Annotated in this window: 58 protein-coding genes and 1 riboswitch (2 of these 59 cut by a window edge); of the genes, 24 read left to right on the top strand and 34 right to left on the bottom strand. The window is 64.6% G+C overall.

The window, feature by feature from the left end; all coding sequences use genetic code 11:
* Both MSTE_RS04070 and MSTE_RS04065 read right to left on the bottom strand, forming a co-directional pair.
* Nucleotides 1-747 carry the 5' portion of an MFS transporter gene (locus MSTE_RS04070; RefSeq protein ID WP_096499210.1) on the bottom strand. Its footprint begins 576 nt before the window's first position, so 747 of the gene's 1323 nt are visible here — the first part of the coding sequence; its start codon is at nucleotides 745-747; its stop codon lies off the left edge, out of view.
* 34 nt (nucleotides 748-781) lie between these two features.
* Complete coding sequence (locus MSTE_RS04065; protein WP_096499208.1) at nucleotides 782-1213, bottom strand: Rv0880 family HTH-type transcriptional regulator; 432 nt, start codon at nucleotides 1211-1213, stop codon at nucleotides 782-784.
* 80 nt (nucleotides 1214-1293) lie between these two features.
* Between MSTE_RS04065 and MSTE_RS04060 the strand changes: the two genes are divergently transcribed.
* Nucleotides 1294-1539 carry a DUF2530 domain-containing protein gene (locus tag MSTE_RS04060; RefSeq protein WP_096499206.1) on the top strand — a complete coding sequence of 82 codons (246 nt, stop codon included), beginning with the start codon at nucleotides 1294-1296 and terminating at the stop codon, nucleotides 1537-1539.
* A 40-nt stretch (nucleotides 1540-1579) separates the two neighbouring features.
* Nucleotides 1580-2041, top strand: a complete 462-nt coding sequence (locus tag MSTE_RS04055; protein WP_096499204.1) for an SRPBCC family protein — start codon at nucleotides 1580-1582, stop codon at nucleotides 2039-2041.
* Here the strand turns inward: MSTE_RS04055 and MSTE_RS04050 are convergent.
* On the bottom strand, nucleotides 2038-2775 hold the full coding sequence (locus tag MSTE_RS04050; RefSeq protein ID WP_096499202.1) for a DUF3027 domain-containing protein: 738 nt from the start codon (nucleotides 2773-2775) through the stop codon (nucleotides 2038-2040). The genes MSTE_RS04055 and MSTE_RS04050 overlap by 4 nt on opposite strands.
* Before the next feature lie 139 nt (nucleotides 2776-2914).
* Between MSTE_RS04050 and MSTE_RS04045 the strand changes: the two genes are divergently transcribed.
* Together MSTE_RS04045 and MSTE_RS04040 are read left to right on the top strand one after the other, a co-directional pair.
* Complete coding sequence (locus MSTE_RS04045) at nucleotides 2915-4513, top strand: MFS transporter (RefSeq protein WP_162291556.1); 1599 nt, start codon at nucleotides 2915-2917, stop codon at nucleotides 4511-4513.
* Nucleotides 4510-5022, top strand: a complete 513-nt coding sequence (locus MSTE_RS04040) for a DUF2771 domain-containing protein (RefSeq protein WP_096499198.1) — start codon at nucleotides 4510-4512, stop codon at nucleotides 5020-5022. The genes MSTE_RS04045 and MSTE_RS04040 overlap by 4 nt, the downstream gene beginning before the upstream one ends.
* Here MSTE_RS04040 and MSTE_RS04035 read toward each other — a convergent pair.
* Nucleotides 5019-5711 (bottom strand): DNA alkylation repair protein, encoded by a 693-nt coding sequence (locus tag MSTE_RS04035; RefSeq protein WP_096505401.1) that lies wholly within the window; start codon nucleotides 5709-5711, stop codon nucleotides 5019-5021. The two genes, MSTE_RS04040 and MSTE_RS04035, sit on opposite strands and share 4 nt — an antisense overlap.
* 28 nt (nucleotides 5712-5739) lie before the next feature.
* Nucleotides 5740-6153, bottom strand: a complete 414-nt coding sequence (locus MSTE_RS04030; RefSeq protein ID WP_030094326.1) for a cold-shock protein — start codon at nucleotides 6151-6153, stop codon at nucleotides 5740-5742.
* Nucleotides 6154-6245: 92 nt separating this feature from the next.
* Between MSTE_RS04030 and moaA the strand changes: the two genes are divergently transcribed.
* The 5 genes from moaA to MSTE_RS04000 all read left to right on the top strand — a co-directional run bounded on the left by moaA (nucleotide 6246) and on the right by MSTE_RS04000 (nucleotide 10687).
* Nucleotides 6246-7238, top strand: a complete 993-nt coding sequence (moaA, locus tag MSTE_RS04025) for a GTP 3',8-cyclase MoaA (protein WP_096499196.1) — start codon at nucleotides 6246-6248, stop codon at nucleotides 7236-7238.
* A complete protein-coding gene (locus tag MSTE_RS04020) occupies nucleotides 7239-7487 on the top strand; it encodes a MoaD/ThiS family protein (protein WP_096499194.1) in 249 nt (82 codons plus the stop codon).
* A 291-nt stretch (nucleotides 7488-7778) separates the two neighbouring features.
* Nucleotides 7779-7956, top strand: a riboswitch (cyclic di-AMP (ydaO/yuaA leader).
* Nucleotides 7957-7966: 10 nt separating this feature from the next.
* On the top strand, nucleotides 7967-9052 hold the full coding sequence (locus MSTE_RS04010) for a transglycosylase family protein (protein WP_096499192.1): 1086 nt from the start codon (nucleotides 7967-7969) through the stop codon (nucleotides 9050-9052).
* 127 nt (nucleotides 9053-9179) lie between these two features.
* A complete protein-coding gene (locus MSTE_RS04005) occupies nucleotides 9180-9974 on the top strand; it encodes a class I SAM-dependent methyltransferase (protein WP_162291362.1) in 795 nt (264 codons plus the stop codon).
* A 5-nt stretch (nucleotides 9975-9979) separates the two neighbouring features.
* Nucleotides 9980-10687 (top strand): class I SAM-dependent methyltransferase, encoded by a 708-nt coding sequence (locus tag MSTE_RS04000; RefSeq protein ID WP_096499188.1) that lies wholly within the window; start codon nucleotides 9980-9982, stop codon nucleotides 10685-10687.
* A 2-nt stretch (nucleotides 10688-10689) separates the two neighbouring features.
* Here the strand turns inward: MSTE_RS04000 and MSTE_RS03995 are convergent, their stop codons facing one another.
* The 5 genes from MSTE_RS03995 to MSTE_RS25165 form a co-directional block, all read right to left on the bottom strand.
* Nucleotides 10690-11997, bottom strand: a complete 1308-nt coding sequence (locus MSTE_RS03995) for a lipase family protein (RefSeq protein ID WP_096499186.1) — start codon at nucleotides 11995-11997, stop codon at nucleotides 10690-10692.
* Between the two features lie 87 nt (nucleotides 11998-12084).
* On the bottom strand, nucleotides 12085-12513 hold the full coding sequence (locus tag MSTE_RS03990; RefSeq protein WP_096499185.1) for a molybdenum cofactor biosynthesis protein MoaE: 429 nt from the start codon (nucleotides 12511-12513) through the stop codon (nucleotides 12085-12087).
* Nucleotides 12510-12995 (bottom strand): MogA/MoaB family molybdenum cofactor biosynthesis protein, encoded by a 486-nt coding sequence (locus MSTE_RS03985; protein WP_096499183.1) that lies wholly within the window; start codon nucleotides 12993-12995, stop codon nucleotides 12510-12512. Before MSTE_RS03985 ends, MSTE_RS03990 begins: the two co-directional genes overlap by 4 nt.
* Nucleotides 12980-13492 (bottom strand): cyclic pyranopterin monophosphate synthase MoaC, encoded by a 513-nt coding sequence (moaC, locus tag MSTE_RS03980; protein ID WP_096499181.1) that lies wholly within the window; start codon nucleotides 13490-13492, stop codon nucleotides 12980-12982. Before moaC ends, MSTE_RS03985 begins: the two co-directional genes overlap by 16 nt.
* Before the next feature lie 2 nt (nucleotides 13493-13494).
* Nucleotides 13495-13668 carry a hypothetical protein gene (locus MSTE_RS25165; RefSeq protein WP_044104154.1) on the bottom strand — a complete coding sequence of 58 codons (174 nt, stop codon included), beginning with the start codon at nucleotides 13666-13668 and terminating at the stop codon, nucleotides 13495-13497.
* A gap of 63 nt (nucleotides 13669-13731) precedes the next feature.
* Here MSTE_RS25165 and MSTE_RS03970 point away from each other — a divergent pair, with 63 nt between their 5' ends.
* Nucleotides 13732-15957 carry a helicase-associated domain-containing protein gene (locus MSTE_RS03970; RefSeq protein ID WP_096499179.1) on the top strand — a complete coding sequence of 742 codons (2226 nt, stop codon included), beginning with the start codon at nucleotides 13732-13734 and terminating at the stop codon, nucleotides 15955-15957.
* Nucleotides 15958-15978: 21 nt separating this feature from the next.
* Here the strand turns inward: MSTE_RS03970 and MSTE_RS03965 are convergent, their stop codons facing one another.
* Entirely contained in the window at nucleotides 15979-16377 is a 399-nt protein-coding gene (locus MSTE_RS03965; protein WP_096499177.1) for a DUF2628 domain-containing protein, read from the bottom strand.
* A 64-nt stretch (nucleotides 16378-16441) separates the two neighbouring features.
* Here MSTE_RS03965 and MSTE_RS03960 point away from each other — a divergent pair, with 64 nt between their 5' ends.
* Nucleotides 16442-18094 (top strand): DNA repair helicase XPB, encoded by a 1653-nt coding sequence (locus tag MSTE_RS03960; RefSeq protein WP_096499175.1) that lies wholly within the window; start codon nucleotides 16442-16444, stop codon nucleotides 18092-18094.
* Here MSTE_RS03960 and MSTE_RS03955 read toward each other — a convergent pair.
* From MSTE_RS03955 to MSTE_RS03930, 6 genes are all read right to left on the bottom strand, one after another.
* Nucleotides 18054-19199, bottom strand: a complete 1146-nt coding sequence (locus MSTE_RS03955) for an acyltransferase family protein (protein ID WP_096499173.1) — start codon at nucleotides 19197-19199, stop codon at nucleotides 18054-18056. The two genes, MSTE_RS03960 and MSTE_RS03955, sit on opposite strands and share 41 nt — an antisense overlap.
* A 27-nt stretch (nucleotides 19200-19226) precedes the next feature.
* A complete protein-coding gene (locus MSTE_RS03950; protein WP_157997627.1) occupies nucleotides 19227-20576 on the bottom strand; it encodes a PA14 domain-containing protein in 1350 nt (449 codons plus the stop codon).
* 23 nt (nucleotides 20577-20599) lie between these two features.
* The gene (locus MSTE_RS03945) at nucleotides 20600-21085 is read right to left on the bottom strand and encodes an SRPBCC family protein (protein ID WP_030094311.1); all 486 of its coding nucleotides are present in this window, start codon (nucleotides 21083-21085) and stop codon (nucleotides 20600-20602) included.
* A 42-nt stretch (nucleotides 21086-21127) separates the two neighbouring features.
* Nucleotides 21128-22783 (bottom strand): PA14 domain-containing protein, encoded by a 1656-nt coding sequence (locus MSTE_RS03940; protein WP_162291361.1) that lies wholly within the window; start codon nucleotides 22781-22783, stop codon nucleotides 21128-21130.
* Between the two features lie 246 nt (nucleotides 22784-23029).
* Nucleotides 23030-24031 (bottom strand): LLM class F420-dependent oxidoreductase, encoded by a 1002-nt coding sequence (locus tag MSTE_RS03935; RefSeq protein WP_096499167.1) that lies wholly within the window; start codon nucleotides 24029-24031, stop codon nucleotides 23030-23032.
* A 1-nt stretch (nucleotide 24032) separates the two neighbouring features.
* A complete protein-coding gene (locus MSTE_RS03930) occupies nucleotides 24033-25502 on the bottom strand; it encodes an FAD-dependent monooxygenase (RefSeq protein WP_096499165.1) in 1470 nt (489 codons plus the stop codon).
* Nucleotides 25503-25567: 65 nt separating this feature from the next.
* Here MSTE_RS03930 and MSTE_RS03925 point away from each other — a divergent pair, with 65 nt between their 5' ends.
* A complete protein-coding gene (locus MSTE_RS03925) occupies nucleotides 25568-26236 on the top strand; it encodes a TetR/AcrR family transcriptional regulator C-terminal domain-containing protein (protein ID WP_030094307.1) in 669 nt (222 codons plus the stop codon).
* Here the strand turns inward: MSTE_RS03925 and MSTE_RS03920 are convergent.
* From MSTE_RS03920 to MSTE_RS03895, 6 genes are all read right to left on the bottom strand, one after another.
* Nucleotides 26163-29294 (bottom strand): MMPL/RND family transporter, encoded by a 3132-nt coding sequence (locus MSTE_RS03920; protein WP_096499163.1) that lies wholly within the window; start codon nucleotides 29292-29294, stop codon nucleotides 26163-26165. The genes MSTE_RS03925 and MSTE_RS03920 overlap by 74 nt on opposite strands.
* Before the next feature lie 2 nt (nucleotides 29295-29296).
* Nucleotides 29297-30661, bottom strand: a complete 1365-nt coding sequence (locus MSTE_RS03915; RefSeq protein WP_096499161.1) for a condensation domain-containing protein — start codon at nucleotides 30659-30661, stop codon at nucleotides 29297-29299.
* Nucleotides 30658-31857: a serine hydrolase domain-containing protein gene (locus MSTE_RS03910; RefSeq protein WP_096499159.1), complete on the bottom strand. Its 1200-nt coding sequence runs from the start codon at nucleotides 31855-31857 to the stop codon at nucleotides 30658-30660. Before MSTE_RS03910 ends, MSTE_RS03915 begins: the two co-directional genes overlap by 4 nt.
* A 51-nt stretch (nucleotides 31858-31908) precedes the next feature.
* On the bottom strand, nucleotides 31909-33300 hold the full coding sequence (locus tag MSTE_RS03905; RefSeq protein ID WP_096499157.1) for a condensation domain-containing protein: 1392 nt from the start codon (nucleotides 33298-33300) through the stop codon (nucleotides 31909-31911).
* A 541-nt stretch (nucleotides 33301-33841) separates the two neighbouring features.
* The gene (locus MSTE_RS03900) at nucleotides 33842-36001 is read right to left on the bottom strand and encodes a 3-hydroxyacyl-CoA dehydrogenase NAD-binding domain-containing protein (RefSeq protein WP_096499155.1); all 2160 of its coding nucleotides are present in this window, start codon (nucleotides 35999-36001) and stop codon (nucleotides 33842-33844) included.
* A 15-nt stretch (nucleotides 36002-36016) separates the two neighbouring features.
* The gene (locus MSTE_RS03895; protein WP_030094301.1) at nucleotides 36017-37225 is read right to left on the bottom strand and encodes an acetyl-CoA C-acetyltransferase; all 1209 of its coding nucleotides are present in this window, start codon (nucleotides 37223-37225) and stop codon (nucleotides 36017-36019) included.
* A 184-nt stretch (nucleotides 37226-37409) separates the two neighbouring features.
* On the opposite strand from MSTE_RS03895, the gene MSTE_RS25090 reads away from it, so the two are divergent.
* From MSTE_RS25090 to MSTE_RS03880, 3 genes are all read left to right on the top strand, one after another.
* Complete coding sequence (locus MSTE_RS25090; RefSeq protein WP_231896982.1) at nucleotides 37410-37883, top strand: hypothetical protein; 474 nt, start codon at nucleotides 37410-37412, stop codon at nucleotides 37881-37883.
* Nucleotides 37884-37989: 106 nt separating this feature from the next.
* The gene (locus MSTE_RS03885; RefSeq protein WP_096505397.1) at nucleotides 37990-38397 is read left to right on the top strand and encodes a hypothetical protein; all 408 of its coding nucleotides are present in this window, start codon (nucleotides 37990-37992) and stop codon (nucleotides 38395-38397) included.
* Nucleotides 38398-38451: 54 nt separating this feature from the next.
* Nucleotides 38452-39630 (top strand): pyridoxal phosphate-dependent aminotransferase, encoded by a 1179-nt coding sequence (locus MSTE_RS03880; protein WP_096499153.1) that lies wholly within the window; start codon nucleotides 38452-38454, stop codon nucleotides 39628-39630.
* Here the strand turns inward: MSTE_RS03880 and MSTE_RS03875 are convergent.
* From MSTE_RS03875 to MSTE_RS03850, 6 genes are all read right to left on the bottom strand, one after another.
* Nucleotides 39619-40692: an alpha/beta hydrolase gene (locus tag MSTE_RS03875; RefSeq protein ID WP_096499151.1), complete on the bottom strand. Its 1074-nt coding sequence runs from the start codon at nucleotides 40690-40692 to the stop codon at nucleotides 39619-39621. The two genes, MSTE_RS03880 and MSTE_RS03875, sit on opposite strands and share 12 nt — an antisense overlap.
* A gap of 69 nt (nucleotides 40693-40761) precedes the next feature.
* Nucleotides 40762-41853: a CaiB/BaiF CoA transferase family protein gene (locus MSTE_RS03870; RefSeq protein ID WP_096499149.1), complete on the bottom strand. Its 1092-nt coding sequence runs from the start codon at nucleotides 41851-41853 to the stop codon at nucleotides 40762-40764.
* Nucleotides 41854-41896: 43 nt separating this feature from the next.
* On the bottom strand, nucleotides 41897-42943 hold the full coding sequence (locus MSTE_RS03865; protein WP_096499147.1) for a hypothetical protein: 1047 nt from the start codon (nucleotides 42941-42943) through the stop codon (nucleotides 41897-41899).
* A complete protein-coding gene (locus MSTE_RS03860) occupies nucleotides 42940-43704 on the bottom strand; it encodes a hypothetical protein (protein WP_096499145.1) in 765 nt (254 codons plus the stop codon). Before MSTE_RS03860 ends, MSTE_RS03865 begins: the two co-directional genes overlap by 4 nt.
* Nucleotides 43701-44552, bottom strand: a complete 852-nt coding sequence (locus tag MSTE_RS03855; protein ID WP_231897063.1) for a hypothetical protein — start codon at nucleotides 44550-44552, stop codon at nucleotides 43701-43703. Before MSTE_RS03855 ends, MSTE_RS03860 begins: the two co-directional genes overlap by 4 nt.
* Nucleotides 44553-44715: 163 nt before the next feature.
* Nucleotides 44716-45705, bottom strand: coding sequence for a hypothetical protein (locus MSTE_RS03850; RefSeq protein WP_096499141.1), 990 nt, complete (start codon nucleotides 45703-45705; stop codon nucleotides 44716-44718).
* A gap of 228 nt (nucleotides 45706-45933) precedes the next feature.
* Here MSTE_RS03850 and MSTE_RS03845 point away from each other — a divergent pair, with 228 nt between their 5' ends.
* The 7 genes from MSTE_RS03845 to MSTE_RS03815 all read left to right on the top strand — a co-directional run bounded on the left by MSTE_RS03845 (nucleotide 45934) and on the right by MSTE_RS03815 (nucleotide 51574).
* Entirely contained in the window at nucleotides 45934-46899 is a 966-nt protein-coding gene (locus MSTE_RS03845; RefSeq protein ID WP_157997625.1) for an ABC transporter substrate-binding protein, read from the top strand.
* Between the two features lie 112 nt (nucleotides 46900-47011).
* Nucleotides 47012-47467, top strand: coding sequence for an OB-fold domain-containing protein (locus MSTE_RS03840; RefSeq protein ID WP_096499137.1), 456 nt, complete (start codon nucleotides 47012-47014; stop codon nucleotides 47465-47467).
* Nucleotides 47464-47940 carry a Zn-ribbon domain-containing OB-fold protein gene (locus tag MSTE_RS03835; protein ID WP_096499135.1) on the top strand — a complete coding sequence of 159 codons (477 nt, stop codon included), beginning with the start codon at nucleotides 47464-47466 and terminating at the stop codon, nucleotides 47938-47940. The genes MSTE_RS03840 and MSTE_RS03835 overlap by 4 nt, the downstream gene beginning before the upstream one ends.
* On the top strand, nucleotides 47933-49003 hold the full coding sequence (locus tag MSTE_RS03830) for a lipid-transfer protein (protein ID WP_096499133.1): 1071 nt from the start codon (nucleotides 47933-47935) through the stop codon (nucleotides 49001-49003). Before MSTE_RS03835 ends, MSTE_RS03830 begins: the two co-directional genes overlap by 8 nt.
* A complete protein-coding gene (locus MSTE_RS03825; protein WP_096499131.1) occupies nucleotides 49000-50154 on the top strand; it encodes a thiolase domain-containing protein in 1155 nt (384 codons plus the stop codon). Before MSTE_RS03830 ends, MSTE_RS03825 begins: the two co-directional genes overlap by 4 nt.
* Entirely contained in the window at nucleotides 50151-50933 is a 783-nt protein-coding gene (locus MSTE_RS03820) for an enoyl-CoA hydratase-related protein (protein ID WP_096499129.1), read from the top strand. The genes MSTE_RS03825 and MSTE_RS03820 overlap by 4 nt, the downstream gene beginning before the upstream one ends.
* A complete protein-coding gene (locus MSTE_RS03815) occupies nucleotides 50930-51574 on the top strand; it encodes a TetR/AcrR family transcriptional regulator (protein ID WP_096499127.1) in 645 nt (214 codons plus the stop codon). The genes MSTE_RS03820 and MSTE_RS03815 overlap by 4 nt, the downstream gene beginning before the upstream one ends.
* Here the strand turns inward: MSTE_RS03815 and MSTE_RS03810 are convergent.
* The 5 genes from MSTE_RS03810 to MSTE_RS03790 form a co-directional block, all read right to left on the bottom strand.
* A complete protein-coding gene (locus tag MSTE_RS03810) occupies nucleotides 51571-52383 on the bottom strand; it encodes an enoyl-CoA hydratase/isomerase family protein (RefSeq protein ID WP_096499125.1) in 813 nt (270 codons plus the stop codon). The genes MSTE_RS03815 and MSTE_RS03810 overlap by 4 nt on opposite strands.
* On the bottom strand, nucleotides 52380-53150 hold the full coding sequence (locus MSTE_RS03805) for an SDR family NAD(P)-dependent oxidoreductase (RefSeq protein ID WP_096499123.1): 771 nt from the start codon (nucleotides 53148-53150) through the stop codon (nucleotides 52380-52382). Before MSTE_RS03805 ends, MSTE_RS03810 begins: the two co-directional genes overlap by 4 nt.
* Nucleotides 53147-53746, bottom strand: a complete 600-nt coding sequence (locus MSTE_RS03800; RefSeq protein WP_096499121.1) for a TetR/AcrR family transcriptional regulator — start codon at nucleotides 53744-53746, stop codon at nucleotides 53147-53149. The genes MSTE_RS03805 and MSTE_RS03800 overlap by 4 nt, the downstream gene beginning before the upstream one ends.
* A gap of 69 nt (nucleotides 53747-53815) precedes the next feature.
* Nucleotides 53816-54253, bottom strand: a complete 438-nt coding sequence (locus tag MSTE_RS03795) for an SRPBCC family protein (protein ID WP_096499119.1) — start codon at nucleotides 54251-54253, stop codon at nucleotides 53816-53818.
* A gap of 28 nt (nucleotides 54254-54281) precedes the next feature.
* Nucleotides 54282-55025: a 3-oxoacyl-ACP reductase family protein gene (locus MSTE_RS03790; protein WP_096505395.1), complete on the bottom strand. Its 744-nt coding sequence runs from the start codon at nucleotides 55023-55025 to the stop codon at nucleotides 54282-54284.
* A 106-nt stretch (nucleotides 55026-55131) separates the two neighbouring features.
* Between MSTE_RS03790 and MSTE_RS03785 the strand changes: the two genes are divergently transcribed.
* Together MSTE_RS03785 and MSTE_RS03780 are read left to right on the top strand one after the other, a co-directional pair.
* A complete protein-coding gene (locus MSTE_RS03785) occupies nucleotides 55132-56022 on the top strand; it encodes an alpha/beta hydrolase (RefSeq protein ID WP_096499117.1) in 891 nt (296 codons plus the stop codon).
* A gap of 197 nt (nucleotides 56023-56219) precedes the next feature.
* Nucleotides 56220-57671, top strand: the 5' portion of a protein-coding gene (locus MSTE_RS03780) for a PPE family protein (protein WP_096499115.1). Its footprint extends 9 nt past the window's final position; the window shows 1452 of its 1461 coding nt (coding positions 1-1452); its start codon is at nucleotides 56220-56222; its stop codon lies off the right edge, out of view.

Here is a 57671-nt window from a genome sequence, read left to right as displayed (position 1 = left end):
CAGCACCGCAAGGGTCAGCGAGAAATTCAGCCCGAATGTAGAGACCAGGAACACGGTAAGCATGATCATGAACAGGTCGCGACGGTGCCACACGTACGAAAATCCTTGACGCAGTTGCCCCTTAGCCGGCGGAACAGGTTCACTCGGGTGCAGCTCGTCAAGCCGCATGCGCCACAACGCGATGCCCACACCGATGAAACTGACGAAGTTCAGGAGGAAGACCCAGCCGGTACCAACGAGCCCGATCAACACCCCGGAGATCGCGGGCCCGATGATGCCCGCGAGGTTGAACACCATGGAGTTGAGTCCGACCGCGTTGGGCAGGCGGTCCGGGCCCACCATCTCAATGGTGAAGGATTGCCTGGTGGGTGCCTCGATTGCCGCGGCACATCCCATCGCGAAGGCCACCGCCATCACATGCCAGATCCGGACAAGCCCGGTGACCTGCAGAAGCCCCACCGTCAACGCGAACAGCGCCATCAACGCCTGCGTCAACATCAGCATCCGGCGCTTGTCGTAGCGGTCGGCCAGCATTCCGCCCCACACCGATAGCAACAGCGTCGGCCCGAATTGCAACGCCATGACCACACCGAGCAGGAAGGCGTTGCCGTGCGAGAGGTCCAGCACCAGCCAGTCCTGCGCCACGCGCTGCATCCAGGTGCCGACGAGCGACACCATCTGACCGCTGATCCATAGCCGGTAGTTACGTGTGCGCAGCGATACGAATATCCCGCCGCGGTCAGCCACGGTGAATCATTTTAGAGACTAACGAGATTGTCAGCTAACCGTTTTCATTGACCAGCGCCGACAGCAGGTCGGTCGCCTGCCGCAGCACCACCCGTTGCTCCGGGGTGAAATCGTCCAGGTGCTCGCGCAACCACTCCTCGCGGGCGCTGCGATCGGCCTGCACGATATCGGCACCCGCCTCCGACAACGAGACAACTACCTGGCGCCCGTCGGTCGGATGCGCCGAGCGCTCCACCAGCCCGAGCTCGGCCAACGAGGCGATCACCCGCGTCATCGACGGCGGCTGCACACGCTCGCGGGCGGCCAGCGCACCCGGGGTCATCGCCCCCTCGTTAAGCAACGTCGCCAATGCCGACAACTGCGTCAACGAGACCGGCGAATCCGCGCGCCGGAACCGCAGATGCCGGGCCAGGCGGATGACAACAAGCGAGAGATCGCTGGCCAACCGGGCATCGGGGTCGCTCACGGCCCAAACCTTACGGCACGTCCAGGGCTTTCACAGGGACCTAGCCCCGTGTAGTTCGTGCCACGTATGCTGCGCATCTAGTGGACACCCCCGCGCCCCAACCGCCCCCGCTCCCGGCCGCACTGCTCAATCCGTGGCCGGTTGTCGTCGCAGGCACAGTGCTGTGGCTCATTGCCAACATCATCGCCTTCACCATTCCTGCGCTCGAGAGCTGGCGTCCCATAACGCTCGCCGGACTCGGTACCGGCGCGCTGGGCACCGTCATCGTCCTGCTACAAGTTCGTGCAGTGCGGCGCGGCTCACGCGGCGCACAAACCGGCCTGTAGCCGAACCAACCCCGCAATATCCCGGAAGAGGAGCAATCTCATGCCCAACGCATCACTGCTGGAAACCGCCGTCGAGATCAATGCGCCGGTGGAGAAGGTATGGGGATTGATCGCCGATCTGGAGAACATGCCGCGGTGGAGCCCACAGACCCGCAAGATGTTCGTGCGCGGACCCGTGCAGGCGGGCACCAATGTCGTCAACTACAACCGCAAGGGCTGGAAGGTATGGCCGACGCGTGCCGTGCTGACCGCCGTCGAGCCCAACAAGCGTCTTGCCTGGCACGTCAAAGACAACCTGAGCGAGTGGAGCTACGAGCTGGAGCCCACCGCGGCCGGTGGCACCAGGGTCACCGAGCGTCGGGTGATGGGTGAGAAGCGCTCAGCGATCTCCACCAACCTGCAGAATTTGATGCTCGGCGGCACCGAGGTGTTCGACGAGGCACTGCTGGAGGGCATGCGGACGTCGCTGGCCAGGATCAAAGCAGCCGCAGAAGGCGTTTAGTCCGCCAGATCCAGGACGCCGTCGTCAAAGGGCTCGTACAACGGCATCGCGGAGTTGAGTGGCTGCGGCGTGTCGGAATGAGCGCCGCAGCCGTACTCGATGTGCACGACACGGCCGTCGGCCGACATGGAGTTGGCACACGCCCCGAAGGCGACACCCAGTGAGCCGGCCAGCGGCAGGTAGAAGCCGCAGGATCGGCACACCCGGCGGGTGGCGCGCGCCATCTCGGTGTCCGGACCGCAGTCGCCGTCGAACCACCGCTGTGCGGCGTCGACACGCCCGGTCAGGCTCAGCACCTGCTTACGCCCCAACCCGATCTCACCCGCGGTCTCGGTGACCTGCGCATCTCCGCTGTCGGTGTATCCGGGTACCAGGCGAGGGTCGTTGGGCGGCGGGGCGAGAAGGTCGCCGGGGCCCAGGTCGCCCGGGCGGATGCGCTCCTCCCAGGGCACCCAGTTCGGTGCGCGCAGCGCCTCGGTGCCCGGAACAAGCACCACCTCACTGACGGTCGCGACGGTGGCGCCGGGTGCCGCGGCCATCACCACCTCCCAGTGCCATCCGCGGTACCCCGGCAGATCGGCTTCGAAGCGGTGAGTCAACGCGTGCAGATCAGTGCTCTCGGAGGAGGCCCCGAGGTACTTGCCCACGGTCTCCCCACTGAACTCGACGATGGCCGTACGAGCCTGGTCGATACAGGTATAGAGGGCGTCGCGGCCGGAGATAGTGATGTCCATCGCTGACCATCTTCTCACCGTGAGGGACAATCGATGCGTGCGGGACGACTACGCGCGGTTCGGGAACCGCCAAGGCAGTAGTGACTCCCCATCTCGCCGCCGAAATCAGGATCCGCGCGACGCGAACTCCCACCCCGGTATGGCCAACTATCCGACGGGCGGCGCCCCGCGCGACCCTCTTCGCGCGAGCGGCTCATCGAAGCGCGATCCTGGTCGCGCGAGCGGCTCATCGAACCGGTATCTGCCGCCGCTGGGCCAGGAACGCCGGGAAGAGTCGCGGCGGCGTCCTTCGCCTGAGCGGGAGATCCCGCCGAAGCTGACGGTCACCCGGGTGGCCGCCATGCGCAGCCGCGAAATGGGCTCGCGGATGTACGGGTTGTTCCACAAGGCCGCGACCGCCGACGGCGCCGACAAATCCGGCCTGACCGCGCTCACCTATCCGGTGATGGCCAACTTTGCGGTGGATGCCGCGATGGCGGTGGCCCTCGCCAACACACTCTTCTTCGCCGCCGCCACCGCCGAGTCCAAGAGCAAGGTGGCGCTGTACCTGCTCATCACCATTGCCCCGTTCGCCGTTATCGCCCCGCTGATCGGTCCCGCACTGGATCGCCTGCAACATGGGCGCCGGGCGGCGTTGGCGGCCTCATTCGGGCTGCGCATCGCGCTGGCCGTCATCATGATCGCCAACTACGACGGTGCCAGCGGCAGCTTCCCGCCCTGGGTGCTGTATCCGTGCGCATTGTCAATGCTGGTGCTGTCCAAATCCTTTGGCGTGTTGCGAAGCGCAGTAACACCGCGGGTGCTGCCGCCGACCATCGACCTGGTGCGCGTCAACTCACGGCTCACGACCTTCGGATTGGTCGGCGGGACCATCGTGGGCGGCGCCATCGCCGGCGCCTTCGAGCTCACGTTCACCCGGGTATTCCAGTTACCCGGAGCGCTTTTCGCCGTGATGGCCGCTGCGGCAGTGGGCGCCTGGTCGTCCATGCGCATCCCCAAGTGGGTCGAGGTGACCGCCGGTGAGGTGCCCACCACCTTCGGCTACCACGGCGACGACGGTGAACACCCGACGATCCTGCTCCGACGCTCCCATAAGCAGCAGGACAAGATCCGCCAGCCACTGGGCCGCAACATCATCACCGCGCTGTGGGGTAACAGCACCATCAAGGTAATGGTGGGTTTCCTCACGCTGTACCCGGCTTTCGTCGCCAAATCCCATGACGCACACGGCTTCCAACAACTCGCGATGCTCGGCATGATCGGCGCCGCCGCCGGCATCGGGAACTTCGCGGGCAATGCCACCAGCGCCCGGCTCAAGCTCGGTCGCCCCGCCCTGCTTGTCGTGCGGTGCGCCGGCGCGGTCACGGTGGTGGCGCTCGCGGCGGCGGTTACCGGAGTTCTGGCGGTCGTGGTGTTCGCGACACTGGTGACATCGGGAGTCAGCGCCATCGCGAAGGCGTCCCTGGACGCCTCACTGCAAGATGACCTGCCCGAGGAATCCCGGGCGTCGGCGTTCGGGCGTTCCGAGGCGCTGCTGCAGCTGTCCTGGGTACTCGGTGGCGCTATCGGCGTGATGATCTACACCGATCTGTGGGTGGGATTCACGGTGATATCCGCGGTGCTCATCCTCGGCCTGGCGCAGACGCTGGCCAGCTTCCGCGGCGCCTCCCTGATTCCGGGCCTGGGCGGTAACCGCCCGGTGATGGCCGAACAAGAGGGTGGCAAGGTAGTCGCGTGAAGGCAAAACTGGCGGCACTTGCCGCCGTCCTGGTGCTGACCGCTGCCGCGATGGTGGGGTTCATCGCCTGGCAGCTGCACGAGCATAGAGAAGGCCCGGCGGAGCGGCCCGAGATCAGCGCATTCACCCACGGCACCGTCATCCATGCCGCGCCTTATCAGTACTGCGACAAGAACAAGCTGGACCAGTGTGACCCGCCCGGACACACCGTCCAGTTGGCCGTCAACGCTCATGAACCCGTGCAACTTTCGGTAGATGGGCGCATCGCCCAGGCGCCATGGATGCTGTCCAGGATCTATGCGCCGGTGGACGACGTCGACCACAAGCGGGCCGAATCAAGCGTGTACCGCGACCATCGAACCGCCGTGACAATCCCAACGATCGACGGCGAGGGGCGGCGACTGGTGGGTCTGGAAATCAAGCTCCCGACGGTGGTTCAGACCGAGACCGGCGACCTGTTGGAGGTCACCCACGCAATCTGGTCCGTGGCCACGGTCTGGCAGAACTAGCGCAGAGCGCGATACTCCGCGCGTGCCGCGGCATCCAGATGCTCGGTGGCATAGCCCAGTGCGGTGCGACCCATAGCGGCGGCGTGTGCATCGAGGTAACCGAGGAGAATCTCGGTACCACAACGCTTTCCGGCTTCACGCAGCATCCAGCCGTAGGCCTTCTGGATGAGGTCACGCCGGTCGTCGATCACCAGCGATGCCACCGCGAGAAGGGGTTGCGCGTCACCACGTTTGGTGAAGGCGAAGGTGCCGATGATGCCCACCCGCCGACGCCAGAGGTCATCTTCTGCCGCTAGTTGCAGCAGCGGCGAATAGTCCTGGCCGACAAGCCATTCACCCAGAATCTGCTCAGCCGAGGAATCGACCAGGTCCCAGTTGTTCACCCGGCCGCCACGGACCTGCCGCAGGTACATCTGTACCCAGGCATCGCGTTCGGCGCCGTTGGCATGCGCGAACTCCCACACCGCCAGAATCAGCCCCGTCAATCGGTGCTCGTGCACCTCACTGGCCAGCAGCCGCACCACCGCCTCGCGTCCGATGCCACGGAACTGTCGCGCCAGCGCGCGCTGTTCGGGTACGGACACACCGACAAAGACGTCGCCCTCGCCGTACTCGCCCGGTCCGGTCTTGAAGAACCGCGCGGATTTCTCGGCCCGGCCGGGATCACCGATGGCATCGAGCGCCGCGATCACATCCTCGGCGCGGATGGATGTCAGGTCAGGCGTCCAGCTCAGCGGCGACGGCGCGCACGACCTCGGACACCTTGCGGGCGATCTTGCGATCCGGGTACCGCCCCTTGCGCAGCTCGGTCTGCACCGTGCCCTCCAGCAGGGTGATCATGTCCTCGATCATGCCGTGCAGCTCATCGGTGGTGTGCTTATGGTTCACCGGCCCGCTGCTCTCGCGGCGCGTCTTCTGCACCGAGGGCGGCGCGTCAATCAACTTGAGGCTCAGCGCCTGCGGACCACGGCGGCCCGCAGCCATGCCGAACTCGACCTTCTGACCGGCCTTGAGCCCCTCAACGCCAGCAGGCAGCGCAGAGGACCGGACGTACACGTCCTCGCCGTCCTCCTGCGACAGGAAGCCGAAGCCCTTCTCGGCGTCGTACCACTTGACCTTGCCGGTTGGCACTGCACTCACCTCACATGATTAACGCGCCCCAAATAGGACGCGGTGACTGGTCATCCTACTCGGCGCACGCAAGTGGTCGCTACGCTGGACTTATGACCCCGTTGATCGATTCGTTCGGCCGCATCGCGACCGACTTACGGGTGTCCTTGACCGACCGGTGCAATCTGCGCTGCACATACTGCATGCCAGCAGAGGGATTGGACTGGCTGCGCAGCGACGCACTGCTCACCGCCGACGAATACATCCGGCTGATCGGCATCGCGGTGAGCGAGCTCGGAATCCGTAGCGTCCGATTCACCGGCGGAGAGCCGTTGATATACAAGGACTTAGAGCGAATCATCACCGCGGTGGCCGCGCTGTCGCCACGTCCGGATATCGCGCTGACCACCAACGGCATCGGCCTGGACCGCAAGGCCGCCGCGCTACGAGACGCCGGGCTGGACCGCATCAACGTGTCGCTGGATACGTTGGATGCGGATCGCTTCGCCGCTATCACCCGCCGCGACCGGCTGACCGACGTTCTCGCCGGCCTCGAAGCCGCGAGCGCTGCCGGGTTGACCCCGACAAAGATCAATGCCGTGCTGACGCCCGAGCAGTACAAGGAGGACTCGGTCGAGCTACTGCGATTCAGTCTGGAGCACGGATTCGAGCTGCGGATCATTGAACAGATGCCACTGGATGCCGGGCACCACTGGAGCCGCGCTCACATGGTGACGGCCGACGAGGTCCACGCCGCCCTGAGCCGGGAATTCACCTTGAGCACGGATCCGGTGCCTCGTGGCAGCGCTCCAGCACAACGCTGGCTGGTCAACGGGGGTCCCGCCACGGTCGGGATCATCGCCTCGGTGTCGCGACCGTTCTGCGGGGACTGCGACCGCACCCGGCTGACGGCCGACGGTCAGATACGCAATTGCCTGTTCGCCACCACCGAGACGGACCTGCGCGGGCTGCTCCGCTCGGGCGCCGACGACGCGGCAGTGGCCTCGGCCTGGCAGGCCGCCATGTGGGGAAAGAAGCCGGGACACGGGATCAATGACCCGTCCTTCCTGCAGCCGGACCGTCCCATGAGCGCGATCGGCGGCTAGGTGAGCATCCGGGTCCGGTATTTCGCCGCAGCCGCGAACGCCGCAGGCATCGAAGAGGAGACCGTGGAGCTCCCCACGGGGGCTTCTTTCGACGACCTGACGCGCCAGCTGGCCGCAAAAGGACCGGAACTGGAACGCGTATTGGCGCGTTGTTCCTTTCTCTATGACGGCGTGGCCGTCCGCGACCGCTCCCACCGCCCGGAATCAGGCTCTATCGTGGATGTTCTGCCTCCGTTCGCTGGTGGATAGAAGTGCGCTGGCCCATCCTTTTATTAAGGAAGCTCTAAGGCGACTCTGAGAGTTGCGCATAGAGATTCCCCGGCAATTTCGTGATCTACAACACACATCGGAAGGTCACGGAAGTATCACGGCACGGACACGGAGTGGTGGAGCCACCCAATAACCTGCGCAGACCTCACCACTGGCGGGAATAAACCCACCCCGCCGTGGACGAAACACCGTGGAATGTCCAACATGACGAGACGCGCGCGGGCACGTACCGTCATCCGAAGTCCATACCCGCGCACCGAGCTCCGTCCCTCGGGTATGGCACCTCGTCGGTAAACCAAGGGACGGAGGCGGGGAACCCAACCGCCGGAGATTTCGATCTCCAGCACGGACCTCCATGGTTCTTGGGGTGAAGCCCGGGGAACCGGGCCGAGCGACCTCTCGTTCGAACCCGACAGCTGACTTCGCAGGTGCGTCACAGAGAGGAATACGACGGACATATGAGTGGACGGCACAGTAAGCCCACCAAGGCGGGCGCTAAGGCGGCCAAGGTCGCGGTAGCAGGTGCAGGCCTTGTCGGTGGCGGTCTGATGATGGCCGCGACGGCCGCAGCAGCCACCGACGGTGAGTGGGACCAGGTCGCGCGCTGCGAATCGGGTAACAACTGGGCCATCAACACCGGCAACGGATACCAGGGCGGGCTGCAGTTCTCGCCGAGCACCTGGATCAACCACGGTGGTGGGCAATTCGCCCCGTCCGCTCACCTGGCCACCAAGGAACAGCAGATCGCGATTGCCGAGAAGGTGCTCGCGGGTCAGGGCCGTGGCGCCTGGCCGGTCTGCGGCCGTGGCCTGTCCGGTTCCACCCCGCGGACCGCCCCCGCCGCGAACATCACCCCTGCCGCGCACCATGAGGAGCAGGCCGCCGCAGAGCCCGCTCCGGCTCCCGAGGCCGACGAGCAGTTCGTCGCCGAGGCCCCCGAGGCGCCCATCGTGGAAGAAGCCCCGGCCCCCGAAGAGGCGCCCGCCCCCGAGGCGCAGGACGTCGAATTCCAGTCCGGCCCGGCGCCCGCCGAGCCCGCACCGGCCCCCGAGCCCGAGGCTCCTGAGGCCCCCGAAGCCATCGCCGCTCCGGCGCCCGAGGCACCCGTCGTCGACGAGGATCCCGCCCCCGAAGCGGCTCCGGCTCCCGAAGCCCCCACCGCCGAGGATCAGGTCCTGCCGTACGAATTCCAGTCCGGCCCGGCGCCCGCCGAGCCCGCACCGGCTCCTGAGCCCGCCCCGGCGCCCGCTGCTGCTCCCGAGATCCCGCTCCCCGCGGGTGTCCCGGACGCCGCGGACATCGGATTCGCCGCCGGCAAGGCCGCGTTCGATGCCGGCCCGGTGGCCTCCAACGGCGTGCCGAATGCCGACTCCATCGCGGGAGTTGTTCGGCACCTGCCCGACCCCAACAACCTTCCCCCCGGCACCACCGATGTCACTCCCCAGGACAGTCGCGGAGTGTCCTACCTCAAGGACATCGTCTTCGCCATGCAGACGCAGGATGTCAAGGCCAGCGACGCAATCCTCGCCCTGGCGCAGCGCTAAGTCATACACCAGAAAATCGCCCCGGCCCTCACGGCCGGGGCGATTTTCGTTGCGGGGTAACCCTTTCGACGAGAAGCCTAGGCCCAGTGTCAAGAGGGTTGACGCCCCGGCTTCGAGGCGTACTTTGGTGAACATGACGGCACCGACCACTCCCCCGGACGTTCCCAGTCAAGAGACATTCGAAGCTGTCTACAACGGCAAACCCATGTTCGAGGGCGCTCCCGCCGCGGGCGTGCCATGGGATATCAGGGATGCGCAACCGCGGATCAAAGAGCTCGCCGCGTACGGCGCGTTGCGCGGCGACATCTTGGATATCGGCTGCGGGCTCGGCGAGAACTCCATCTATCTCACTCAGCAAGGCCTGTCGGTCACCGGTCTGGACTTCTCCCCCTCGGCCATCGATCAGGCGAAGCAACGGGCCACCGCCGCGGGTGTGACCGTCGATCTGCAGGTTGCCGATGCGACCAAGCTCGACGGCTGGGACGGGCGGTTCGACACCGTGATCGACAGCGCCGTATATCACTGTTTCGACCACGAAGGTCATCAGCAATACGCGAACGCACTGCACCGGGCCACTCGACCGGGTGCGCGCTGGTTCATCGCCTGCTTTGGCGACGGCACCGTGAATGGCATCGCGATGCCATTCGGCGTACAAGATCCCGAAGAGATCAAGAGCGTGCTATCCGACGCCAAGTGGAACATCCAATACTTCGGCCGGACAACCTATCTCGGATCACGAGCGGCGTTTGTCGGCGCCGCACTGCCCAACATCGATCCCGAGCAGATGCCTGCCGATATGCGTGAGCGCTATCAACGCCCGGGCGTGGCAGAACAAGCGCAGAAGACCTTTGCGCGTCTCCAACAGCTGGATGACGACATCATCCACATGCCGTTTTTCAGTATCGTCGCAGAAAGAGGCTAAATGTCATGACCGCACCCACTCAGAACACATTTGAGGATCTGTACCGAGAGAGCACCAAGGACGGCGGGCCCATCGTCCCGTGGGATTCCAAGGACGCCAAACCCCGCATCAAGGAGCTGGCTCTGCTCGGCGCGGTTCGCGGCGACGTCCTGGACATCGGCTGCGGGCTCGGCGACAACGCTATTTACCTTGCCCAACAGGGCTTTAACGTCACCGGATTGGACTTCGCACCCTCCGCAATCGAACAGGCCAAGGGCCGGGCCGCAGCAGCCGGCGTCACCATCGACTTCCAAGTCGCCGATGCGACCAAGCTCGACGGCTGGGACTCGAGATTCGACACCGTGATCGACAGCGGCGTCTACCACTGCTTCGACAATGAGGGAACCGCGAAGTACGCGAGCGCCCTGCACCGCGCCACGCGCCCTGGAGCACGCTGGTACATATGGTGTTTCGCGCACGGCGGAGTCCACGGCGTGCCGACACCGTTCCAGAACGCCCTGCGGGCGGAGGACATCGAGCAGACGCTGACCGCCAATGGGTGGACCGTGCTACAGCTGAACCCGACCACGATGGCGGCACCAAAGGCCGAGTTCCTCAACACGATTCGTGGAACCTACCGTGGAGACCCCGAAATACTCGACCGGCTGGAACGAGATGTCGACGATCCGCTGCTCTACGTCCCCGTGTACACGGTGATCGTCGAACGGGCATAGGCTTACAGTTGGCGGCCCGCGAGTACACGGGCCGCCGCCGTCGACATCACCGCGATGGTCCATAGCGCGGGTATCGAGGCGAGCATGGATCCCACAGTGCGGGTGCCAGATTCGGGTTCCATACCTTCCAAGCGTTGCGCCAGCCATCGCAAGGCGGCAGGCGCGCCCAGAAGGACAAGTGATACGTGTTCGCTGAGCCGGTCGCGCCGGTAGGTGACGTCGGTGCCATGCGTGGCATAGAAGTCGGCCTGGCGATCCACCTCGTCGACGCCCACGAGCTGATCGTGCACCGCGGTGTAGATGTACACCGGGCAGGTTGGCGCCACCTTGCCCAGGCGCAGATCTTCACTCATGGCGGCGACATCGGGCAGCGCCATGAGATCGGCAATGGGCAGGTCCACATAACGATCGAGGTTGCGCATCACATACCGTCCGACAGCCTGTCCGGTCGACAGTTCCCGCACCGTCGTCATGATCTTCTCGCCCTTGGACGTAAGGTGCTGCGTCAACACAGAATCGAGCGCCGGATAGCTTCCACGCAATGCAGAGATGGCCGCAAAGCCCAGTCCGGCGAACAGTCCTCCGTCGGCCCGCTCCAAGATCTTGCCGGGGTCCGAGGCCGGTGAACCCAACGCCGCCGCGACGATGTTGAGCTCGGGGGCATAGCTAGGCGCCATCTCGGCCGCCCACGAACTGGCAAGCCCGCCACCGGAGTATCCCCACAGCCCGATAGGCGTATCGGCCGGAAGTCGCAGCTCGGCGAACTCTTGCGTGGCCCGCAAACCGTCCAGTACGTGGTAACCGGGTTGGCGTGCGACGACATAACGGCCCGGCTGTCCACCGTGGTCTGCGACGCTCACGATCCAGCCCTGCCGCAACGCGGCGGCCATCAACAACAATTCGATCTGCGGATTGGCGAAGGGGCCCCGCGCACCCTGCAGCAGGCAATAGGAGGGAAAGCAGGATCGCTGGCTGGAGTTGATCGCACACTGGTACGCCAACAGGCGTGGAGAGTGCGGGTCATGGGTAGCGGGCACCAACACCGTGGTGACCGAGACTTCAGGCGCGCCATGCGGATCGGTGGTGCGAAACAGCAATTGCCAGGCGGTTACCTGTTGACGTAACAGCCCCAGGAATCCGATATCTGCCGGGCGGGCACGCAGAACTGATCCGGGTTCCGCATCCCAGAAGCCGTCAGGTGGGCAATGGAAGGGATCGTCGTCGGGGTGCGCCGGACGTTTACCGGGGTGCGGGAAAATCTGGGGTGCAGGAGCCGTATTGCGGTGTCTCGGTTGCACTGGAGTGCTCATGAACCAAGAAAGTTACTGTACCCACGGGACTGTCAACGCCCTGATCTGGGTTTTTAGGTACCAGACCCCAATCGGTGCCCGGATTTTTCAGGCCGACCCCACCCACTCGTCGCTGCCGTCGGCGAAGAACTGGTGCTTCCATACCGGCAGCGCTGCCTTCACATCGTCGACAAGGCGCTGACAGGTGGTGAATGCCCGACGGCGATGGTCGGCGCTCACCGCCACCACAAAAGCCGCCTCACCGACCGTCAGTGCGCCGATGCGGTGACTCACCGCCACCGCACGCACACCATCTGCCTCTGCGGCGATGCGTTCCACCACATCGGTCAGCACCTGCTGGGCCGACGGATGCGCCGAGTACTCCAGCCGCAGCACGGTCTTACCGCCGTCGTGGTCCCGCACGTTGCCTACGAATCCGACTGTAGCCCCTGCTGATTCATGATCGACGAGTTGCTCGTGCTCGATCAGTGAGATGCGCTCGGCGGTCAATAGTGCTCGAGTGACGCTAGCGCTCATACGTGATCACCCCCGGCTATCTGGTCTAGCGCATGGCCCAGCACGCCCTCGAGCACCGCAAGCCCGTCGCGCACCCCGCCGGTGGAGCCGGGCAGGTTGACCACCAAAGTACGACCGGCGACTCCGCACACGCCGCGCGAAAGGATGCTGGTGGGTACGGTCGGCGGACCCGAGCGTCTGATCGCGTCGGCCAGGCCGGGTATCTGATAGTCCAGCAGCGCGGCCGTCTGTTCGGGAGTGACATCCGTGGGTGACAGTCCGGTACCACCGGTGGTGATGACCAGTGAAGCCCGATCCGCCAACGCCGAACGAATGGCCTCCCCTACCGCGTCTCCGTCCGGCACGACGATCGGCTTTTCAACACGGAAGTCTTGCCCACCAAGCCATTCGGCGATGACGGGCCCCGTCTTGTCGGGATATTGGCCGGTGGCTGCCCGGGTGGAGGCCACGATCACCCGCGCTGATCTCAGGGTCGGGTCCATGTTCCGGTCTTGCCGCCCTCTTTGCGCAGTACCCGGACATCGTCGATACGCGATGCCGGGTCGACCGCTTTAACCATGTCGTGCAGGGTCAGTCCGGCGACCGTCACCGCGGTCAGCGCTTCCATCTCGACCCCGGTCCGGTCCTTGGTGCGTGCGGTGGCGGTGATGTGAATGGATCCGTTGGCGGTGTCGATCTGGAAATCCACGTCGATGCCCGTGAGCGGTATCTGATGACACAGCGGGATGAGCTCGCTGGTGCGCTTGGCGGCCATGATGGCGGCCAGACGAGCGGTGGCGACGGCGTCGCCCTTGGGGAGCGTGCCGTCCGCCAGTAACTTCAGGACGTCCGGGGTGGTGACGAAGCGTCCGGCTGCGACCGCCTCGCGCGTGGTGGCCTGCTTGGCCGACACGTCGACCATGTGCGCGGACCCGTGCTCGTCGATGTGGGAGAGACGGTCAGGTGTGGACCCCTCGCTGTCGCGAAGACCGTCGGACACCGTTACTTGTTGATGACGGTGACGGGGTGCACGTAGGGCACAGACTCCACCGGGAACTCGATGTCGCCGAAGGGTGACAGCGCCCCGGTGCGGTCGGCCGCGAGTTCGGAGACCGCGTGCTCACCGTCCACATGTGCGGGCCAGCCGTTGTCGACGTATTGCTCTTTGTCAGCCACGAAGCCATTGTGGCAGGCCGGGGGGCCGACGGCGAACCCAACCCGCCTCTACGCTGGTGACCGATGAGTGAGGATGCGGCATTGGCTACCTGGTTGCGCCAGCTGCCAGACGAACAGTTGGTGCGGCTGGTCCAGTTGCGACCCGATTTGGCCTCGCCACCTCCGGGTTCACTGGCGGCGCTGGCGGGCCGGGCGCTCTCACGCCAATCGGTGCGCGCGGCGACCGACAGCCTGGACTTTTTGACCCTGGCGGTGCTGGATGCGCTGCTGGTGGCGCGTGCGGACATCACGGGTATTCGGCTCTCGGAGGTGCTCACCCAGGTCGACGGTCGCGCCACCGAGCTGCAGGTGCGTGCCACCCTGGACCGGCTGCGTGAGCTGGCGCTGGTGTGGGGGGATCGCGAACTCCATCTGGCGGGAGAAACACGGTTGGGTCTGCCCTGGGTGGTTGGTCAGGTGATCAGCGAGCAGACCCCGGACTCCTATGACGCCGCGCGCGCAGCCCTGGAGGCGACCGATGAACGCGAGATGGAGCTGCTGCGGGCACTCATCGCGGGATCCCCGATCGGTCGCACCCGGGATGCCGCGCCCGACGCCCCGCCGGATCGTCCGGTGCAGCGGCTACTGGCCGCCGGGCTGTTGCAGCGCATCGACGACGAGACGGTGTTGTTGCCTAGGTTCGTGGCACAGCTGCTCCGCGGTGAGGAGCCAGACCGGCTGCAGCCCCCCACCGTCGAGACCACGACGGCGACCCAGGCCGAAACCGATGCCGCCGCCGCCGGTGCCGCCCTCGATCTCCTGCGCGAGGTGGGCCTGCTGCTCGACGAGCTCGGGGTCAACCCGGCCCCGCAGCTGCGCAGCGGCGGTTTGGGGGTGCGCGAGGTCAAACGGCTCGCGAAGGCGACGGGCATCGACGACAGTCGGATGGGACTACTGCTGGAGGTGCTGGCGGCCGCGGAGCTGATCGCGGTCGGTGACCCCGATATCGAGACCGATGCCGAGGGCTGGCATTGGGCGCCGACCGTACAGGCCGACCGCTTCGCCGAGCTGCCCACCGCAACCCGCTGGTTACGGCTCATGTCGGCCTGGCTGATGCTGGCGGCGCGACCGGATCTGATAGGTAAGCGCACCAGCGAGGATAAACCCATTGCGGCCCTTTCTGATTCACTCCGCTCGACGGCAGCGCCGCATGATCGCAAGCTACTGCTGGAGATCCTCGGCGAGCTGGAGCCCGGGCAAGGATTGCGGACCGAGGAAACGTCGCGGGTGATGCGGTGGCGCCGGCCGCGCTGGGGCGGCCGGCTGGGTGTGGAACCGGTAACGGCCCTGCTGTTCGAGGCGACGACAATGGGAGTGATCGGGCGCGGCGCCTTGACGACGCACGTGCGCACCTTCCTGGACAGTGCCGGCGATGAGGCCGCGACGCTGGCCGCGATGGACAAGGCGCTACCCACCCCCATCGATCACTTCCTGGTGCAGGCCGACCTGACGGTCGTAGCACCCGGACCGCTGACACGCGAGGTGGAACTGGAGCTGACGGCGGTGGCGGACCTCGAATCGGCGGGGGCGGCCAGCGTCTTTCGGGTCAGCGAGGCGAGCATCCGCCGCGCGCTGGACTCGGGGCGGACCGCGACGTCTCTACACAGTTTCTTCGGTTCACGCTCCAAAACCCCTGTCCCCCAATCGCTGACGTATCTCATCGACGATGTCGCGCGACGGCACGGACAGCTTCGGGCCGGGGTAGCCAGCTCGTTCCTGCGCTGCGATGACGTGGCCCTGCTGACCCAGGTGATGGCATCGACACTGGCCGAGGATCTGGGGCTGCGGCTGCTGGCCCCGACGGTCGCGGTGTCCTTCGCTCCGTTGGCCGAGCTGGTGGCCGGGTTGCGCTCGGCCGGCTTCGCCCCCGCTGCCGAAGATGCCACCGGAACGATCGTGGCGCTGCGGACGCATCGCGCCCGGGTGACACCGCAGCCGCACCGGATGGGCTGGACGCCACCGGTGCTCAGCGAGCCCGCGGCCGCCGCGGTGGTCAAGGCGTTACGGGCAGTAGGCGATCACGACGGTGTTCGCATCGAGCCATCGCATGCGGTGGCGTTGTTGCAACAGTCCGCCAAGGCTCAAACCAGTGTGTTGATCGGGTATGTGGACCCGGCCGGGGTGGCGTCCTCGCGCGTGGTCAATCCGATCAGCGTGCGCGGTGGGCAGCTGTCGGCCTTTGATACCGCCGCAGGGCGAATCCGCGACTTCGCGATTCACCGCATCACCGCGGTTTCCCCACCGTCCTGACCGTGAGGGCTGGTTAACCCCTCAGCGGACACCCTCGAAAGGATTCCAGGACTCACTCTTGCGTACCCAGTGCAGGTAGTAGGCCTGGTTGGCGATTCCCATGAACAGCGCAGCAAAGCCAAAGGAGAAGGCGCGCGTCACGCTGTCGGAGGCCCCCAGAACCCCCAGCGCGACGCTGACACTCACCGTGATCCCCAACAACACGAGGCCCTTGCGCCACATCCCCTTGACGAAGAAGTAGATCGGGCCAAAGAAAAAGGCCAGGAAATTACTGGTCAAGCGGACACGAGTCCAGAACGACCCCGCCCGGAAGATGGCATTCGCCTCTTCTTTCGTCGGCGCTGCGGCGTACTGGTCGTAGAACGCGAACCGGCGCTGCCAAATCTCGGCCAGGGTGCTGCGGTCTTGTGGTGTCGTCACCGCAGCAATCTAGCAGGGCATACAGCACCCGCCAATGTCCCCGGGCATCACTATCCTGGACCGAATGACCGATGGACCGCTGATCGTCCAATCCGATAAGACCGTGCTGCTGGAGGTCGATCACGACCAGGCAGATGCGGCGCGCCAGGCGATCGCCCCCTTCGCCGAGCTCGAACGCGCGCCCGAGCACGTGCACACCTACCGCATCACTCCACTGGCGCTGTGGAACGCCCGCGCCGCCGGGCATGACGCCGAGCAGGTTGTCGACGCCCTGGTCACCTTCTCCCGTTACGCGGTACCGCAACCGCTGCTGGTGGACATCGTCGACACCATGGCCCGCTACGGGCGACTGCAGCTCATCAAGCATCCGGCGCATGGCCTGACGTTGGTGAGCCTGGATCGCGCCGTCCTCGAAGAGGTGCTGCGGCATAAGAAGCTCGCTCCCATGTTCGGCACCCGTATCGATGACGACACCGTGCAGGTGCATCCCAGCGAGCGTGGCCGCGTCAAGCAGATGCTGCTCAAAATCGGCTGGCCAGCAGAGGATCTCGCCGGATACGTGGACGGTGAGGCTCACCCGATCAGCCTGGCCCAGGATGGCTGGGAGCTTCGGGACTATCAGCAGATGGCGGCCGACTCGTTCTGGGCGGGCGGTTCCGGCGTGGTGGTACTGCCCTGTGGTGCCGGTAAGACGCTGGTCGGTGCCGCGGCGATGGCCAAGGCCCAGGCGACCACCCTGATCCTGGTGACCAACACCGTCGCCGGGCGGCAGTGGAAACGAGAGCTGATCGCGCGGACCTCGTTGACCGAAGAGGAGATCGGCGAATACTCGGGCGAACGCAAGGAGATTCGGCCGGTCACCATCGCGACCTATCAGGTGATTACCCGGCGCACCAAGGGCGAGTACCGCCACCTGGAACTGTTCGACAGCCGGGACTGGGGTCTGATCGTGTATGACGAGGTGCATCTGCTGCCCGCTCCGGTGTTCCGGATGACGGCAGACCTGCAGTCGCGCCGCCGCCTCGGACTGACCGCCACCCTCATCCGGGAGGACGGTCGCGAGGGCGATGTTTTCAGCCTCATCGGGCCCAAGCGTTATGACGCCCCGTGGAAAGACATTGAGGCACAGGGCTGGATCGCCCCCGCCGAATGCATCGAGGTGCGGGTCACCCTCACCGAGAACGAACGGATGATCTACGCGACGGCCGAGGCCGACGAGCGATACAAACTGTGCTCGACGGCCCACACGAAGATCAACGTGGTGAAGTCGATCCTGGCCCGCCATCCGGGAGTTCCCTCGCTGGTGATCGGCGCCTACCTTGATCAGCTCGACGAGTTGGGCACCGAGCTGGACGCCCCGGTGATCCAGGGCTCCACCAAGAACGCCGAACGCGAAGAGCTCTTCGACGCTTTCCGGCGCGGGGAGATCGCCACGCTGGTGGTCTCCAAGGTAGCCAACTTCTCCATCGACCTGCCGGAAGCGGCTGTAGCGGTTCAGGTTTCGGGCACGTTCGGCTCACGCCAAGAGGAAGCGCAGCGACTTGGGCGGCTGCTACGGCCGAAGGCAGACGGCGGACAGGCGTACTTCTATTCGGTGGTGTCGCGCGACACCCTCGACGCCGAATACGCGGCTCACCGGCAGCGGTTCCTAGCCGAGCAGGGTTACGGCTACCGAATCACCGATGCCGACGATCTGCTCGGACCGGCAATCGGTTAGCGGTCCGGGACAGTTCGTCACCGGACCGCTCTGCGGATGATTCGAAGCGGCGCTTGATGCGCAGCAGGGGTGTCTCGAAGTACCGGAAGCTCACATAGGCAACGGCGATGACGAGAATCGTCGTTCCGGCACACAGTGCCAACCCCTGCTCCTCGTGCACCACGCGGCGAACGACGTTGGCGCACAACATGTGCATCAGGTAGATCCCATAGCTGATGACACCGATGAATGCCAGAGGCCTCCAGGTCAGTATCGGGTGCATGGGGGTGTCCTCGCGGATGGTCACGGCGGTGACCGCGGTGACCATGATGATCTGTATCGACCAGGGCGGCGCACCGAACCACAGCGCGCCGAGCATCGCCGCGAACATCGCCGGGGCGGACCACCACCACCCCAGCACCGCGGAAACCGCCGCGTAGCCACGACGCATGTTCACCACGATCGCGGACGCGGCGCCGAGCAGGATGGGCAAGGACAGGCTCGCGAGAATGCGCCACGGCAGCACCCGGGTATCCAGGAACATACCCGCACCGACCGATACCGCGACCAGGACGAACAGCACGGCGAGCGGGGGCCCGATTCTCCCCTTGCCCAAGAGCAGCGCGCCGACCAACAGCGGCGGCCACAACACATAGAACTGTTCCTCGGTGGACAGCGACCACGAAAAGTAGAACGGCACCGAGGTACCGGCGGATAGGTCGACGAACCAGTTGACGGTGTAGGTCAGGAATGCGGGCAGATTCCGGAAGAATTGCTCGCCCTTCGGCGTACCGCGTTCGGTGGCGAACACCAGCAAGACATACAGGGCCAGCACCGCGTAGTACAACGGGAAGATTCGTAACGCCCTGCGCACATAGAAGTTTCGCAGCGAGATGTCCGCTGTGCGATCACGTTCACGCACCAGCAGCGTGGTAATGAGAAAGCCACTGATCGCAAAGAAGAAGTCCACGCCCATGAATCCGCTGTGCGAGATCCTCGGACCGGGTGTCCCGGAGGTGTGGTGCCAGATCACCGCCAGGACGCTCAGCGCCCGCAGGCCGTCCAGAGCCCCGAATTTTCTCGTGGCCAGAAAGGAGTCATAAGCAGCCACAGAGCGTCGCGACACCGAAAGAAGGGTATCAGCGTTACCAGATTAGCGCTGCTGTCGGCAGCCCTGGTCCGCAGCGGTGTCCAGCTGGACGTCCGTGGAGCTGATCGAGGGCGTCAGGAACCGAAGGTGCCCGATCAACTCGCGCGGCAGATCGTCGATTCGGGTCGGATACCGGGTGCCGTCGATCACGCTGCGCGCCGTCAGCGAGAAGGTCTTCGCGACATCGGCATCGAACGCGCCGTACTTCTGTAGGGCCGTCGCAACCATCTGCTGGAAGGGACTCAGGTTCAGCGTTCGCAAATCCAGGGCCGGATCGAGCTGAATTCTGATCCCCTCCGGCACTCCATCGGTCACCGTGCCGTCCGATCGGGTACCCGGGTACACGTAGGTGGGCGCGTTGATCGGGATGGCGAATCGCAGCGCGTGATCGATCACCCCGGCGTGCACATCCTCCGGCGTGATCAGACCGGCCAGGTAGGACAGCTCGCCGCCCGAATGCGCGGGCCCGCTGACATGTCCGCCCGATCCGATGTTCACCCGGTAGGTGGCCTGGGCGATGGCCGACATCGCATCCGGCTTGAAGGACTGGAATTCGTACTCACACCCGGTGGTGTCGTCGATGATCGCGATATGGGCGTCGGCGTCCTGGGTGGGCAGATAATGCGGCAGGTAGGGGATATCGATCGACTTCCCGCTGTTACGGACGGCGACGGTCCGGGTCGGGGTGCCCGCGGGCGCGTGGTACACGGCGGTGGTCCAGATGTCCTCGTTGACGTCGATTCCCTTGACATCTGGGTGATGCATCAGCGCGGCAACCCAATTCGGCGAGCGCGGGTCGACCGCCGGATTGGGCGGGAGGGGCTGATTCAGGAATGAATTCGCCGCGAAGTAGTTGCCGTTGTCCGAAGCCGGGCCAAGCGCGACTTGAGACACCGAGAACTCTTGCACCGCAGGCCCGCTGGTACCGGCATAGCTGACGCGGACCGCATGCACACCGGCCTCGACGGTGCGTGTGGCGAGATCGGTCCCCCAGTCACGGGTATTGGCATGATCGAAGATCAGCTCGTCGTCCAGCCATACGCGCGCGACGACACCACCGCTCATCGAGGCGATCTGATACTGGCCCGTCACCGGGAATCGCAGCGAGCCGGTGGCATCGGCCGAGAATCGGTCGGCCCGCACACCCGGTGCAGGAGATCCCGCGAAGTTCCCGCCGACCGAGTACTCGCATCGGGCGAGCACCGCGGTGCCGGAATGATCAGTGTTGTTGTAGTACCGCGTCCAGTATTGACCTACATCGCAAGGGTTCTGGGCCGCAACGTCCGTCTCGTTCCGGGCAGGGGCACAGGCCGCCACCACCAGGAACACCGCAAGCAGAACGAACGCGCGCACGGATTCACTGTACGGGCGAACGCTTACCTTCCGGCGGCGGCAATCTTGTCGAAGTACCTCTGGGTGCGCTTCATCGAGAATCCGACGATGGCGTTCACCGCGGGGGTGGCATTACGAATCGGTCCCGTGCCGTCGATGGCCCACGCCCACGTGAAGTCGGCACCGCGATCCGTCGGCGTCACCACGTAGTCCTCGGCGAAGGCACGCAAGCCGGGAGCCGGGACCGGCATGCTCGTCACGTAGAAGGCCTTCCGCCGTCCTTCCTCCCAGAGGAAGTAGTGCTCGTTCACCTTGGGTCCCACGGCGGGCCCGATCTTGCGGACCGCTCCGACCCCGGCGCGGGGGCTACCCCACACGACCCTGATACCCGGCGCCAACCACCGCAACGTGGTGTCGTTGGTCAGCTCACGCCACACGGTGTCGGCGGACACCGGTACCGAGATGGTGTGACTGGCTCGCACAGGAGCGCTGGACAGGAAGGCTTCATCGACTGCGTCAAGCGAAGGCATTCCCGTAACTTACGGTATCGGTTGGGTTGTAAACAATGGGCCCTACTGCTGTTGCGCACAAGTCTGGTCGGCCTGCTCGTCCAACCGGATGTCAGAAGACGCCACAGTGGGTTTGAGGAACTGCAGGTGCTGGATGAGGGCCTGCGGCAGCCCCGAAAGCGGCAGGTTGAACGGTGCCGAGGCCATGGTGTTCTCGGTGGCGACGGCGAGCACCCCGGCGGTATCGGCGTTGTAGCCACCGTAGTTCTGCAAGGCGACGGCCACCATCCGCTGGAACGGCGTCAGGGCGAACTGGTCCAGATTCAGGGACGGGTCGAGCCGCATCCTGGTCCCCTGTGGAATGCCGCCGGGTGTGGTGCCGTCGGAACGGGTGCCCGGATAAACGAATCGTGGTGAACCGATGGGCAGCGCGTAGCGCAGCGCATGGTTGATGCCGCCGGCGCTCACCTCCGACGATCTGATGAGCCCGGCCAACCAGGACAGCTCGCCGCCCGCATGGGCCGGCCCCGACGTGTGTCCGCCGGTGCCGGTGTAGGCGTGATAGGAGGCGGAGGCCACCGCCGAGGAGGAATTGTTGAACATCTCCAGCTCGTAGGCACATCCCTTCGCCTGATCCACGATGATCAGCGCGCTGTCACCGTCAGGGCTCGCCCTATAGGACGGCAGGTACGGAACAGTCAGGTTCTTGTTCGAGTTCGTGATTCGGATGGCGCGGGTAGGGGTGCCCGGTGGCGCGATATAGATGGGTTGCGTCCACGTGCTGCTGTTCAGCGAGATGCCATTCTGGTTTCCCAGCATCGCCACCCAACCGTCGGAGCGAGAGTCGATCTGGGCGTCGGCGGGAATCGGTGTGTTCCAGAAGGAGTCTGCCGAGAAGTAGTTGCCGTTGGTGCTGGTCGGTCCCGGCCCCATTTGCGAGACCGAGAAGAACTCGAAGGAATCGCCAGACGACTTCCAGAAGGCGACCTGAACCGCGTGATCACCCGCGGTGACGTTCTTGGCGGCCAGATTTCTGCCCCAGCTCACCGTCCCCTTGTCGATCACCAGCTGTCCGTCAAGCCACACCCGTACCGCCATGTTCCCGGTGTCGGCACTGAACACGTAGTTGCCATTGACCGGAAAGTGGATCGTTCCGACATATTGGGCACTCCAGTTCGACGTGTTGACGCCGGATACCGGTGCGGCACTTCGAAAATGGCCACCCACCGATGTCTCGCACTGTCGCACCACCGGGTCACCGCTCAACGCGGTGTTGTTGTAGTAGCTGGCCTGGTACTCATTCACGACGCAGTCCGAGGGCGGCGCCGTCGTGGTTGTCGGCGTGGTGGTGGCCGGCCCGGCCCACACCACCGTCACCTTGTCCAGCACCAGCATTCGGCCGCAGAAGAACGTGCTGTACGCCGCGCTGTTCGTAATGGTGATCGAATGCGACCCTTCGGCGATGGACAAATCCACCGTGTAATCGGTCAGGCCATTTGCCGATACGGTGAAATTGCCCACCTCGGCATTGTCGACGCTGATGCGCATGGCCGGCGCGCCCAGACATTGTTGCCCACGCGCCCGAATAACTATTCTCGACGAAGTTTGGAGCCACACCGTGTTTGTGGCAATAGCATTCCGGCCGTAGAGACCCAACAGGGTGCCACCGGATGCACCACCGTCCGCCCAGGCTCCCCCGCCTCCGCTGGTATAGGACATAGATTCAGCTTCGATGGCCGTATCTGCTTGCGAGACAGATGGAAATGTTATACCGACGGCCACTAGGACGGACACGACAACCAAGAACCGTAGAACTCTCATGAGCGTGAACACCCTGTCCGATAGCAGGCGCAAAACGATTCACGCGCAAAGTACTATCGGATCAATTCGAATCGCCAGAGCATTCGTTCAAGCGAGATTGTCCGGCGATGAATCCTTAATAGACAGTGCGTCTAATTAACTCAATTACACACGGCTGGCAACTATTTCGCGCACGAACAAGTCTATTCCGGAACGGTCATACGCCGCTTCCGGGAAATTGCATATCGCATAGCCCAGACCCAACCTGCGGAACTCGGCAAGACGCTCTGCGATCTGCTCGGGAGTTCCGGCGGTCGCGGTCAGATTGCCAACCGTGACATCGGCGATGTCCTCGCCGACAACGGGCACCAGCCGCGCCTTGATGGCCGCCAGCCGGTCCGCGACTTCGGCATCGTCGGCGCCGATGACGACGTTCATGTTGGCGCTTCGAACAATCGCATCGAAGTCGGTGCCAACGTCCTTACAGTGCGCCGCAAGAATTTTCGATTTGTGTTCGAATTCCTCGGGAGTCTGCCCAAAGTTGGTGTACTGGGCATATCGTGCCGCGATCCGCAATGTCACCTTCTCGCCGCCACCGGCGATCCATAGCGGAATGCCCTTGGGCTGCAGTGGCTTGGGGGCCACAATGGCATCGTCGACCTGGTAGTAGGTACCGTCCAGGGTGACACGTCCATCCCGCCAGGCGTCACGCATGATGCGCACCCCTTCGCGCAGTCGGCCGAGGCGCTCGGCGGCATCCGGAAAGCCGTAGCCGTAGGCGCGCCACTCGTGCTCGTACCAGCCTCCACCGATACCCATCTGGGTGCGTCCGCCCGAGATGATGTCCACTGTCGCGGCGATCTTCGCCAGATACACCGGGTTTCGGTACCCCATCGCCGTACACATCTGCCCGAGCTTGATTCGCGAGGTCACTGCCGCGAAGGCGGACATCAGCGTCCACGCCTCATGAGTCGCCTCGTCGGTGGGCACCGGCACGGTATGGAAGTGGTCGTAGACCCACACCGAGTCCCACGGACCGTCCTCCGCATAGCGGACCAGATCGCGCATGACGTCCCATTGGCGCTGCGGCGCGATGCCTACCAGATCCAGGCGCCAGCCCTGCGGGATGAAGACTCCGAACTCCAGTGTCTCGGCCACCCGCGCCACACTACGCCGGGGAGGGAGATCCCACCCAGCGGGTGAGCGCTTCGCCGAGGCCGGCATCGGAGCCCTCCCCCACCCAGGCGACATACCCGTCGGGTCGCACCAGCACCGCCTCCGGAGCCGACACCTCACCGAGCACCGGAAGATCCCATGCACCTGAGTATTTCGCGTCAACCAGCTGAACCCGGCCGGCCCATCCGTCGACGTTCAGACTCTGCGGCTCACCGAAGTTGAACACCACGGAACGGGCGGTGTGCAGATAGGGGTAGACGCGGGTGGGGCCATCCGGGGTGACCACATCCAGGTCCGGCATGCGGCGCCCCAGCAGCGGATGTCCCTCACCCAGGTCATAGTGGATGTCCAGGCCGCTCATCATGCCGGCGATGCGCTTGCGCGGCTCGTCCATCGCCAGCAGATCGGCCACGATGTCACGCAGTGCATCCATCCGCGGCCCGGCGTCGGACAACGGTGTTTGAGCCATGGTGTTGTGCAGCACCCTTTCGGCCACCGGATGGCGCTCGCAGTGGTAGGTGTCCAGCAGTGAGTCCGGGGCTTCTCCCTTGATCACCGCCGCCAGTTTCCATCCCAGGTTCACCGCGTCTTGAACACCGGTGTTCAGCCCCTGTCCGCCGAACGGGAAATGAATATGCGCGGAATCTCCGGCAAGGAACAAGCGGCGGTCACGGTACCGGTCGGCCTGACGAGTCATATCGGAGAAACGTGACATCCAGCGTGGACTGTGCAGCCCGAAATCCGTTCCAGCGATGGCGATGAGCGCTTCCTTCGCCTCTTCCAATGTCGGCTCGACGCCCAATCGGTCAAGATCGGTGCTGAATACCAAGCGGCACCATCCTTCCTCGAAAGGCAGGATTCCGAGGAAGGATTGTCCCGGCTTGCGCAGCAGGCCGAACTCAAGCGGTTGCTCGGTGATCTGGGCGTCCACCAGCATCGCCGAGCACGACGGATCATGGCCGGGAAATCCGATCCCCGCCGCCTTACGGATGGTGCTGCGTCCGCCGTCGCATCCGATGAGGTACCGCCCACGCAGCGCGCGCCCCTCGGCAAGCTCCACATCGACACCGGAGTCGTCCTGGGTAAACCCGACGACCTCGGCGTTGTAGTAGATCGGCACGCCGAGTTCGGTGATCCACGCCGCCAAGGTCTTCTCGGTGTAGTGCTGAAGCAGGCCCAGTGCGTACGGGTGCCTGGTGGGGAAATCCTCGATGCTCATGAAGATCCCCGAGAAATGGGTGACCTGGCCGGTCATCCCCTGGGAGAGGAATCTCTCGGCGATCCCACGCTGATCGAACACCTCGATGGTGCGCGAGTGCACGCCCGCCGCACGCGATCCCACCTCCTCGTGGCTGCCCCGGCGTTCCAACACCGCAACGTCAATACCGGCGAGAGCCAGCTCACCGGCCAGCATCAGCCCGGTCGGGCCTCCACCTGCGATGACCACTGCATGCTCGGTCATAATTCTCCTTAACGTCGTTATTGGTATTGAATCCATAATTACTTTAACAATGTTAAGGTGTCAACGTGATTTTGAATCGGGAGACGATCGCGCGGGCCGGGCTGGCCCTGCTGGACGAGAAGGGCAGCGACGGCCTCACCATGCGGGCATTGGCGGCATCCCTCGGAGTGCAGGCACCGGCGCTGTACTGGCATGTGAAGAATCGGCGCGAGCTCATCGACCTCATGGGTGAGGCGATCATGAGCGATGCCCATGATGCCTTCGACGACACCTCTGCGCCATGGGATATCTTCCTGGCCAACGGCGCTCGTGCCCTACGGCAGGCGATGCTGCGCTACCACCAGGGCGCCCGAATCCTGGCAGGCACCTTTGTGACCAACGCAGCCGACATGCTGGAGCCGATGCTCGATGCCATGACGTCGGCCGGGTTCACTGTTCGCGAAGCGGCCCGGCTGTCTCCCGTGATCCACCACTACACAATCGGTTTCACCATCGAACAGCAGGCCCGCGATGGCTCGGAGTATCCGGGGCCCAATCCGTACACCGAAGAGAATCTGATCGCCAAACTCGATCTGCAGAAGTATCCGGCGATCTTGGAGGTCTTCTCAGAGCTTTACGAACCCGACTTCGATGCCGACTTCGAGGATGGACTCGCGATAGTCATCGACGGCCTGCGAGCTCGGCTTCGCGGGAAACGGAAATCAGCGGCTCCTCGGGTATCGGATCGCCGCTAGGACACTCAGGCTCCTCCGACTCCGGAGGCACCGCATCGCGGTCGTCGGGCGTCGAGCGCGAAAAATGTTTCTGGAACCAAGGTTCCACGATCGCCGAGGGCCACCAGTTGGCCTGCCCACACAGCACAACCAGAGCAGGAATGGTGATGGTGCGCACCAGGAAGGTATCCAGGAGCAGGCCCATCCCGATGATGAAGCCCGCTTCGACCATCGACTGCAAGTTTCCGATCAGCAGGCCGAACATCGAAGCGGCGAAAATTACTCCGGCAGAGGTGATCACACCGCCCGTCGACTTGACCGTCTTGATGACCCCGGAACGGATGCCGTCGGGCGACTCGTCACGGATGCGCGAGATGAACAACAGATTGTAGTCTGCGCCCACCGCGACCAGCACGATGAACGCCATACCCGGCACGCTCCAACTCAACGGTTGTCCACCGATGAACTGGAACGCGATCACCCCGATACCCACCGCCGAGGCGTACGAAATGATCACCGAACCAATGAGATACAGCGGCGCGACGATGGCCCGCAGTAGCGCGACGAGGATGAGCAGCACCACGATCACCGTGAGCACGATGATGAACCGCAGGTCGTGGTTGTAGTAGTTGCGGATGTCGTTGTACATCGCCGACAACCCGGCCATCGAGATGGACGCGTCGGACAGTGTGGTGTTGGGTTGTGCGCTGTGGGCCGCATCCTGGATGGCGCGGACCTGATCCATCGCCTCGGGACTGAACGGATTCAGGTTGCTCTGCACCAGATAACGCACCGCATGCCCATCGGCCGAGACAAACGCCGCCGCGGCGGTCTTGAAGGAGTCTTGGGTGAGCACCTGCTGCGGGATGTAGAAGCCGGACATCGATCCGGGTGCCGCATCGCGCTTGGCGGCGACCAGGAGCGTTGAGGCATCACCCAACTGGCCGCCCATCTGCTTGGTCTGGTCCACCAGCATCTGCACACCCTCGGCCAGCTGTGCGCTGCCATCGGCCAGCGAGTTGACCCCGGTCAGGACTTCGGCGAACTTCTGTTGGATGCCGTAGGAGTCGGACAGCCCCAACCGGCGCAGATTCGTGTCAATGGCGTTGAGCGCGGTGCGCAGTCGGGCGATGGTCGAACTGATCTGTTTGTCGTTGTCGACGGCCTTCAGTTCACGGCCGAGCTCGACGATCCTGTCCCTGGTGCCATCCTGTTTGGTCTCCAGGAACTTGTTCATCTCGTCGCGCGAGGAGCGGCACGCGGGGTCCATCTCACAGGCCGGGTTTCCGACCAGCACACGAGCGACGGGTTCTATCCAGCCATACACCTCGCTGGCGCCCTGGGCATTGGCCTCGATGGCGTCCCCGAGGGAATGCATGCTGCTGACCAGCTTGTCCACCGAATCCAGATCGGCGAGGGTGCCCGTCCTGCCGCTGCCGCGTAACTGCGCCAGCACCTCGACCAGTGCTCGCGCCGTCCCCAGCGAGTTCTTCACCGAGTTGCGGACCTCACCGAGCTTGTCCGCCAACGTGTGTCCGCCCGCCGCGAGCTTGTCCAAGTCCCTGGTGCGGGCATCGATGAGATTCGACGCATCGCCCAGCTTCCCGCCGACCTCACCAGCCTGATAAGACAGTTTGGCTTCCTCCAGCGGTTCACCGGTGGGGCGGGTGATACCGCGCACCTTGTCCACACCGGGGACCTGACTCACCCGCGCGGCCATCTGCTCCAGGTCTGCCAGCCCACGCGGGGTGCGTAGATCGTGCGGGGACTTGATGTAGAGGTATTGCGGCAAGGTCGAATTCACCGGGAAGTGCTTCTCGATCGCGGCATAGCCCAGATTGCTGTCGGCCCAGGGCGGCAGGTTCTTGCGGTCGTCGTATCCGAACTTCACCATTGCGCCGCAGGTGGCCAGGATGATCAGGATGACCAGGCTGACGGCCAGGTGTGCGCCCGGGCGTTTGACGATGTTGATGCCCGAACGGTGCCAAATCTTGTTGGCATATGCCTTTCTCGGCTTGACCCAGCCTCGGCGTCCCACCAGGAACAGCACCGCGGGCAGGAAGGTCACCGACGCCACGAACGCGATCAGGATGGACACACTCAGTGCCGGACCGATGGTGGACAGGATCCCCAACTTGGTGAAGCCCATGCCCAGGAAGGTCACCGCCACCGTCGCCGCCGAGGCCGCGACCACCTTGCCTATGGATTCCAATGCGGCGGTCACCGCATTATCGGAATCCATGCCCTGCTTGACGTATTCGTGATATCGGCTGATGAGAAAGACCGCGTAGTCGACGCCCGCGCCCATCATCATCGCGGTCATGAAGGTCAGCGTCTGATTCGAGATACTCAGACCCATCTGCGCCAGTCCCCCGACGGCTGCCTGGGCGATGCCGAGCGAGACCCCCACCACCACCAGCGGCAGCATCATCGTCACCGGATTGCGGTAGACGATCAGCAAGATGAGAAGAACCAAAGCTGCCGTGGTGATTTCGACCTTATGCAGGTCGCGCTCTCCGACCACCGTCAAATCCCCGACGGTCGCGGTAGGCCCGGTCGTGAAGGCGTTCAGGGTGGTGCCTGCAGTCGCCTCCCTGATGATCTTCAGGGCGCCCACGTAGGCCTTGCCGGATTCGGGGGTGGCAAGCTCACCCTGCAACCCCACCGGCAGATACCACGCCTTGCCATCGGTGCTCGACATCATCTCGCGCAGCATCGGTTTGGTGATGAAGTCCTGCACCATGCTCACATCGCGGGTGTCTTCACGCATTCGGGCCGCGAGGATTCGATAGGTCTGCTCGTCGGCGGGGGTCAGCCCGTTCTCGTTGGTCAGGACGATCAACAGAATGTTCTGCGCGCCCGACTCCTGGAACGATTCGACCATCTGCCGCGTGGTCTCCATGACGGGAGCATCCTTGGGCAGCAGGTCGACGGGGTGCTCCTCGATGGCCTTCTGCAGAGAGGGGGCGGTCAGCGCCAGGACGGCGGCCAGACCGATCCATACCCCGATGACGGCGACAGGGGCCTTCCGGACGATCCGAGCGATCAGTCCGTAGATACCACCTGTGTTGTCCGCCACGACTACTCGATCACACCGCGCATGCCGAAGTCCTCGAGCGTCTCGGTCAGCAGATTGGTCAGGTCAGCGCGTGATTCGATCACATCGGGCTGGTAGCCGACAACGGCCAGGAAGATCTTCTCGTTGACCCTCCCGGACGCGAGGAAGAGCTGCCCGTAGGTGCTCAGCACCTTGTCGGGCCGCACCCGCTGCTCGGCCAGTTTGCAGAACACGTAGTCGGCATGCGTCCCGTCGGGACGATTCACATCGGGATCCAGCGGCCCCACATTCGAACATCCGACGGGATAGTCGCTGTACTCCAACGCCACATCGGCAAGCCGGCGTGCGGCCGCCTTCGGGATGAATGGCGTCAGCGGGAGCAGTGCCCACTTTTCGTCCGGTGCGTCCCGTAGGCCGGAGAGCACCTCCTTGGTGGCTCTGCGGATTCCGCGGAGATCGGTGGTCAGTTCCGCGGGATCGATCGCGAACATCACCGATGTCATGGCGTTGGCACGGTGATCGCCCTCGGTGCGCTCATTGACGGGCATGGACAAAGTGACCCGGCCGTCAGGACCGAGCCTGCCCACTTTGGTGGCGAGCTGAGCGGCAAACGCACCCACTAGCGAGTTACTGGTACCGCCACGCTCACGTGCATGTGCATCCCAATGGGTTTCGTCCAGATACACGGTCACCGCCGGAATCTGTTCGATGTGCTCCTCGGTAGCGGGCCGGCCCGCATGCTTGATGTCCTGGCGGCGCGAGTTCAACATCTTGGTGGCCTTGCGAAAGGCCCGCGCGGTATCCGGCAGGTCATACCTGGTGCGCCGCAAGTCTTCCCGCACGCTGCGCATGCGCTTACGCGACTGCGGTGCCGCGTAACCCAACGGAAGGTTCGCGTCATTGGCGGCATCGGCGATTGCCCGGCACATGCCCACGCCGTCGGCGATGCTGTGCGAGACCACCAGGCTCACCGCGGTCGCACCGTCGGTGAATCGGGTGACACCGAGACGCCAGGACGGGCCGTGCTCGGGATCGATCGGCAGCTGGGCATGCCGGTGCACCCAATCCTGCAGTTCAGCGCGCGGCAATGGTGCGAGCTCGACGTCGATGGGGTGGCACGCCGTGTCCAGTACCCAGCGGTGGCGACCGAAAGGCAAGCGGGAACGTTCAATTCGACGACCGAACAATCCCAGGCCGAGGTTGGCATGGAATCTGCGCAACCGATCGGTGTCGATATCGCGTTCGTAGATCCAGACCATCTGCCCCAACGTGGACAGCTCGGTGGCTCGTAACCCCAGGAAAGACGCCTGATCGACGAAGTCCAGATGAGAGATCGACAGGGTTTTCGTGCGCGACGGGTTAACGACGGCCGGAATCGTGGCCGTCACAGCGACTCTCCCGCCGGCGACACCCCCAACGTGGCGTAGAGCTCGTTGATCAGCCGCACACTACGAGGATCGGCATCTGCCTTGGTCACATCGAACTGGTTCATCACATACGAGTAGCCGATGCGGTGCTCGAGGTCGACAAAGGCGTATGAGCCACCAGAGCCGCCGTGCCCGAAGGTCTTCTGGTTTGGCCCGGCATAGCAGCGCTGATTGAGCATGTAGCCCAAGCCCCATCCGTGGTTGGCCACCCGGGGTCCCAGCACTACGTCGGGATCGAATCCGCCCTGCGACACCCGCACCACATCCATGTGATCGTGGCTGAGCAGCTTGCCGAGCGCCATCGCGTTGTAGAAGGTCGCCATGCCAAGCGCCGAAACGTGGGCATTGGTCCCGGGGAACTCCAGCGCCCGCCACATCGCAATGTCCTTACGCGCTATCTCGTCATCGGGGATGAAGTCACCCGAGATGAGCGGGCCCGCCAGTGGGTGGTCGCTCATGCACTCGAACTCCCCAGGCGCGCCGCGGAACACATCGCGCAGGAATGGCTTGTTGACCAGCTCCGCGCACCGGTGGTGCTCGCTGTGCGGCAGCCCGACATGTACGTCAAGCCCGTACGGCTCGGCAATCTCGGTGCGCAGGAACTGTCCGAGCGTCTTGCCCGTGGTTCGGCGGACGACCTCGCCCAGGATGAACCCGAACGTCGCCATGTGGTAGCCCTGCGCGGTGCCGGGTTCCCACCACGGTTTCGCTCTGGCGATGTGCTCGCACACTTCGTCCCAGTTGGCGGCCTGCTCCGGCGTCAACCTGGTGCGCGGCCCGATCACACCCGAGCGGTGCCCGAGAACCATCGCCAGCGTGATGGATTCCTTACCGGCCTGGCCGAATTCGGGCCAGTACCGCGCGACCGGCGCATGCAGGTCGAGCACACCGCGCTCGATCAGCATGTGCACGCAGGTGCTCATCAATCCCTTGGTGCCCGAATACACCGGCGCCAAGGTGTCTTCGGTCCAGGGACGGGTGCGCGCCTCGTCGGCCCATCCGGCCCACAGATTGACGACAAGCTCGCCGTCAACCCAGATCGCGACCGCCGCGCCCAGCTCGTCGTTCTCCAGAAAATTCAGTGCGAACGCGCGCCGAACATTGTCGAAGTCCGGTGAGCTGGTTCCATTCACCGCGACATCAAGGCTTGTGCTCATGACGGTGCCAACCTTTCACTGCTGCTCAAATGCGGCCGCGATGCCGCGGAATCAGGAAGCGAACTGTGACTGCGCGACACGCTGATACACCCTGCGAGCCACATCGAAATAGCGCGACACAGATTCACGGGCGACAGCGTTGTCGGGGAACGAGATGGTCAGGTTGGTCTCATTCTCAAACCTGTTGACCCACATACACACCTGATCGGAAGAACGGCTGTCCCCGTAGATTCCGCCATTGATGCGATCCCATTCGGCACTGACCGGGATCTTGCGCGCATCCAGGAAAGACACCATCGGAACCACGTATTCGGGGGCGGCCAGCCCCGACTCCGGACCGGCGAGCTCCAACGCGCGCTCGAACGGAACCTTGGCCAGCGGCTGGCATTCGTCGAACGACTTCTGCGCCGATCGCGCGACCCGCGCAAAGGAGTCCTCCGACATATCCACCACGAAGGGAATGAAGCTCGCGTACCAGCCCACCGACATCTGCTCCTCGGCGGTGCTGCGGGTGTCGTACGGGGTGATGCCGTAGAAGGCGTCGGCGCCGGTGAGCTCGCGGTCGATCAGCGCGGTGCAGGCGAACACACCACCGCTGAATCGCACACCCGCCTGTTCACAAGCCTTTTCGAACGCCACGGTCTGCTCGGCGTCGAGCAGCGGGGCGGCGACCATGCCGCCGACGTTCGGCACAGATCGGTCGCCGAGCGGCAGGACGAAGTCGGGCAGGGTGCCGCCGTTGTCTCGCGCATACCGGAGCCAGGTCTGCACCTCGAAGGAGTCCAGGGTCATGGACTGGTTATGCGCACGCTCACGGGCGGAGAAATCCAGATACCCCGCGGGAGCCGGAAGCTCCAGTGCCGCGCCGTGTACCAGGCTGGCGTACATCAGCTGGATCTCCACGTACAGGATGCCGGTCGACATGCCGTCGGTATGTAGATGGTCAACGCTCAGGTACACCGTGAAGTGGTCCGCACGTTGAATCACCCCGAACGTGAAGCAGTCCCACGAGAGCGGAGTACCCGAGGTACGCAGCAGGTGCGCGCGGATCTCGTCGGGCCCCTGCAGCCCGTGATCCTGCGGCACGAAGTCGATGGTCTCCGGATCCTCGATCACATGCCGGACGATGTTGTCGGCCGTGTCGAACTCGAACCACGAGTGGTAGGTGTCGTGCCGTCGCAGATGTGCGTTGATCGCCGCGGTCATGGCATCGATATCGCAGACACCCGGGACATCCCAGGAGCCGATTCCCAGGCGGGCCATCTCGCGATCCTGACGAGCCAGATCTCGGTACGAACGCACATGCTGGGCCTGCTGATAGCTGGGCGGCACCGTGCTGGCGGGAGCCTGCGCGGCGGCCTGGCGGGCGCCTGGCGAAGCGCTCCAGGAAATGACGGTTCCCGGCTTGGGGCGCCAATCGTGGATCGTTCCGAGTGTAACCATCGTCCCTATTCCTGTTCAGCGATCTGGACTACGAGCGTGACCATGCTCGATTTGCCTGCGACAGTGCGGACGGCAACGAGATTAATCATCGCGAGCAGCGATTCGAATAAATATCTCGCAAAGGTACGTTCCATCAAAGAGATAGCTAGTGAACTGTGGGTAACGCCGCGTTACGCCATATGACAGCAACTTCCCGTAAGTCTTACGGTAACCCAATTCCCGCAAATATATCTGCCACATAGAAATACCCTATGACCTGGCCATTTATATCTGGTTACGCGAAGTATCAATAACTATGTATGTAGTGCCATCAGAGAACGTGCGAGATCTGGGTGATTTTTTGTGGGCCACCGCGCCAGCCACCCCCTTTGTGGCGTGGACCACTCCCCCTGATCGCCGACTTCTGGTAACCGCCTCTAAATCTGCTGAATCTTCGGGGACACGTATGGGCGGGCTCCGTCCGCACCGTCGCGACGAGCCGTAAAACGACTACAGCCGCCCACCCCGGAGGGTGAGCGGCTGTAGTGCCGTTGAGCGGTACCTACGCGTCCAGCAGCGACGCGGGCGGGTTGAAGCGGTCACCGTACTTGGCGGCCAATTCCTTTGCGCGAGCCACGAATCCGGCCTTGCCCTTACCGGCCGGCCCTTCGTATCCGACGATGTACTGGTGCACACCGCCGGTCCACGGCGGGAAGCCGATGCCGAAGATCGAGCCGATGTTGGCGTCAGCGGTCGAGGTCAACACGCCCTCGACGAAACACTTCTGCGTTTCGATGGCCTCCGCGAACAGCATGCGGTCGATGAGGTCCTGCAGCGGCGGGTTGGCCGCGTCAGCACCCGATCGGGTGTTGAACGTCGTCCGCAGCCCGGGCCACAGCTCGGTGCGCTTGCCGTCCGCATAGTCGTAGAAGCCGGCACCACCCAGGCGGCCCGGGCGGCCCGCCTCGACCAGCGTGTCGATGACACGGCCGGCCGGGTCGTCCGGCAGGTCCTTGCCCTCGGCCTTGGCCGCCTCGACAGTCTCCTTGCGGATCTTCTGCATGAGCGTCAGGTTCAGCTCATCCGATAGCTGCAGCGGCGGTGCCGGGTATCCGGCCTGGCTGCCGGCCTGCTCGATGGTCGAGGGCTCGATGCCCTCGGCCAGCATCGCGACGGCCTCGTTGACGAAGGTGCCGATAACGCGCGAGGTGAAGAAGCCGCGGCTGTCGTTGACGACGATCGGGGTCTTCTTGATGGCCAGCACGTAGTCGAACACCCGGGCCAACGCCTCGTCGGAGGTCTTCTCGCCGCGGATGATCTCCACCAGCGGCATCTTGTCGACGGGCGAGAAGAAATGGATGCCGATGAAGTCTTCCTGGCGCTTCACACCCGAAGCAAGCCCGGTGATGGGCAGGGTGGAGGTGTTGGAGCCAAGCAGTGCGTTGGGCTCGACGATGTCCTCGATCTCCTGGAACACCTTGTGCTTGAGCTCGGTGTTCTCGAAGACCGCCTCGATCACGAAGTCGACACCGGCCAGATCGGCGGGGTCGGCGGTCGGGGTGATCTTGGCCAGCAGCGCCGCGGACTTCTCCGCGGTGGTCTTGCCGCGCGAAAGAGCCTTCTCCTCAAGCTTTTCCGAGTAGCCCTTGCCCTTCTGAGCCGCCTCCAGCGAGACGTCCTTCAGCACGACGTCGTAACCGGCCTTGGCCGAGACGTAGGCGATACCGGCACCCATCATGCCCGCGCCCAGCACACCGATCTTCTTGATCTCCTGCTTGGCGATGCCGTCCGGACGTGACCCGCCGCCGTTGATGGTCTGCAGGTCGAAGAAGAACGCCTGCGTCATGTTCTTGGCGACCTGGCCGGTGGTCAGGCTGGTGAAGTAACGGCTCTCGATACGGCTGGCCGTGTCGAAGTCCACCTGGGCACCCTCGACCGCGGCGGCCAGGATCGCCCGCGGGGCCGGCATCGGCGCGCCCTTGAGCTGCTTCTTCAGGTTCGACGGGAACGACGGCAGGATGGCCGCCAGCGCCGGCGTGGAGGGGGTGCCACCGGGGATCTTGTATCCCTTGACATCCCAGCGCTGCACGGCCTCCGGGTTCGCCTTGATCCACGCCTTGGCGGCGGGAATCAGCTCGTCGACGGAGCCAACCAGCTCATCGATCAGGCCGACTTCCTTGGCCTTGGTCGGGTTGAACCGGGTGCCCTGCGCCAGCACGGTGACGAAGCCGTTCTGGATGCCGAGCATGCGGGTCACGCGGGTGACACCACCGCCGCCGGGCAGCAGGCCCAGCGATACCTCGGGCAGGCCGATCTGAGATCCCTTGACATCGGCCGCAATCCGGTGATGGGTGGCCAACGCGATTTCCAGGCCACCACCGAGGGCGGCACCGTTGATGGCGGCCACGACCGGACGACCGAAGGTCTCCAGCGTGCGCAGGTCCTTCTTGATCTCCTCGACCTCGTTGAAGGCTTCCTGGGCGTTCTCCGGCTGAATCTGGATGATCTTGGTGAGGTCACCACCGGCGAAGAAGGTCTTCTTGGCGCTGGTGACCACCACGCCGGTGATCGAATCCTTCTCTTCCACAAGGCGCTTGACGGCCGCGGCCATCGACTGCTTGTAGTCGTCGTTCATGACGTTGGCCGAACCGTTGGGGTCGTCCAGGGTGAGGGTGACGATGCCGTCGGCATCCTTTTCCCACTGAATTGTGTTTGCACTCATTGGTTCTGGTTCTCCCTACACTCGCTCGATGATGGTGGCCACACCCATGCCGCCGCCGACGCACAGGGTGATGAGGGCACGCTTGAGGCCGCGACGCTCCAGCTCGTCGACCATGGTTCCGGTGATCATGGCGCCGGTGGCACCCAGCGGGTGGCCCATGGCGATGGCGCCGCCGTTGACGTTGAGCTTCTCGTCCGGGATGTTCAGGTCCTTCTGGAACTTCAGGACCACCGAGGCGAACGCCTCGTTCAGCTCGAACAGGTCGATGTCGTCCACGGTCAGTCCGGCGCGGTCGAGCACCTTCTGGGTGGCCGGAGTAGGTCCGGTCAGCATGATCAGTGGCTCGCTACCGGTGGTGGCGGTCGCCACGACGCGGGCACGCGGGGTCAGACCCTGCGACTTACCGGCCTCTTCGGAGCCCACCAGTACCAGGGCGGCGCCGTCGACGATGCCCGAGCTGTTGCCGCCGGTGTGCACGTGGTTGATCTTCTCGACGTAGTGGTACTTGATGCGCGCAACATCGTCGAAGCCGCCGAGTGCGGCCAGGCCCTCGAACGCGGGCTTCAGCTTGCCCAGGTCCGCGGCCGTGGTGCCCGGACGCATGTGCTCGTCGTGGTCCAGGATGAGCAGGCCGTTCTGGTCCTTGACCGGCACAACGGACTTGGCGAAGTAACCGCCGGACCACGCGGCCGCGGCACGGTCCTGCGAGCGGGCGGCGTAGGCGTCGACGTCGTCACGGGTAAAGCCTTCGATGGTGGCGATCAGGTCGGCACCGATGCCCTGCGGCACGAAGGACACGTCGTAGTTGGTGGCCGGGTCCGAGGCCCAGGCCCCGCCGTCGCTGCCCATCGGCACGCGCGACATCGACTCGACACCACCGGCGAGCACCAGGTCGTCCCAACCGGAACGGACCTTCTGTGCGGCGACGTTGACGGCTTCCAGACCGGAAGCACAGAAACGGTTGAGCTGAACGCCACCGACGGTATCGGGCAGGCCGGCGGCCAGCACCGCGGTGCGAGCGATGTCGCCACCCTGATCGCCCACGGGCGCGACGACGCCGAGTACGACGTCGCTGATCAGGTTCTCGTCCAGGTCGGGGAAACGGCGACGGATCTCGTCGATCAGGCCGACTACCAGGTTCAGCGGCTTGACCTCGTTGAGGGCGCCGCCGCGCTGCTTGCCGCGAGGCGTGCGGATGGCCTCGTAGATGAATGCTTCAGTCATGGGTATACGTCCTTATAGGGGGTGCGTATGGGGCATGTGGTGCAGGTGCCGCGGCCTTGTGACGCCGGGTTGACTCCGGGTCAGTTTCGCCGAGACAGCCTTACGTTAGACCAGGGTGGCGTCCCCATGGTAAGCAGCCCTCCCAACCCGTTGGTTGGGAATCTGATGACGGTACGCTCGAAGTGTGCTGCGGGCTCGCTCTCTACCGCTAGGACGCGTGCTCATCAGCGCCATTGCGGTTCTGTCGATATTCGCGGTGTGGATGGGCTGGCACCAGGTCGCCGATGGCCCAGGCCACCGCAAGCCGACACCACCACCTAAAGCATTTACCGATCGCACCCCGCTACCCAGCTGCGGGTCCTACACCTTTGGGTTCAACAGCCATGCGGTGCCCGCCACACAAAAGGACTGCATGAACGTCGCCAGGGCCTCGGGCCGTGGCGGCGAACTCAAGATCGTCGAATCCACGATCGAGGGCGATCCCGTCACCACCTACTACCGGGTGTTCTCCCCACAGCAGCAGGTCGAGATCTTCATTGACTACAGCGGCGACCAGTTCAGCAATTTCGGCTGGAGTCATTTCTTCTGCTGGGCCGCATCCACCGACTACAGGCCAAACCCGAGCTGCCCCGACCCCGCATTGCAGCCGGATCGATAGGCCGTCTGGGGTGCGACCCCCAAGCGGGCACACGCTGTGCGGTGCTCTTCGACGAGATTTCGCCGAAACCTCCCGCTTTCACACCGTGGGCGACAAGCCTGAAGCGATGCTCACACGACTCTGCATCGCGACGGCGACCTTGTCGGTTGCCGCCGCCGTGTGTCCGCCGGCAGCACAGGCCGAGCCGGAACCCCTGTCCCCCGACACCGCATTCGAGCAGCGCGCACCGCTGCAGAATTGTGGCCGGCTGCGCATGCTGCCGCCGTCACACGAGATCCCCCCGGACTACCTGAACTGCATGCGTCATGCCCGCGCCACGGGCACCGGCGCGGAGCTGACAACCACCGTCGCCAATTTCTTCCTCGAGGACACCACCACCTACTACCGGGTGTACCGGGCGGACCGGGATGTGGAGGTCTTCGTGGACAACCGGGACCGTGGCAATCCCGGATTCAGTCACTACTTCTGCCCGATACCGGATACCGACCTGTCCTTCGAACCGCCCAGCTGCTAGGTCCGCCGGTAGGCTGCCCGGCATGAAGCCGGGTAGCACCGAACACGGGCCAGCGTGAACCCGAAGACCGTCAAACGATTGCGCCCCTTCGGCGCAACGATCTTCGCCGAGATGTCGGCCCTCGCCGTCCGACACGACGCAATCAATCTGGGCCAGGGTTTCCCCGACGAAGACGGGCCCGCATCCATGCTGGACGCGGCACAGCAGGCCATCCGTTCGGGCCTCAATCAATACCCGCCCGGGTTGGGCGTTCCCGAACTGCGCCGGGCCATCGCCGCCGACCGACTCGCCCGCTATGGCGAGGAACTCGATCCGGATACGCAGGTGCTGGTCACCGTCGGCGCCACCGAAGCAATCGCGGGCGCGGTCCTCGGCCTCGTCGAACCCGGCTCCGAGGTCATTTTGATCGAGCCTTACTACGACTCGTATGCCGCCGTGGTGGCCATGGCGGGCGCCGTCCGCGTCCCGGTGCCACTCGTTCCCGACGGAGCGGGCTTCGCATTAGACACCGACGCGCTCGCGGCCGCCATCACACCCCGGACCGCGGCACTGATCATCAACTCTCCGCACAATCCCACGGGCAAGGTGTTCACCGACTCCGAGTTGGCACGGGTCGCTGAGCTGGCGGTCGAACACGATCTGCTGGTCATTTCCGACGAGGTGTACGAGCGATTGCTCTTCGATAGGCGCACCCAGACACCCATGGCCGGTCTGCCCGGGATGGCCGATCGCACCGTGACGATCTCCAGCGCCGCCAAGACGTTCAACTGCACCGGCTGGAAGATCGGCTGGGCTTGTGGCACAACAGAGTTGATCACGGGCGTGCGCGCCGCCAAGCAGTTCCTTTCCTACGTCGGCGGTGCGCCGTTTCAGCCGGCGGTAGCGGTAGCCCTCGACACCGAACAGGCCTGGGTGAAGAATCTACGAGAGTCCTTGCAGCGCAGGCGCGATCGTCTCACTGAGGCGCTCACCGGCCTGGGCTTCGAGGTGCACAGCAGCCACGGCGGGTACTTCGTCTGCGCAGATCCGCGCCCCCTGGGATTCAGCGACAGCGCAGAACTTTGTCGGCGCCTACCGGAAACCGTTGGCGTAGCAGCGGTTCCGGTAAGCGCCTTTTGCGACCCCAACACCGACACGGCCGATCAATGGAATCACCTGGTGCGGTTCACCTTTGCAAAACGTGACGCGGTGATCGACGAGGCGATATCCCGCCTGGCCCGGCTAGGAGGTTAGACCGGTCGCGATCGCGTCGGGGCGCTGGCGCGCCTTGGCCAGTCCCGGCAGGATCTTGATGAACTCGGTGATCTCTCCCACCGCGCGCCGGGCGTCGGGGTTGGTCGCCGCGAACACCTGGAACACGTGAATAGCACGGTCGAATATCTGCAACCGCACCGGAACTCCCGCAGCGACAAGACGTTCCGCCAGCAGTTCGGAGTCCGGCCGCAACGCTTCCTGTGAGCCGACCTGCAGCAGGAACGGGCCCAGTCCGGTCAGGTCGGCATCCGCCGGGCACGGCCCGGGCTCGCGTGCGCCGTTGCGCAGCAGGAACACGTCGTTGATCATCTTCAAGAAGTCGACGGGGAACATGGCATCGCCGACGCGTTTGGCGGCAGCGTATTTCGGCTCCATGTCGTTGTTGGTGGCCGCCGAGATCAGCACGCATCCCGCGGGCGGTGTCAAGCCCTCATCGCGCACCGCGATGGCGGTCATGGCCGCCAGGAAGCCTCCGGCCGAATCGCCTGCGAGCACGATGTTCTCGGGGGCGACGCCCTGGCTCAGTACGTAGCGGTACGCATCGACGCCGTCGGCGACGGCGTCTTCGACCAGGTTGCGCGGGCACAACCGGTAGCCCACGCTCAGCGCCCTCGCACCGGAGTCCCGCGCGATATGGCTGACCAACGGCCGATGGCTGTTGATCCCCAACGCGATGAATGCCGACCCGTGGAAGTAGATGACCACCGGCGCGTCCGGCCCCGGCTCATTCTTGGCATTCCACGTCCATTCGGCCACGCAGTTCGGCAACTGCACAGTCTCCGTGCGGGTTCCGGACACACCGGGCACCCAGCCCATGAGACGCTCAAGTCCGTCGTATCGCCGATTCAGCAGGGCATCGGGGAACCGGCGGTTGACGGCCAGCATCAAGCGGGTCAGCGCATAAAGACCCGGCTTACCCACCGCCTTGAACAGATAGGTCTCGGCCACCGAATGCCAATTGGCCTTGCCCATCCATTCCGGCCCCGCGTAGGTGACGGCGGTGGCCAGCCGGGATTCGGCGGCGTGTCGGGCAGTGGTCATCGAGCCTCCTCATAGCGTCATTGCTTGGGGCGAGACTACCAGTACCTAGTACCGACAATCTTGGCTAAGTCACCAGCCGATATCGGTGAGCTCGGTCGTGTCCTTCGGCGGCGCCTCGATGGGCCCGCTCGGCGTCCGCGAGAAGCGCGGCGCCGGCGCGGCCTGGGTCACGCCGTTGACATCGGTGATGGTGCCGCGATCGCGAAGGTGCGCGTTCTGCTTGGCCTCGCCCCAGGTGAGCACGGGTGACACGCAGGCGTCGGTACCGATGAAGATGTCGGTCCATTCGTCACGGGTCTTGGTCTTGAACGCATCGTCGAACAGCTTGCGCATCTCGGGGTAGCGCGCCTTGTCGAGCTGGAACGGAACACTGTCGGGGTCCAGCCCCAGGCCCTGCACCAAAATCGCGAAGAACTGCGGCTCGATGGATCCCACCGCCATGTACTTGCCATCGGCGGTCTCGTAGGTGCCGTAGAACGGTGCCCCACCGTCGAGCAGCCCCGACTCCCGCTCGTCGAACAGCAGGCCGTTGTTGTACATCGTCCACTGCATCTGAGCCAGCTGGCTCACTCCGTCGACCATCGCACCATCGATGACCTGCCCCTTGCCCGACTTCTCACGCTCGTACAGGGCAGCCAGGATGCCCTGCACCAAAAGCATTGAGCCACCACCGAAGTCCGCTACGAGGTTCATCGGCGGCATCGGCGGACGGTCCTTGTAGCCCATCGACCCCAGAGCGCCGGTCAGCGACAGGTAGTTGATGTCGTGGCCCGCACGGTCGGCCATCGGGCCATTCTGGCCCCAGCCCGTCATCCGGGCGAAGATCAGCCGCGGGTTGCGCTTGGCGCACTCCTCCGGTCCGATCCCGATTCGCTCGCACACCCCGGGCCGGAAAGGATCCAGCAGTACATCGGCCTTGTCGACAAGCGCCAGCAGCGCCTCCGGGTCTTTCTTGACGTCCAGGTTGACCAGGCGCTTCCCGCGGTGAAACAGATCCGTCTCCTCGGCGGGGATGGCAAGACCCCCGGGACGGCGCACCCGAATGACGTCTGCCCCCAAGTCGGACAACATCATCGCCGCATGCGGCCCAGGGCCGATACCGCCGAGCTCGATCACCTTTACGCCCGCGAGAGGGCCTGTCTTGACACCAGTGTCAGCCATGAGGGTCACCCTAGCCACTCAACCCGTTGGTTGGGAAGTGCGGCTAGAGAGACGAGGAGATGGCCGGTGAGGACGTCTGTGTGGGCGCCGGGGCGGGGGTCGGTGTCGGGAAGTTGGGGATCACCGGTCGCGACGTGCTCGGGGCGGCCGGAGCATCCGACGGCGGTGGCGGCGCGGGCGCCGGCGTGAACTCGTAGGCCGGGAGCGGCGCGGGTGGCGGATCGTCGTCACCCTCACGCCAGTGCGTCGAGCGATACAGGTCGATCACCTTGCCGAGATCATGCAGGCGCAGCGCCGGCGGGCGGCCCCCACGGGCGTCCCGAATGCGCTGTGCCTCCCAGGCGACGAGGCATTGCGCCGTCGGCGTGTTGTACAGGCTTTCCAGGAAGGGAGTCAACGCCTTCGCGAGGTCGCCCTCGGCCTTCAGGACATCGTTCCGGTAGGGGCCGTAGTAGGGCAGGATCGCCTCGAGAACGCGCACCATGACCGTCTGGAAACGGGTGACGAACTGGTCGATCGCCCACGGATGCCGGGAGAGCAGCGGGGAGATCCGAGCCAGCACCGGACCCATCATCTTCAGGATCGGTTCATACGCCGTAGCCGGAGCGAACGCCTCCGAGGAGAACACACCCGCGGCCGGAGCTACGTCGATCAGCGAAGCCAGCCCACCCTGCTCATCCGGGCCGGGCGCCGGCCAGCCGAAGGGGCAGGGCTGCGCGACGGATATCGGAAGCCCGCGGTCGGTCACCGAAGGCAGCGCACCAAACGGTCCGGCAGCCTGACCCGGTGGATGCGAAGGCACCTGAGGGCGCGGCAGCGGCGCAATCAATTGCGGTCCCGGCGGGGGTACCGGGATCGGGATGGCACCTTCGGGAATCGATCCGTCGCGGTTCACGATCTGGTATCCGACGATGGGCGCACGCGCAGGCGAATACGAGAGCTGGGTAATGGCGGCCACGCTGCCGATCACGGTAATGGCAGCGAATACCCTTACGGCTATCCCGAATACGCGTTCTTTGGTGGGCCTGCCCCCAACGGAAGCAATCGGAGCTGCGATCGGAGCCGTCTCTTCTGCCGGTGTCGAACTCATCGGTCTTTCACCACGCCTTCGAGGTGCCACACTCCCGTGAAGCTGTTGAACGGTCCACCCACGATCAGACTCGTCCAGTCGAGAGTGAACTTCTTGGTGTCCTTGTCGTATGTACCGGTGGCTTTGGGGCTTTCGCCGTCCACGGAGTCGCGGCCGACCCAGCGCCCGGCTACGAACTCCCACACCTGCTTGGCGCGTGCCTCACCGGGAATCTGTGCCTGCTCCTTGGGTTTCGGCTTGGGCGCGCCCTGGTTGAACTCCTGACGGTTCCACGAGGCGGCCCATGCCGACACGTCCGCCGAGATCTGGTCGCCGGCCACCGTGGCCGAGGGCGCCGGCAGCTCGCGCTGGGTCTGCGGGTCGATCTTGTTGGTGGAGATACCGAACTCGATATTGAAGAACTTCGTCGGCTGTGTGACGCGGGCCGCCAGTGAGTACCCGGTGGCCTCATCGAACGCTGGATCCGGCTCACCCTGGTAATCGCCCAGTACCAAACCGCCATCCGCGCCGGGCGAGAGCAGTGTTGCAGCCGCTTGCGGCACAGGAGAATTCGCATTGGGCATGAACGGACCCTCTTGGGGGTTGCCGCCCGGCTGCACCATCTTGAACCAGGTGCCGCTGAGCTTGTTCCCTTCGATCTTCCCGGGCTCCAATGCCAGCAGCCCGGTGAGCGGAGACTCGGTCGGCTTCTCCGATCCACAGGCCGGAGCCGTCACCAGCACCACGGCCGCCAGCGCCACACCAAATGTGCCGCGCGTCATCGTTTTCTGGGCCACCGTGCGGCTCCTTTCACGTCAATAGCGGCAGCGGCCGCCAGCACACCGGGCACGAGGAAAAGCCACCCGAAGTAGTTGAATGATCGGAATCCCAGCGGGGCCGTGATCCGATCCAGCGCCACTACCCTGCCGAAATTGTCGACGTTGTCGGCCATCACCCCGATCAGCGAAGCGAAATCCGCTGTCATGGGCTGCCATTGCGAAACGAAGGCGTCGATACCCGGGACCGCGCGGGCCGAGTCATGCTGCCGCAGATCACCCAGGAACTGGGTGTCCAATTCCCCTTCCGCCGCGACCAGCACCACGAAGTGTCGCTGTACCGCGGCCACCCGCTCGTGAGTCATGATCGGGGTGAACGCGTCAATGAGCTGCGCACCCGCCGGGGCACGGGAAAAGAGCCCGTCCGCAAAGGGCACGGCGATGAGCACAGCCGCCGCGAGGATCGCGAGAATCCGGGCACCGAAAGCCTTTTCGCCGTTGCTAGTGCGCCGAAGTCCCCACACACCGGCGCCGACCAAGACCAGTCCCGGCACCGCCAGCAGGAACGGCAGCACATCGAACGGGCCCACGGCTCGCAACTGCCCGTAGTTACCTATCTGACCATCGACCGCATCGAGCAGACCGTTCATATCCTGACGAATCGACGGATACTGCGCCACAAAGGTATCCAGTCGCTCGTAATGCCCTCCCGCGATCGACTGGGTCGCCTGCACATCGGTACGAGCCGCGTCGACGGTGTCCAGGTAACCGCGGAACTTGGCGATCACCTCCGAGGACACAAACGGGCGGAACTCGGTCAGCAGCTGCTGACCGCCCGCGGCACGTGTGAACATCCCGGTGACCACCGGCAACGCGAATAGCAGCACACCAAGCGCGATGAGCGCGACAAACCGCCACCGGGGCCGTGGGGCCGGTCCGGCCTCGGCGACAACAGCCTCCTCACCGACGATGTCGGCGTACGAAGGCAGGGCCGGCTGAGACGTCTCAGCCAACCTCTCAGCGGCCACGGCTGAAGATCCGCTCCCCCACCACGAACAGAATTCCGCCGCCGATCGCCACGAACACCAACAGGGCAATGACCCATGGCGGAGTGATGGTGCGGGGATTGTCGTCAACCGGCAGCGCGATGAGCTGCTGGCCGGCCGACAGCGGTGGCGGTGCCACCACTTGTTGTCCAGCTTGCACAACAACCTGCCCGGGGGCCGCCGGCGCGGCCACCGCGGGCGGCGCATCCGCCGCTGCCGGTGGGGCGCCCGGCGGAGGAGGGGGTGGCGGTTCGGCCACAGCTGCGCCACCGGGGCTGCCCCCGACCTTGCCGACCAGGTGCCATAGTCCGGTGAAGTCGTTGAAGGGACCGCCCACGATCTGGCTGGTCCACTCGACGATGAATGCGCCGGTGTTGCGGTCGTAGGTGCCGGTCACCGGTGTGGTCTTACCCGGGAATGCGCCACCGGGTTTCGGCGATCCCTGGTTGAACACCTGGTTGTTCCAGGTCACACCGAAAGCACTGAGGTCACCGCCGAGCTTGTTGCCACTGACGGTGATCTGGGGAGTGGCAGTGCCCTGGCCGGTCTGTGGATCGGTTTGGTTCGACGCCGTGGAAAAGCCCACACCGTAGAACTTGACTGGCTGGGTAATGCTGCCGGACACCGCATTTCCGTTTCCATCGAATGCGTTGCCAGGCTGCGGCTGATACTCACCCGACTTCAGGCCACCATCGGTACCGGGCGCCAGCAGGGTGACTGTGTTATCCGAGCACATCGAATCGCCGTTGGCGAGGTAGGGGCCGGACGCGTCACCGGCGGGCAAGATCATGCGGAAGTAGGAGCCGGTGGCTCGGCCCTCCGCGCAGCTGCCGGGTGACAACGCGAACAGGCCGTTGAGCGGCGTTGCCGTATCGGCCACTGCCGGGTAGGCGGCAGGCGACATCGCCGCGGCTGCCACGACGAGGGCGACCGTCGCGCGGCGGGTGAGATGCTTAATCATCGGCTTCCTATTGCACTGTTGCTCTGACCCGTAGCACGAGCTGGGAACGGCGCAAACGTATGAAGGTCCCACCCCAGCGTCAATGGCAACGGCCAGCAAACAACATCCCGCCTGGTGACGTTCCCGCAGGTGGCAGGCGTGCAACCCGATGCCCGGTCGTTCGATTCACCCCGAGCCGATTGCGATCACATTCGTATATCGGCGCCGGCCGATGGTAGTTTGCTCGGCATGGCAACAGCCGGATGGCGCGTCATTGCCGCGATGCTGACGCTGCTGGCCCTTGCCGGGTGTTCTCGCAACCAAAGTCCGCCGCCCGCCGCGCCGCCGACGTTGACTCCGGACGGCTTCCCGCTCAGCATCCCCCACAGGTACGGCGGAGCATTCCTCGCGACACGACCTAACCGCGTCGTCACCCTCGGATGGAACGACCAAGACTTGGTGCAGTCGTTGGGCACCAAACCCGTCGGCGTCCGGTCCACGCTGCCGGAGTATCCGATGTACCCCTGGGTCGTTCCGGAGGTCTCCTATCCCCCCGTCGTCTCGGGCTCAGAGCTGAACTTCGACGCCATCGCCGCCGCCAAACCCGATGTCATCCTGGCCACCGGCGCCGATATCGACAGACCCAGTTACGACAGATTGACGAAGATCGCGCCGACGGTGGTCTCGGAGGACCGAATCGATCGTGCCGAGACACCTTGGTATACACAGCTCTTCACCATTGGCCGGGCCCTGGGCAAGTCCGATCGGGCGCGCATGCGATCCGAAGAGGTTGGGACTCGGTACAACCAGATACGTACCGGGCACCAGCATTGGGTCAACCGCACGGCGGTGGTCGATTGGGTCGCAGACGGACAAGGCACCTTCCTGTTGGGTTTCCGCGACCCACGTCGCGCAGTCTTCGACGGACTGGGGTTCCTGAGCCAGCGATACTCCGGCCACGTACCGGATGGCGAACTGAAGGCCAAGGCCGACGAGGACCTCCTGGTGGTGGTGGGAGCCACCGAACAGCAGGCGAAGTCCACCAATGGTCTTGCAGATCTACGTGCGGTCACCGAGGGGCGCGCCGTCTACATCCCGGCAGACAGTCCGGTGGTGAACGCCCTTCGGCTCGGCGGCCCACTGGCTCGGATCTATGCGCTGGAACAACTGACGCCTCAGCTCGAAAAGGCCTTGAAGCCACCCCCTCCGCGATAACCGGCATCACCTTGTCACATTGGTGTCCACGTAAATCTGTGGCCGCCATCACTGCCGTGTTACGGTCCTATCGCTCGATTCAATCAATTGATAGAACCTCGTCGGGAGGCCTGTGACCGACCAATCCTCCGAATCCCTGCGCGCGCCGTACACGATCGAGTTCGGATTTGAACGCACCGTCGGCCCCAAGATCGGCGCCTTCCTCGGCGGGCTACGCGACGCGCGACTGTTCGGAGTGCGGACGATCCATGGCCAGGTGTTGTGCCCGGTGCTCGAGTTCGACCCGGCCGATGCCGGCCCTACCGGCGAATTGGTGGAACTCGAACCCAAGGGCGTTGTCCTGCAATGGACCTGGGTGCGGTCACGGCCGGCAGACGAGCTGCAGGATGATTTCGCATGGGCGCTTATCCGCATAGACGGAACCACTAACGCGATGTTCCACGCCGTCGATGTCGGCGGCAATCCCCTGACCATGAAAACGGGACTGCCCGTTGTCGCACGATGGCGCCCGGACCGTGTTGGCGCCATCACCGATATCGTCTGCTTCGAACCGGTGGGCCGGCTGTGACCGCACTACCCGAACCGGTGTCCTCGATCGCCAGTCCGTTTCGCATGGACTACACCTATGTCGCTGGATCCGGTCGTTCGATCTTCCTGCGCGGACTGGCGCAGAGACGCCTGCTGGCACGCCAATGCCCTGGCTGTGAACGCGCGTACTGTCCTGCGCCGCAATTCTGTTCGCGGTGCCTGACGGAACTGGGTGAGCCGTACCCCCTTGCGGGGACGGGAACGGTGGAGACCTTCTGCATCGTGAGCTTCCCCTTTCCGGGGCAAGTGTTCACGCCGCCCTACGCAGTGGCGCACATCCAGTTGCACGGCGCCGACAACAGACTCATGCACATGATCGGAGATACCGAGCCGGACCTCGTCCACATCGGCATGACCGTAGAGCCGGTCTGGGTGACCGACGAGAACCTCGGTGCCAGCATGCAGAGCATCCGCTACTTCCGGCCGGTATCGAACGAGGCCGCCCATGCGTGATGTTGCCGTGGTTTCTTTTGCCCAATCGGCTTGTACTGCAGCAAATCTACGCGACGATATGGCCGAGATTCTGTTACCCGTGGTCCGCGAGGCCCTTGAGCAGGTAGCACTGCGCCGTGCGGACATCGACTTCTACGCCTCGGGTAGCCATGACTTTTTCGAGGGCCGTACCTTCGCGTACATCGAGTCCCTCGACGCTGTCGGCGCCTGGCCTCCGATATCGGAATCCCATGTCGAAATGGATGCCGCATGGGCGTGTTACGAGGCCTGGTCATGGCTCCAACTGGGCCACGGCGATATCGCCCTGGTGTACGGCATCGGCCGCGGCGCGCTGCCCGCCGACCTGGACCAGGTGGCGCCCGCTTCACTGGATCCCTACTATCTGACTCCCCTTCATCCGCATCGGCATGCAATCGCCGGCCTGCAGGCGACGGCCGTCATCGAGGCCGGTATCACCACAGAGCGCGAGATGGCCGATGTGGTGAACCAATCACTGACCGATGCTTTGTCAAATCCCTTCGCGCTCAGGGCAGGTGCTCCGGGGGTCGAATCGCTGCTGGATCAGCCGTACATCGCCTCGCCACTGCGTCCACACGATGTGGCACCGGTCGGTGACGGCGCCGCAGTGCTGATCCTGGCCACCGGTGACGTGGCACGTCGCCTGGCCCGGCGTCCGGCGTGGATCAGGGCGATCGATCACCGGATGGACACGCACTATCCCGGATCGCGGGACCTCGCGGTAGTGGACTCGGCACGCATCGCCGCCGAGAAGGCAGCTGCCATGGCCGGTTTCACTGCCGCCAGTGTGGAAGTCGCCGAGCTGCACACCGAATACAGTTATGTGGAACCGCTACTCACCAAAACCTTTGGCATCGACAACGTGCTCGTGAATCCATCCGGTGGGCCGCTGGCGGGTGCACCCGCCACCGCTACCGGCTTGATCCGCATTGGCGAATCGGCTCGCGTGATCATGCAGGGGCGAGCCACTCGAGCACTTGCCCATGCCACCAACGGCTCTGCGCTGCAGCACAATCTGGTGTGTCTCATGGAGGCGAGCGGATGAGCGCCCGCGTCGCCGTAGTCGGTGTCGGACAAAGCAAGCAGGCCAAGAAGCGTGAGGTCAGCATCGCGGCCCTGGTCCGCGAAGCGGTGGACGGCGCGCTGGCCGATGCAGAGCTGACGTTCGGTGATATCGACGCGATCGTGCTCGCCAAGACTCCCGATCTCTTCGACGGCGTGATGAACCCCGAGCTATACCTCGCCGACGCGATGGGCGCGCGCGGACTGCCGGTCACCCGGGTGTTCACCGGTGGCAGCGTCGGAGGGCATGCGGCCATCTATGCCGCACATCTGGTGCAGGCGGGACTTGCCGGAAGGGTGTTGGTGGTCGCGTATTCCAAAGAGTCAGAAGGCAACTTCACCTGGGCACTGTCCCGGCCGCTGCCGTTCAGTGCCCAGCTGGGTGCCGGCGCGGGTGGGCATTTCGCACCCGTTATCCGCGAATACATCCGCCGCTCGGGTGCCCCGGAACACATCGGCTGGCAAGTCGCGGTGAATCATCGTCTCAACGCCATCCGTAACCCCTACGCACATATCCACAAACCCGATATCACCGTCGAGGAGGTACGCAGCTCGCCGATGCTCTGGGATCCCATCCGGTTCCTGGAATCCTGCCCGTCATCCGACGGCTCGTGTGCGGTCGTCGTCTCTTCCGAACTGTTCGCGACGCATGCGCCGCGACCGCCCGCCTGGATTCACGGCACCGGATGGCGCACCGAGACAGGACATTTCGCAGGCCGCGATGAGGTGAATCCACGTGCCGGGCAGGAGTGCGCCGCCGCGGCGTACCGCGAGGCGGGGATCACCGACCCGGCCACCGAGGCAGACGTATCCGAGCTCTACATCCCCTACAGTTGGTATGAGCCGATGTGGATGGAGAACATCGGACTGGCTCCCGAGGGATCGGGCTGGCGCGCCGTCGACGAGGGCCACACCGCGTTCGAGGGCAGACATCCGATCAATCCGTCCGGTGGTGTGCTCTCGGGCAACCCCACCGGCGCGACCGGCCTGCTTCGGTTCGCCGAGGCCGCGTTGCAGGTGCGCGGGCTGGCGGGAGAACATCAAGTCGACGGTGCCAGACGCGCGATAGGCCATGCCATGGGCGGCGCATCGCAGTTCCATGCTTTGTGGGTGGTGGGGTGCGACAAACCATGATCGAAGATCGAGAACTCATCGTCGAGCGTGACGGCCCGATCGTCTTGACCATGAACCGTCCGCATCGACGAAATGCGCTGTCCACCAACATGGTGGGACAGCTCGCCCAGGCCTGGGACGAGATCGACGGGGACGACGGCATCCGGGCGGCCATCATCACCGGCGCCGGTAGCGCCTACTGCGTAGGAGGTGATCTCAGTGATGGCTGGATGGTCCGGGACGGCTCCGCGCCGCCACTCGACCCCGCCGCCATAGGCAAGGGACTGCTACTCACCCATACCCTGACCAAGCCGCTCATCGCGGCGGTCAACGGCGCGTGCCTGGGTGGCGGATGTGAAATGTTGCAGCAGAACGATATCCGTGTTGCCGACGAGCAGGCAACGTTCGGCCTTCCGGAGGTGCAGCGTGGGCTGGTGCCCGGTGCCGGGTCCATGGTCCGGCTCAAACGGCAGATTCCCTACACCAAGGCCATGGAGATGATCCTCACGGGCGAGCCGCTCACCGCTCAAGAGGCCTATCATTTCGGCCTGGTGGGCCACGTGGTCCCAGCGGGCACCGCATTGGACAAGGCGCGCAGCCTCGCCGAACGCGCGGTGCGCAATGACCCTCTGGCGGTGCGCAATGCCAAGGAAGCCGTGGTGCACAGCGGTTGGATCGCCGAGGAAGACGCCCGCGCGATCGAGGCCCGCCTGACCCGCCAGGTAATCAGCTCCGCCGATGCGCGCGAGGGGTTGACCGCATTCCGCGAGAAGAGAGAGGCGCGGTTCACCGGGCAATGACCGACATAGCATCTGAAACAGCCACCGCTGCACATGATTCCACCGATCAGCGATTGCTCAGCGCCGCCGAGCGGCTGTTCGCCGAACGTGGTGTGGATGCGGTGTCACTACGCGCCATCATGGCGGCGGCCGGCACCAATGTCGCGTCGGTGCACTATCACTTCGGGTCCAAGGAGCGTCTGATCGAGGCGCTGCTCGATAAATACTTGAATCAGCTCGAAAAGCGCCGGTTCGCGTTGTTGGACATCGCCGAGAAGACCGGGACACTGCGCGCCATCGCCGAGGCGATCGTCGTCCCGCTGTCGGAAATCGGCGAAGAGGGCGGAACCGCATGGCTTTCCACCCTCGGCAAGCTCCTCATCGGCGGGCACCCCGCATTGATCCCGATGAGTGTGAGTTTTCAACCTCAAGCCGCGCGACTTCAGGAGCTGATCGTGCGGCTGCGCCCGAACGCCTCACTGCCGTCAATCCGATTCGGGGTCACCCAGGCGGTCACACTGACCTGCGTAGTTCTTGGCGACATCGCGCACACCAATCGACTGATGTCCCTGAGTGGCACCTATCTCGACGACGGGCAGATGAATGCGCAGCTCATCGACATGGTGACCGCTATCCTGGCCGGACCTCCGGCAGAGGACTAGGTGCGCCCCTCCCGAAAAGCGTCGAAGGACCGGCGCAATTCCCCGGTGGCAGTGCACATCACCTGGGTCCTGTTCTCCAGATCCAGCGCATGACGCAGGCTCGGCGCGTCGACCGTCTGCCACATCGTCTCTTTGGTCATCCATACCGCCAGGGGTGAGTGCACGGCGATTTCTTCGGCCTTCGCAATCGCCGCGTCAAGGAGGGTTTCGGCGGGCGCCACGTCGAAGATCAAGCCGATCCGTTGCGCCTCGTCGGCACCGAACACCCGTCCGGTCAACATCAGCTCCGCGGCGCGGGCCGCACCCACCAACCGTGGCAGGTGATAGCTGGTTCCCATATCGCAGTTGGACACCCCATGACGAATAAACACGGCACCGAATGAGGCCTCCGGACAGGCGAACCGGATATCGCAGGCCAGCGCCAATGCGAACCCGCCACCGACCGCGTGTCCATTGACAGCAGCGATGACGGGCTGACGCATCCGGTGAATCCGTTCGAACAGCGAGGCCATCAACTCCTGAGCCGCCAGCGTACGCACCAGCTCCGAGTCGGTGGCACCGAGCAGCGCGGCCGTGGAGGTCGCCCCGATATTGGTGAAATCAGTGGGCAGCGACTTCAGATCGGCCCCGGCACAAAATGATGCGCCAACTGCGGTGAGAACCACCACCCGCACCTTGGGGTCGCCATCGGTCTTCTCGACCACGGAGTGCAGCTCGGCCACCGTCTGCGGATCGAGTGCATTACGGCGCTCGGGACGATCGATCGTGACCACCAGGATTCCGTTGTCGCGATGCTCCGTGCGAATCACCGGGCCACCAACCCTCCGTCGGCGATGATGGTCTGACCGGTGATGTAGCTGCCCGCATCGGATGTCAAAAGCAGTGCGGTACCCACCATTTCGTCGGGGAGTCCGAGCCGTTTGAGGTGGTTGGCGTTGGCCATTCGTTCCACCTCTGCGGGCGGGGTCTTGCGTACCATGTCGGTGTCGATCGCGCCGGGGGCTAGTGCGTTGACACGCACTCCCCGCGAAGCGAGCTCGGCCGCCGCAGACCGCGTGTAGGAGACCAGTGCGGCCTTGGCCGCCGAGTACATGGAGACGCCCTGGCCAAACATGAAGGCGCCCACCGAGACGACGTTGAGCACCGCCGCATGTCGACTGGTCACCAGATGCGGCAGCGCGGCTTGCACCAGAAACACCGGCCCCCGCAGGTTCACACCGAAAGACTTGTCCCACCCGTCGACGGTGAATGCGCCCACCGGTTCGGTGAGTGCATTGGCGGCATTGTTCACCACGACGTCGATACCGCCGAACTCCTCGACGGCGGCCTGCACCAAGTGTTCCAGCGACTCGATGTCGCCCGTGTGCGTCGGTACGCCCAGTGCCCGCCCACCCAGGGAGCGCAGATGCTCGACCGTCTCGGTGCACGCTTCCGGTTTACGGCTTGCAACAACCACATTGGCACCCGCACAGGCATAACCTTCGGCGAGAGATCGCCCGATTCCACGGGTGCCCCCGGTCACGATCACCGTACGCCCGGTGAGGTCGAACAGGCTGGAGAAAGTTTCTCGGTTCATCGTTCCCTCACTTTTCGCTGGTCCACCATGCTCGCCGCGCGAACCACACCAAGAATCTGCTCGATGAGCGCTTCGTCGGCGGTGCCGCGCAAGACGCCGTGATAGACGGCCATACCCACGACGGTGTCGAAGAGCGCGTCCGCCCCGGGCCGGCCCGCACACCGGCCGGCCACGACGGCCTCGGCGTGTGCCGTCCGGAACGCTTCGCGCAGAGGCATTTCGGTGCGTGCAACCAAATCCGCATACTGGCTCGGTTCGCGGTGGTACTCGACGAGAAGTCCCGGCATCGCGGCGCGGGTAGCCGGATCGGCAAAGTACTCGACCACAGCGCGCACCACAACGGGCAGATAGTCCTGGAATTCGCTGCGCTCGGCGAGGGCCGCAGGCCATGGGCGGTCGGCGATCGCACTCTCCACCATGGCCGCCCGGGTGGGCCAGCGCCGGTAGATCGTGGGTGCACCGATACCTGCGGCGCGCGCCACGGCGGGGATGGTGGTGCCCTGATACCCCTCGGTCGCCAACATCTGGCGCACGGTCTCGCGCACCGCGTCATCCTTGTCGGGATCGCGGGGACGTCCACCCTGGCGTCTATCCACTATCCGGGCACTCCACTAGTTTCGATATTTGAAATAACGATACTAGTGACTCTTCACGGAGGGAAGGGTCTATCGGTAGGTGGCGAGGACCTGCTTGCGCAGTCCGTCGGTGGCGGTTTCCATGGCGCCCTTGATGGCCCGCTTCAGCACGAATCCGGGCAGCGGGATCAACGGGTCGACCGTCAGTTCGAACTTCACGTGTGTCTTGTCGCCCTTGGGCGTGAAGGTGTACTTACCGTCCTGACGGCGCTGCTGACTGGCCTTCACCAGGGTCCAGCTGACCGTATCGGCGCTCCAGGTGTAGGCGACGGTTTGTTCGTCGGTGATGCCCGCCGTCTTCACCTTCATCTTCACCTCGTGCGGCCGTCCGTCGTCGCCCGTGGTCAGCACCGTCGAACTCTGATGCGCCGAAGACCATTTCGGCAGAACCTCGAAGTCTGCGATGACATCCATGATCTGGGCGGGGGTCGCCTCGATGACGATTTCCCGGGTATCGCTAGTGGCCATGGATCTGACCCTAGCGACCCCGCGAGCGCTAGACGGTGAATCCCCCGTCGATGTTGATCGCGGTTCCCGTGATGTACCAGGCCTCATCGGATGCCAGATAGCTCACCAAGCTGGCGATATCGCGGGGCTGGCCATAGCGCCCTACCGCGATGTTGGGGAGCAGGATCTGCGCCAACTCGCCGTTCTCCGGGTTCATATCCGTGTCCACGGGGCCCGGCTGAACGTTGTTGATCGTGATGCCCCGGGGGCCGAATTCACGCGCCAACCCGCGGGTCAGACCGGCGACGGCCGCCTTCGACATCGAGTACAGCGATGCGTTGGGGGTGGGTGAACGGTCGCCGTTGATGCTGCCGATGGTGACGATCCTGCCGCCCTCGGCCAGATGCGGGGAGGCCGCCTTGATGGCCGCGAAAACAGCCCGCACGTTCACCGCGACGATCGCGTCGAAGTCTTCCAAGGTTGCGGTGTCCACGTCGCCAAAGGATGCGATACCGGCATTATTGACCAGAATATCCAGTCCGCCAAGGTGTTCGGCTGCCTCGTTGACAGCGGCCGTGAGCTGGGCCGGGTCCGATACATCGGCCTTGACCGCCAGCGCCCAGCCGCCATCCTCCTTGACATCGGCCACGACGTCCGCGGCCGGTTGCGGTGAACTCGAGAACGTGAAGACGACACGCGCACCATCTTCGGCAAGCCTGCGCACGATGGCTGCGCCTATTCCGCGCGATCCGCCGGTGACAAACGCGCGGCGACCCTTCAGTGGGGGAGTCATGATGGTCCTTCCGTAGGTACGCACGGGTCAAGTGGACTCGAGTCCGAAACATTCCCCGTCATGCCAAACCGCCACGTTATGCGCTTCCCACCGGCATACTCGCTGTGTGTCGTCACCTGACATTCACCCCAGCCTCCGTTTGGCGGCCAAGGTGTTTCCGCGACAGGTGGGCCTGCCCCGAACCCTTTCCACGCTGCGCGGATTGATCCGCACCTCGGGGCTGTTTCCCAGATTTGGGGTGCGAACCGTGGCGGTGAACGACGACGTGACGGTACGCGCACACGTTCCCAAGAACCTGAACGAGCCGTCCCCGGCCCTGTTGTGGATTCACGGCGGTGGTTACGTGATGGGCACGGCACGTCAGGATGACTTCTTCTGCCGCAAGGTCACGCGGGAAACCGGGCTTCCCGTCGTGTCGGTCGACTATCGACTGGCACCCGAACATCCCTATCCGACACCCGTCGAAGACTGCTATGCGGCGCTGCGCTGGCTATCGGTGCAAGGTTGGATCGACCCAACACGCATCGCCATTGGCGGCGCCAGCGCCGGCGGCGGACTGACCGCAGCACTTGCGTTGTTGGCGCGTGATCGAGGCGAGGTCGCGCCGGCGGCGCAGCTGCTGGTCTACCCGATGCTCGACGACCGCACCACCGCGCGCACCGATGTCGACGAAACCAACCTGCGGATGTGGAGCACCAAAAGCAACCGGTTTGGCTGGGACTCGTACCTGGCAGATACCGACCGCAATATCGCCGTACCGGGTCGGCGGTCGGACTTGGCGGGAGTGGCGCCGGCCTGGTTGGGCATCGGGACGGCCGACCTGTTTCACGACGAGGACCTCCTGTACGCCGAACGCCTGCGTGCCGCCGGAGTGCCCTGCGAGCTGGAAGTCGTCCAGGGGGCTTTCCATGGCTTCGACAGATTCGTGCCGTGGGCCGGGGTATCGAAGGACTTCGTGTCCAAGGCCTGCCGAAGTCTGCAGGGCGCGCTCATCTGATCGGCGCCTGCCGGCCCAATCTCTGAATACGGCTGGACGACAACGGCTCTCCGGATTCTACGGCATCAACTCCGTCGAACGGGCGACCGAACAAACCAAACCCCCATGGGGTACCGGCACGGTCTCTCATCTCACACGCTAATGTTAATGAATATCGTTATCGTTGTCATTAATGCGGTGGAGGGTGCGGAGTGGCTATGCCGGTGTGGATGGCGTCGCCGCCGGAGGTGCATTCGACCCTGCTCAGTGGAGGTCCCGGGCCCGGGCCGCTGCTCGCCGCCTCGGCCGAATGGTCTTCGCTGGGTGCGCATTACACCGCGACGGCAGATGAGCTCCGGGCGATTCTGGCCGCCACCCGTGCGGCAACGTGGCAGGGACCAAGCGCGGATACGTATGTGGCGGCGCATATTCCATATCTGGAGTGGCTGACCCAAGGCGCCATCGAAAGCAATGCCCGCGCGGCTCAGCATGGGACCGCCGCCGGCGCATACAGCACCGCGTTGGCGGTCATGCCCACTGTTGCCGAGCTGGCCGCCAACCACGCCACGCACACAGCGTTATTGGCAACAAACTTCTTCGGTATCAACACAATTCCCATCGTTGCCACCGAGGCGGACTACGTCCGCATGTGGGTTCAGGCCGCCACGACGATGGCGGCATACCAAGCCGCGTCCGAGGTCGCCCTGGCGTCTACGCCGCCTTCCACACCGCCTCCGTCGATCCTGCACGATCACGATCATGACCACGAGCACGGCCACGACGACGGCCATGGCCATGGGGATTTGGACCCCACCGACCCGGAGTGGTGGGTGGATGTGGCCGGTGAGATGGTCGAGCACCTCAAGCTGCTGTGGAACAACCTGCTGACCGATCCGGCCGCGCTGTTGACCAACCTTCCGTTGGTGTTGGCCGATGTGGCTTTTCATGCCGCACAATTGGCTTCGACAATCGGCCAGTTCGCCCCGGCGCTGATCCAGCCCGCGCTTGCTCTGGCAATCGCCGGCCTGGGCTCGGTGATCGGGTTGGCAGGCCTGGCCGGCATCCAACCATCGCCCGAAATGCTTGCGACGGAACCAAACCCCGTCCCGGAACCTCCCACCGCGGCGGCTGCTGGGACGGCCCCCGCCTCTAGTCCATCGCCGTCGGCTCCCGCTCCGGCCTCCTCCGGCGCGCCAGCGCCAACCGCCCCAGGTACCGCGCCTGCACCGTCGCCTCCTCCCCCGCCCATCGGCGATCCGGGTTTCTCGTTCCCGTATGCGGTCGGTGGCGGCCCCCGCATCGGCGCCGGATTGGCTCTGGCGAGCCAGGTCCACACGAGAGCGAGTACGTCAGCCAGGAATTCAGCATCAGAACGCGCGGGGACTACCGCGACAGCCGCGGCACGACAGGCACGTCGACGACGCGATCGGAGCAAGCAAGAAGGCCGCGCCGTCGAATACATGGACATGGACGCCACCGTGACCCCTGACAGGGGCGAGCCTTCCACGACGGCTTCACACCGCGGAGCCGGACCTATGGGGTTCACCGGCACTGTGCCCAGAACAGGCCTGGCGGCAACCGGATTGGCCACATTGGGCCACGATGACGACTTCAGCGAGGGCGCTCGGGCGCCGATGATTCCCAACACCTGGGATCCGGACGGCGCCGAC

The organism is [Mycobacterium] stephanolepidis, assembly GCF_002356335.1.
Taxonomy (GTDB): Bacteria; Actinomycetota; Actinomycetes; order Mycobacteriales; family Mycobacteriaceae; genus Mycobacterium; species Mycobacterium stephanolepidis.
This window is presented reverse-complemented; position numbering and strand designations above follow the sequence as displayed.

Coding starts and splice junctions, on each gene's coding strand:
- MSTE_RS04055 (WP_096499204.1), top strand. CDS start 1,580: ATGCCCAACGCATCACTGCTGGAAACCGCCGTCGAGATCAATGCGCCG.
- MSTE_RS04050 (WP_096499202.1), bottom strand. CDS start 2,775: ATGGACATCACTATCTCCGGCCGCGACGCCCTCTATACCTGTATCGAC.
- MSTE_RS04045 (WP_162291556.1), top strand. CDS start 2,915: ATGGCCAACTATCCGACGGGCGGCGCCCCGCGCGACCCTCTTCGCGCG.
- moaA (WP_096499196.1), top strand. CDS start 6,246: ATGACCCCGTTGATCGATTCGTTCGGCCGCATCGCGACCGACTTACGG.
- MSTE_RS04010 (WP_096499192.1), top strand. CDS start 7,967: ATGAGTGGACGGCACAGTAAGCCCACCAAGGCGGGCGCTAAGGCGGCC.
- MSTE_RS04000 (WP_096499188.1), top strand. CDS start 9,980: ATGACCGCACCCACTCAGAACACATTTGAGGATCTGTACCGAGAGAGC.
- MSTE_RS03995 (WP_096499186.1), bottom strand. CDS start 11,997: ATGAGCACTCCAGTGCAACCGAGACACCGCAATACGGCTCCTGCACCC.
- MSTE_RS03990 (WP_096499185.1), bottom strand. CDS start 12,513: ATGAGCGCTAGCGTCACTCGAGCACTATTGACCGCCGAGCGCATCTCA.
- MSTE_RS03985 (WP_096499183.1), bottom strand. CDS start 12,995: ATGGACCCGACCCTGAGATCAGCGCGGGTGATCGTGGCCTCCACCCGG.
- MSTE_RS03970 (WP_096499179.1), top strand. CDS start 13,732: ATGAGTGAGGATGCGGCATTGGCTACCTGGTTGCGCCAGCTGCCAGAC.
- MSTE_RS03960 (WP_096499175.1), top strand. CDS start 16,442: ATGACCGATGGACCGCTGATCGTCCAATCCGATAAGACCGTGCTGCTG.
- MSTE_RS03945 (WP_030094311.1), bottom strand. CDS start 21,085: ATGCCTTCGCTTGACGCAGTCGATGAAGCCTTCCTGTCCAGCGCTCCT.
- MSTE_RS03940 (WP_162291361.1), bottom strand. CDS start 22,783: ATGTCCTATACCAGCGGAGGCGGGGGAGCCTGGGCGGACGGTGGTGCA.
- MSTE_RS03930 (WP_096499165.1), bottom strand. CDS start 25,502: ATGACCGAGCATGCAGTGGTCATCGCAGGTGGAGGCCCGACCGGGCTG.
- MSTE_RS03910 (WP_096499159.1), bottom strand. CDS start 31,857: ATGAGCACAAGCCTTGATGTCGCGGTGAATGGAACCAGCTCACCGGAC.
- MSTE_RS03905 (WP_096499157.1), bottom strand. CDS start 33,300: ATGGTTACACTCGGAACGATCCACGATTGGCGCCCCAAGCCGGGAACC.
- MSTE_RS03900 (WP_096499155.1), bottom strand. CDS start 36,001: ATGAGTGCAAACACAATTCAGTGGGAAAAGGATGCCGACGGCATCGTC.
- MSTE_RS03895 (WP_030094301.1), bottom strand. CDS start 37,225: ATGACTGAAGCATTCATCTACGAGGCCATCCGCACGCCTCGCGGCAAG.
- MSTE_RS03885 (WP_096505397.1), top strand. CDS start 37,990: ATGCTCACACGACTCTGCATCGCGACGGCGACCTTGTCGGTTGCCGCC.
- MSTE_RS03875 (WP_096499151.1), bottom strand. CDS start 40,692: ATGACCACTGCCCGACACGCCGCCGAATCCCGGCTGGCCACCGCCGTC.
- MSTE_RS03870 (WP_096499149.1), bottom strand. CDS start 41,853: ATGGCTGACACTGGTGTCAAGACAGGCCCTCTCGCGGGCGTAAAGGTG.
- MSTE_RS03865 (WP_096499147.1), bottom strand. CDS start 42,943: ATGAGTTCGACACCGGCAGAAGAGACGGCTCCGATCGCAGCTCCGATT.
- MSTE_RS03860 (WP_096499145.1), bottom strand. CDS start 43,704: ATGACGCGCGGCACATTTGGTGTGGCGCTGGCGGCCGTGGTGCTGGTG.
- MSTE_RS03855 (WP_231897063.1), bottom strand. CDS start 44,552: ATGTTCACACGTGCCGCGGGCGGTCAGCAGCTGCTGACCGAGTTCCGC.
- MSTE_RS03850 (WP_096499141.1), bottom strand. CDS start 45,705: ATGATTAAGCATCTCACCCGCCGCGCGACGGTCGCCCTCGTCGTGGCA.
- MSTE_RS03845 (WP_157997625.1), top strand. CDS start 45,934: ATGGCAACAGCCGGATGGCGCGTCATTGCCGCGATGCTGACGCTGCTG.
- MSTE_RS03830 (WP_096499133.1), top strand. CDS start 47,933: ATGCGTGATGTTGCCGTGGTTTCTTTTGCCCAATCGGCTTGTACTGCA.
- MSTE_RS03825 (WP_096499131.1), top strand. CDS start 49,000: ATGAGCGCCCGCGTCGCCGTAGTCGGTGTCGGACAAAGCAAGCAGGCC.
- MSTE_RS03820 (WP_096499129.1), top strand. CDS start 50,151: ATGATCGAAGATCGAGAACTCATCGTCGAGCGTGACGGCCCGATCGTC.
- MSTE_RS03815 (WP_096499127.1), top strand. CDS start 50,930: ATGACCGACATAGCATCTGAAACAGCCACCGCTGCACATGATTCCACC.
- MSTE_RS03805 (WP_096499123.1), bottom strand. CDS start 53,150: ATGAACCGAGAAACTTTCTCCAGCCTGTTCGACCTCACCGGGCGTACG.
- MSTE_RS03795 (WP_096499119.1), bottom strand. CDS start 54,253: ATGGCCACTAGCGATACCCGGGAAATCGTCATCGAGGCGACCCCCGCC.
- MSTE_RS03790 (WP_096505395.1), bottom strand. CDS start 55,025: ATGACTCCCCCACTGAAGGGTCGCCGCGCGTTTGTCACCGGCGGATCG.